This is a genomic window from Pseudomonas sp. NFPP24, assembly GCF_900112095.1.
GTDB classification, from domain to species: Bacteria; Pseudomonadota; Gammaproteobacteria; order Pseudomonadales; family Pseudomonadaceae; genus Aquipseudomonas; species Aquipseudomonas extremorientalis.
Window position 1 is genome coordinate 1 of record NZ_FOKD01000017.1, and the last position, 56,183, is coordinate 56,183.

56 protein-coding genes and 2 pseudogenes (1 of these 58 running past the window's edge) are annotated in these 56,183 nt (G+C 61.3%); 24 read left to right on the forward strand and 34 right to left on the reverse strand.

Annotated elements, in window-relative coordinates; genetic code table 11:
• A partial coding sequence (locus tag BM026_RS26805; RefSeq protein ID WP_139217584.1) for a transposase occupies positions 1–1,115 on the reverse strand: 1,115 nt, incomplete at its 3' end.
• A gap of 228 nt (positions 1,116–1,343) precedes the next feature.
• The gene (locus BM026_RS26810) at positions 1,344–2,027 is read right to left on the reverse strand and encodes a hypothetical protein (protein WP_093530723.1); all 684 of its coding nucleotides are present in this window, start codon (positions 2,025–2,027) and stop codon (positions 1,344–1,346) included.
• A 149-nt stretch (positions 2,028–2,176) separates the two neighbouring features.
• On the opposite strand from BM026_RS26810, the gene BM026_RS26815 reads away from it, so the two are divergent.
• Complete coding sequence (locus tag BM026_RS26815; protein ID WP_093124968.1) at positions 2,177–2,419, forward strand: hypothetical protein; 243 nt, start codon at positions 2,177–2,179, stop codon at positions 2,417–2,419.
• A gap of 39 nt (positions 2,420–2,458) precedes the next feature.
• Entirely contained in the window at positions 2,459–2,995 is a 537-nt protein-coding gene (locus tag BM026_RS26820) for a hypothetical protein (protein ID WP_256575371.1), read from the forward strand.
• A 14-nt stretch (positions 2,996–3,009) separates the two neighbouring features.
• On the opposite strand, the gene BM026_RS26825 is transcribed toward BM026_RS26820, so the two are convergent.
• Positions 3,010–3,618, reverse strand: coding sequence for a LysE family translocator (locus BM026_RS26825; RefSeq protein WP_071490142.1), 609 nt, complete (start codon positions 3,616–3,618; stop codon positions 3,010–3,012).
• A gap of 111 nt (positions 3,619–3,729) precedes the next feature.
• On the opposite strand from BM026_RS26825, the gene BM026_RS26830 reads away from it, so the two are divergent.
• The 3 genes from BM026_RS26830 (at position 3,730) to BM026_RS26840 (ending at position 6,370) form a co-directional block, all read left to right on the forward strand.
• Positions 3,730–4,593 (forward strand): LysR family transcriptional regulator, encoded by an 864-nt coding sequence (locus BM026_RS26830; RefSeq protein ID WP_093530666.1) that lies wholly within the window; start codon positions 3,730–3,732, stop codon positions 4,591–4,593.
• Between the two features lie 97 nt (positions 4,594–4,690).
• Positions 4,691–5,053, forward strand: a complete 363-nt coding sequence (locus tag BM026_RS26835) for a hypothetical protein (RefSeq protein ID WP_092250713.1) — start codon at positions 4,691–4,693, stop codon at positions 5,051–5,053.
• A gap of 69 nt (positions 5,054–5,122) precedes the next feature.
• Entirely contained in the window at positions 5,123–6,370 is a 1,248-nt protein-coding gene (locus tag BM026_RS26840) for a hypothetical protein (protein ID WP_093530668.1), read from the forward strand.
• Between the two features lie 141 nt (positions 6,371–6,511).
• On the opposite strand, the gene BM026_RS26845 is transcribed toward BM026_RS26840, so the two are convergent.
• Positions 6,512–7,237, reverse strand: coding sequence for a BPL-N domain-containing protein (locus BM026_RS26845; RefSeq protein ID WP_093530670.1), 726 nt, complete (start codon positions 7,235–7,237; stop codon positions 6,512–6,514).
• 125 nt (positions 7,238–7,362) lie between these two features.
• Here BM026_RS26845 and BM026_RS26850 point away from each other — a divergent pair, with 125 nt between their 5' ends.
• On the forward strand, positions 7,363–7,989 hold the full coding sequence (locus BM026_RS26850) for a LysE family translocator (RefSeq protein ID WP_092250704.1): 627 nt from the start codon (positions 7,363–7,365) through the stop codon (positions 7,987–7,989).
• On the opposite strand, the gene BM026_RS26855 is transcribed toward BM026_RS26850, so the two are convergent.
• Positions 7,990–8,616, reverse strand: coding sequence for a glutathione S-transferase family protein (locus tag BM026_RS26855; protein WP_092250701.1), 627 nt, complete (start codon positions 8,614–8,616; stop codon positions 7,990–7,992).
• A 131-nt stretch (positions 8,617–8,747) separates the two neighbouring features.
• Between BM026_RS26855 and BM026_RS26860 the strand changes: the two genes are divergently transcribed.
• Positions 8,748–9,203 carry a VOC family protein gene (locus BM026_RS26860; RefSeq protein WP_092250698.1) on the forward strand — a complete coding sequence of 152 codons (456 nt, stop codon included), beginning with the start codon at positions 8,748–8,750 and terminating at the stop codon, positions 9,201–9,203.
• Here BM026_RS26860 and BM026_RS26865 read toward each other — a convergent pair.
• Entirely contained in the window at positions 9,181–9,807 is a 627-nt protein-coding gene (locus BM026_RS26865) for a TetR/AcrR family transcriptional regulator (protein WP_093530672.1), read from the reverse strand. The genes BM026_RS26860 and BM026_RS26865 overlap by 23 nt on opposite strands.
• 134 nt (positions 9,808–9,941) lie before the next feature.
• On the opposite strand from BM026_RS26865, the gene BM026_RS26870 reads away from it, so the two are divergent.
• On the forward strand, positions 9,942–10,382 hold the full coding sequence (locus BM026_RS26870) for a hotdog fold domain-containing protein (RefSeq protein ID WP_093530674.1): 441 nt from the start codon (positions 9,942–9,944) through the stop codon (positions 10,380–10,382).
• A gap of 173 nt (positions 10,383–10,555) precedes the next feature.
• On the opposite strand, the gene BM026_RS26875 is transcribed toward BM026_RS26870, so the two are convergent.
• From BM026_RS26875 to BM026_RS26890, 4 genes are all read right to left on the reverse strand, one after another.
• A complete protein-coding gene (locus BM026_RS26875; RefSeq protein ID WP_093530676.1) occupies positions 10,556–12,613 on the reverse strand; it encodes a methyl-accepting chemotaxis protein in 2,058 nt (685 codons plus the stop codon).
• Positions 12,614–12,881: 268 nt separating this feature from the next.
• Positions 12,882–13,181: a DUF3144 domain-containing protein gene (locus BM026_RS26880; protein ID WP_093124803.1), complete on the reverse strand. Its 300-nt coding sequence runs from the start codon at positions 13,179–13,181 to the stop codon at positions 12,882–12,884.
• 39 nt (positions 13,182–13,220) lie between these two features.
• Positions 13,221–13,916: a tRNA (adenine(22)-N(1))-methyltransferase gene (locus BM026_RS26885; RefSeq protein WP_093530678.1), complete on the reverse strand. Its 696-nt coding sequence runs from the start codon at positions 13,914–13,916 to the stop codon at positions 13,221–13,223.
• Positions 13,913–14,632 carry a FadR/GntR family transcriptional regulator gene (locus BM026_RS26890; protein ID WP_071490160.1) on the reverse strand — a complete coding sequence of 240 codons (720 nt, stop codon included), beginning with the start codon at positions 14,630–14,632 and terminating at the stop codon, positions 13,913–13,915. The genes BM026_RS26885 and BM026_RS26890 overlap by 4 nt, the downstream gene beginning before the upstream one ends.
• Positions 14,633–14,864: 232 nt before the next feature.
• Here BM026_RS26890 and BM026_RS26895 point away from each other — a divergent pair, with 232 nt between their 5' ends.
• On the forward strand, positions 14,865–16,223 hold the full coding sequence (locus tag BM026_RS26895; protein WP_093530725.1) for an MFS transporter: 1,359 nt from the start codon (positions 14,865–14,867) through the stop codon (positions 16,221–16,223).
• Positions 16,224–16,242: 19 nt separating this feature from the next.
• Positions 16,243–17,568, forward strand: a complete 1,326-nt coding sequence (gene gudD / locus BM026_RS26900) for a glucarate dehydratase (RefSeq protein ID WP_093530680.1) — start codon at positions 16,243–16,245, stop codon at positions 17,566–17,568.
• A 74-nt stretch (positions 17,569–17,642) separates the two neighbouring features.
• Here gudD and BM026_RS26905 read toward each other — a convergent pair.
• Together BM026_RS26905 and BM026_RS26910 are read right to left on the reverse strand one after the other, a co-directional pair.
• Positions 17,643–17,816, reverse strand: a pseudogene (locus tag BM026_RS26905) (DNA-binding protein); the annotation flags it as partial.
• 25 nt (positions 17,817–17,841) lie between these two features.
• Complete coding sequence (locus BM026_RS26910) at positions 17,842–18,765, reverse strand: ABC transporter substrate-binding protein (RefSeq protein WP_093513142.1); 924 nt, start codon at positions 18,763–18,765, stop codon at positions 17,842–17,844.
• Positions 18,766–19,006: 241 nt separating this feature from the next.
• On the opposite strand from BM026_RS26910, the gene BM026_RS26915 reads away from it, so the two are divergent.
• The gene (locus BM026_RS26915; RefSeq protein WP_092250673.1) at positions 19,007–20,248 is read left to right on the forward strand and encodes an acyl-CoA dehydrogenase family protein; all 1,242 of its coding nucleotides are present in this window, start codon (positions 19,007–19,009) and stop codon (positions 20,246–20,248) included.
• 122 nt (positions 20,249–20,370) lie between these two features.
• Here BM026_RS26915 and argE read toward each other — a convergent pair whose 3' ends face one another.
• The 7 genes from argE to BM026_RS26950 form a co-directional block, all read right to left on the reverse strand.
• Complete coding sequence (gene argE / locus BM026_RS26920) at positions 20,371–21,519, reverse strand: acetylornithine deacetylase (RefSeq protein ID WP_093530682.1); 1,149 nt, start codon at positions 21,517–21,519, stop codon at positions 20,371–20,373.
• Positions 21,516–22,190 (reverse strand): DUF1028 domain-containing protein, encoded by a 675-nt coding sequence (locus tag BM026_RS26925; RefSeq protein WP_093530684.1) that lies wholly within the window; start codon positions 22,188–22,190, stop codon positions 21,516–21,518. Before BM026_RS26925 ends, argE begins: the two co-directional genes overlap by 4 nt.
• Before the next feature lie 10 nt (positions 22,191–22,200).
• Positions 22,201–22,932 (reverse strand): class II aldolase and adducin N-terminal domain-containing protein, encoded by a 732-nt coding sequence (locus tag BM026_RS26930; RefSeq protein ID WP_092250667.1) that lies wholly within the window; start codon positions 22,930–22,932, stop codon positions 22,201–22,203.
• Between the two features lie 54 nt (positions 22,933–22,986).
• Positions 22,987–23,817 carry an ABC transporter substrate-binding protein gene (locus tag BM026_RS26935; RefSeq protein WP_093530686.1) on the reverse strand — a complete coding sequence of 277 codons (831 nt, stop codon included), beginning with the start codon at positions 23,815–23,817 and terminating at the stop codon, positions 22,987–22,989.
• Positions 23,818–23,845: 28 nt separating this feature from the next.
• Positions 23,846–24,718, reverse strand: coding sequence for a phytanoyl-CoA dioxygenase family protein (locus tag BM026_RS26940; protein ID WP_071490169.1), 873 nt, complete (start codon positions 24,716–24,718; stop codon positions 23,846–23,848).
• A 27-nt stretch (positions 24,719–24,745) separates the two neighbouring features.
• On the reverse strand, positions 24,746–26,263 hold the full coding sequence (locus BM026_RS26945) for an amino acid ABC transporter permease/ATP-binding protein (protein ID WP_093530688.1): 1,518 nt from the start codon (positions 26,261–26,263) through the stop codon (positions 24,746–24,748).
• Positions 26,264–26,473: 210 nt separating this feature from the next.
• Positions 26,474–27,448: a LysR family transcriptional regulator gene (locus BM026_RS26950; protein ID WP_092250662.1), complete on the reverse strand. Its 975-nt coding sequence runs from the start codon at positions 27,446–27,448 to the stop codon at positions 26,474–26,476.
• 182 nt (positions 27,449–27,630) lie between these two features.
• Here BM026_RS26950 and BM026_RS26955 point away from each other — a divergent pair, with 182 nt between their 5' ends.
• The 4 genes from BM026_RS26955 (at position 27,631) to BM026_RS26970 (ending at position 30,451) form a co-directional block, all read left to right on the forward strand.
• Positions 27,631–28,053 (forward strand): RidA family protein, encoded by a 423-nt coding sequence (locus tag BM026_RS26955; protein WP_093530690.1) that lies wholly within the window; start codon positions 27,631–27,633, stop codon positions 28,051–28,053.
• 25 nt (positions 28,054–28,078) lie between these two features.
• Positions 28,079–28,525 (forward strand): type II 3-dehydroquinate dehydratase, encoded by a 447-nt coding sequence (locus tag BM026_RS26960; RefSeq protein WP_092250659.1) that lies wholly within the window; start codon positions 28,079–28,081, stop codon positions 28,523–28,525.
• Between the two features lie 20 nt (positions 28,526–28,545).
• Positions 28,546–29,796, forward strand: a complete 1,251-nt coding sequence (locus tag BM026_RS26965) for a flavin-containing monooxygenase (RefSeq protein WP_092250656.1) — start codon at positions 28,546–28,548, stop codon at positions 29,794–29,796.
• 322 nt (positions 29,797–30,118) lie between these two features.
• Positions 30,119–30,451: a DUF6124 family protein gene (locus BM026_RS26970; protein WP_092250653.1), complete on the forward strand. Its 333-nt coding sequence runs from the start codon at positions 30,119–30,121 to the stop codon at positions 30,449–30,451.
• A gap of 263 nt (positions 30,452–30,714) precedes the next feature.
• On the opposite strand, the gene msrA is transcribed toward BM026_RS26970, so the two are convergent.
• The 3 genes from msrA to BM026_RS29065 form a co-directional block, all read right to left on the reverse strand.
• A complete protein-coding gene (gene msrA, locus BM026_RS26980; protein ID WP_093530695.1) occupies positions 30,715–31,221 on the reverse strand; it encodes a peptide-methionine (S)-S-oxide reductase MsrA in 507 nt (168 codons plus the stop codon).
• A 95-nt stretch (positions 31,222–31,316) separates the two neighbouring features.
• Positions 31,317–32,660: a hypothetical protein gene (locus BM026_RS26985; protein ID WP_093530697.1), complete on the reverse strand. Its 1,344-nt coding sequence runs from the start codon at positions 32,658–32,660 to the stop codon at positions 31,317–31,319.
• Positions 32,661–32,759: 99 nt separating this feature from the next.
• Positions 32,760–33,248, reverse strand: a complete 489-nt coding sequence (locus BM026_RS29065) for a hypothetical protein (RefSeq protein ID WP_139217585.1) — start codon at positions 33,246–33,248, stop codon at positions 32,760–32,762.
• Positions 33,249–33,492: 244 nt separating this feature from the next.
• Between BM026_RS29065 and BM026_RS26990 the strand changes: the two genes are divergently transcribed.
• A complete protein-coding gene (locus BM026_RS26990) occupies positions 33,493–34,545 on the forward strand; it encodes an alpha/beta hydrolase family protein (protein WP_093530699.1) in 1,053 nt (350 codons plus the stop codon).
• Positions 34,546–34,585: 40 nt separating this feature from the next.
• Positions 34,586–34,747, forward strand: coding sequence for a DUF2986 domain-containing protein (locus BM026_RS26995; protein ID WP_092250644.1), 162 nt, complete (start codon positions 34,586–34,588; stop codon positions 34,745–34,747).
• A 1-nt stretch (position 34,748) separates the two neighbouring features.
• Here BM026_RS26995 and BM026_RS27000 read toward each other — a convergent pair whose 3' ends face one another.
• Positions 34,749–35,960 (reverse strand): YeeE/YedE family protein, encoded by a 1,212-nt coding sequence (locus BM026_RS27000; protein ID WP_092250641.1) that lies wholly within the window; start codon positions 35,958–35,960, stop codon positions 34,749–34,751.
• 123 nt (positions 35,961–36,083) lie between these two features.
• Between BM026_RS27000 and BM026_RS27005 the strand changes: the two genes are divergently transcribed.
• Positions 36,084–36,263: a DUF1289 domain-containing protein gene (locus tag BM026_RS27005; protein ID WP_058425670.1), complete on the forward strand. Its 180-nt coding sequence runs from the start codon at positions 36,084–36,086 to the stop codon at positions 36,261–36,263.
• A 171-nt stretch (positions 36,264–36,434) separates the two neighbouring features.
• Here BM026_RS27005 and BM026_RS27010 read toward each other — a convergent pair whose 3' ends face one another.
• Both BM026_RS27010 and BM026_RS27015 read right to left on the reverse strand, forming a co-directional pair.
• Positions 36,435–37,229, reverse strand: coding sequence for a DNA/RNA non-specific endonuclease (locus BM026_RS27010; RefSeq protein WP_093530701.1), 795 nt, complete (start codon positions 37,227–37,229; stop codon positions 36,435–36,437).
• A gap of 94 nt (positions 37,230–37,323) precedes the next feature.
• Positions 37,324–38,541, reverse strand: coding sequence for an MFS transporter (locus tag BM026_RS27015; protein WP_092250635.1), 1,218 nt, complete (start codon positions 38,539–38,541; stop codon positions 37,324–37,326).
• A gap of 123 nt (positions 38,542–38,664) precedes the next feature.
• Between BM026_RS27015 and BM026_RS27020 the strand changes: the two genes are divergently transcribed.
• The gene (locus BM026_RS27020) at positions 38,665–39,369 is read left to right on the forward strand and encodes a TetR/AcrR family transcriptional regulator (protein WP_092250632.1); all 705 of its coding nucleotides are present in this window, start codon (positions 38,665–38,667) and stop codon (positions 39,367–39,369) included.
• Here BM026_RS27020 and BM026_RS27025 read toward each other — a convergent pair.
• The 7 genes from BM026_RS27025 to BM026_RS27055 form a co-directional block, all read right to left on the reverse strand.
• Positions 39,272–40,195, reverse strand: a complete 924-nt coding sequence (locus BM026_RS27025) for a LysR family transcriptional regulator (protein ID WP_093530703.1) — start codon at positions 40,193–40,195, stop codon at positions 39,272–39,274. The genes BM026_RS27020 and BM026_RS27025 overlap by 98 nt on opposite strands.
• A gap of 93 nt (positions 40,196–40,288) precedes the next feature.
• A complete protein-coding gene (locus BM026_RS27030) occupies positions 40,289–40,942 on the reverse strand; it encodes an RraA family protein (protein ID WP_092250629.1) in 654 nt (217 codons plus the stop codon).
• A gap of 26 nt (positions 40,943–40,968) precedes the next feature.
• Entirely contained in the window at positions 40,969–42,024 is a 1,056-nt protein-coding gene (locus tag BM026_RS27035; RefSeq protein ID WP_092250626.1) for an NAD(P)-dependent oxidoreductase, read from the reverse strand.
• 69 nt (positions 42,025–42,093) lie between these two features.
• Entirely contained in the window at positions 42,094–44,760 is a 2,667-nt protein-coding gene (locus tag BM026_RS27040; protein WP_256575373.1) for a phosphoenolpyruvate carboxylase, read from the reverse strand.
• Positions 44,761–45,348: 588 nt separating this feature from the next.
• On the reverse strand, positions 45,349–45,807 hold the full coding sequence (locus BM026_RS27045) for an Hsp20 family protein (RefSeq protein WP_071490189.1): 459 nt from the start codon (positions 45,805–45,807) through the stop codon (positions 45,349–45,351).
• 115 nt (positions 45,808–45,922) lie between these two features.
• Entirely contained in the window at positions 45,923–47,374 is a 1,452-nt protein-coding gene (locus BM026_RS27050; RefSeq protein ID WP_093530705.1) for a cysteate racemase, read from the reverse strand.
• Positions 47,371–48,633 (reverse strand): dicarboxylate/amino acid:cation symporter, encoded by a 1,263-nt coding sequence (locus BM026_RS27055; protein ID WP_093530707.1) that lies wholly within the window; start codon positions 48,631–48,633, stop codon positions 47,371–47,373. The genes BM026_RS27050 and BM026_RS27055 overlap by 4 nt, the downstream gene beginning before the upstream one ends.
• Before the next feature lie 173 nt (positions 48,634–48,806).
• Here BM026_RS27055 and BM026_RS27060 point away from each other — a divergent pair, with 173 nt between their 5' ends.
• Entirely contained in the window at positions 48,807–49,709 is a 903-nt protein-coding gene (locus BM026_RS27060) for a LysR substrate-binding domain-containing protein (protein WP_092250614.1), read from the forward strand.
• A 2-nt stretch (positions 49,710–49,711) separates the two neighbouring features.
• Here BM026_RS27060 and BM026_RS27065 read toward each other — a convergent pair whose 3' ends face one another.
• Both BM026_RS27065 and BM026_RS27070 read right to left on the reverse strand, forming a co-directional pair.
• A complete protein-coding gene (locus BM026_RS27065; RefSeq protein ID WP_093530709.1) occupies positions 49,712–50,617 on the reverse strand; it encodes a LysR family transcriptional regulator in 906 nt (301 codons plus the stop codon).
• A gap of 72 nt (positions 50,618–50,689) precedes the next feature.
• Complete coding sequence (locus BM026_RS27070; protein WP_371914424.1) at positions 50,690–51,916, reverse strand: OprD family outer membrane porin; 1,227 nt, start codon at positions 51,914–51,916, stop codon at positions 50,690–50,692.
• Positions 51,917–52,220: 304 nt separating this feature from the next.
• On the opposite strand from BM026_RS27070, the gene BM026_RS27075 reads away from it, so the two are divergent.
• The 4 genes and pseudogenes from BM026_RS27075 to BM026_RS27090 all read left to right on the forward strand — a co-directional run.
• Complete coding sequence (locus BM026_RS27075; protein ID WP_093530713.1) at positions 52,221–53,642, forward strand: YfcC family protein; 1,422 nt, start codon at positions 52,221–52,223, stop codon at positions 53,640–53,642.
• A gap of 47 nt (positions 53,643–53,689) precedes the next feature.
• Positions 53,690–55,516: a CocE/NonD family hydrolase gene (locus BM026_RS27080; RefSeq protein ID WP_092250743.1), complete on the forward strand. Its 1,827-nt coding sequence runs from the start codon at positions 53,690–53,692 to the stop codon at positions 55,514–55,516.
• Positions 55,517–55,532: 16 nt separating this feature from the next.
• Positions 55,533–55,828 (forward strand): annotated as a pseudogene (locus BM026_RS27085) (zinc-binding dehydrogenase); the annotation flags it as partial.
• A gap of 214 nt (positions 55,829–56,042) precedes the next feature.
• Positions 56,043–56,183 carry the 5' end (the start) of a Tc toxin subunit A gene (locus BM026_RS27090; protein ID WP_093530715.1) on the forward strand. The gene runs 3,072 nt beyond the window's last position, so 141 of the gene's 3,213 nt are visible here — the first part of the coding sequence; its start codon is at positions 56,043–56,045; its stop codon lies beyond the right edge, outside the window.

A 56,183-nucleotide genomic window follows, 5' to 3' on the forward strand; every position in this document is an offset into this window, starting at 1 on the left:
CGGAACGCAGTGTTCGGGCAGCACTTGGCTTTCATCGGACAGGCAACGCAGTCGGTCTGCCTGGATCGGAAGATAATGGTGTTGGCTTTGGTGACGTGCGAACGCTCGTTCTTGAAGGCTCGCCATTCGCTACGTAATGCATTGCCAGCCGGGCAGCAGTATTCCTCAGCCTCTTCATTCCAGTGGAAATCGTTGCTCGAAAAACTGTCGTTCTTGCGTTCGGTTTTGTCCCACACCGGCACATGTGGCTCGATGTCCTTTTCCTCCAACATCCAGGCCAGCATCGACGCGGTACCGTAAGCGGTGTCGCCAATGAGGCGTTCCGGCTTGATGTCGAACTGCGCTTCGACCCGGTCGATCATCGTCTTGGTGCTCTCGACTTCGGCCGTGCGATGAGCAGGTGTGGGTTCCACATCCATGATCACGCCGTGCTCGGTATCGATCAGATAATTCGTGGAGTAAGCGTAGAACGCTGGGCCACCTGGAGCTGCGGTCCAGCGGGCTTGAGGATCAGTCAGCGATAGGCGCTTCGGTAGCGTTTCGGCCAGAACCTCTTCATCGAGGGCTTCAAGGTACTCACGTACGGCACGGGTGCTCAGGGCCGGATCGCTCCAGTTGACCTGTTCATCACCCGGTACGTCGCGCTGCCGACTCGCATCCGCCTTGATGATGCTGGCGTCCACGGCAAAGCCTTCGCCTTTGACCAGGCCGGCGTCCATGCAACGACGCAGCACTTCATTGAACAGCCAGCGAAACAGATCGCTGTCCCGAAAACGGCCGTGTCTATTTTTGGAAAAGGTCGAGTGATTGGGGACTTCATCTTCAAGACTTAACCGGCAGAACCAGCGATACGCCAGGTTCAAATGAGCCTCTTCGCACAGCCGCCGCTCGGAGCGAATACCGTAGCAATAGCCCACGATCAGCATGCGGATCATCAACTCTGGGTCAATCGAAGGACGCCCAATTGGGCTGTAAAAATCGGCGAGGTGATGGCGCAGGTCGCTCAGATCGAGACACTGATCAATGCTGCGCAGAAGGTGATTGGCGGGGATGTGATCTTCAAGGTTGAACGAGTAAAACAGTCGCTCCTGCCCACTCGATAACTGTCCCATCATGCTGCGTGCTTCCCTGCTGGCCGATGCGAGAATTTTGCCGCAGGCCAGACGGGGGAGCTACTTTTTCAACAGAATCGGCCGATAGCCCACAGTCCTCCGCTCCCTCCTCCGCAGCAGAAAACTTCCCCCTCCCTCACCCCAACACCTCCACCGCATTCTCCGTGGGGGTCAGACCACGTTTTCAATAATGATGGTCTGCCCCCTATTTCTGCGTTTTCCACACAAGGCTTACAACCCAAGCCCATACTGAAACAACGCCATATCCATCACCCGCGCCGTAGGATACGGCAGTTCCAGACGCCCCGTTTTCAACGGCAGGGGTGAAGGATTCAGTTGCTCCACCACGCCCGCCAACGCCGTCAGCCCCTTCCCGCTGGCGATGGTGATGAACGCGCGACGTGGGAACAGATCGCGGCAGGCGGCAATGTAGAAACGGTCCAGCGCCGGGCACTCTCCCCAGACCCCCATCAGGATTTTGGTCTTGAGGGTGTCGGTCCAGGAGACGTTGGTGGCCAAGGTCTCCATGGAGGCCAATACGCTGTCCAATAGGGCTTGGTTGTACGCCAGGTCCGGTGCGCCGGGTGCGAAATTAACCAGGGACAGTTCAAACAACTCCGGCCCCTGGCCGGTAAAAAGGCGCTTGGCCAAGGCTTTCATCAGGTCCAGGTTGCTGTTCTGCAGCAGGCCCGAGGAGCCACGGAACATCCCCCAGTTCGCCAGGTAGAAGCCGATATGCAGGGCGGTGGTGTCGATCTGTTCTTCGCTGATGAGGTCAGCCCAGCGAGGGCGGGATTCGTCCCAGATGTATTCATAGAGAAACTCCCACGCCTTGAGTCGGGGGTAGTCGTTACCCGGTGAGGGCTGGATATTCTGGTAGTAGATCTGGGCATAGCGATTGACATCAAAAATCATCATCTGGCTTCCTGCGCACGGCGTTCCTGTTGATCACATCAGCAGAGGTTATCGACAGCGCGGGCGAGATATTGAATACGCCCTCCCCCAAGCACCCGCCCCACGTTTACACTGGCGCCTTTTGCGCCGCTCACACAGGGAAGCACTCGATGTCCACCGATCCGCTATGCCTGGTTTTTGTCCCCGCCCTTGTGGCTGTATTCACCGCCGCCGAGGCGAAAAAAGGCACGCCGCTGACCGAAGCCGAAGTGTGTGAAATCCGCGATGCAGCCACCTGTATCGCGCTGCCGTTCAGCACCGCGCTGGCGATGGAAACCGAGCGAGGTTATCCAGATATCGTCGCCGAAGACTGCTGGAGTGAGTGGCAACGGCTAAGTGCTTCGGTTGCCTGACCCCGCTTATCGACCCCCCTTACGAATGGAATCGACACCATGCTCAACTCCCCGCGCCCGTTCAAGCCACTCATCTGCCTCCCCCTCCTCGCCGCCCTCACCGGCTGCGGCGCGTTGACGGATGTGCGCTCGTTCTCCACGCCCTACGCCACGCCCACCAGCGCTGAAACCGTGCGCCTGCGTGTGATGAGCGATGGCATGGTGCGCGCTGTGCCCAACTCCAATTGCATCAACTTCCGCCTGCCCGGCGCGGGGGTGATGGTCGCCAACCGAGAGGGCTATGCAGACCGCAACGGCGAAAGCCTGGGCATGGCGCCCGTGGAGCGGTATTCGGATGGCACGGTGATGAGCGAACTGCGGGTGCCGGCCGGGCAGCCCATCGCGTTTCACTACATCGGCAATCGTTGCTACAACATGTTCACTTTCGTGCCTGAGGCGGGGGTGGACTATGAACTGGATGCAGCGGGTCGCTATAAGTGCGGGGTGACGCTCAAGCGCATGTTGGTCGGCAAGATTGAGGGCACTCGGGTGCCGTTGGGTGAGAGCAAGTTGTGCAATTGGGGCGATAACTTCTGAGCCATGTCTCGCCCTCAGCTATGCAACGGCAACGCCACCCCGAACAACACAAAGAACCCACCACAGACTTTATTGAACCGCCGCCCGGTGCGAGCCAACCATGGCCGCACCCGGTGCGCGGCGCTGGCCACCAGGTATTCGACCACGAACTCCACCACGGCGTAGGTCAGCGCGATGATGGCGGTCTGCGTGATGATGTTTCTGTGGGGGTCGAGGAAGGGTGGGATAAACGCGGTAAACAGCAGCAACGCCTTGGGGTTGGAGAGGGCCGAGACCAACCCTTGGCGGAACAGCGACCAGCGTCGCAGGCTGGAAGTGGCCGCTGTTTCCAGGCTGACGGGGGCGGCGCGCCACAGTCCGTAGCCCAGCCAGATCAGGTAGAGCCCGCCGGCAATCTTCAAAGCCGTGAACGCGGTGGCCGAGGCCTGGATCAGTGCGCCCAGGCCCAGCGCGCACAGCGCAAGTACCAAGGCAAAGCCGAGCACGCCGCCGCTGATGGTGAACAGGGTTCTGCGACTGCCGTGCAGCGCGCCATGGGTCAGCGCCAGCAACGCATTCGGGCCTGGCACCACGGATATCCCGCAGCAGGTGATCAGGTAGAGCAACCAGGTCTCGAAGGGCATGATCAAGTCCGCAATGGGTGGTTTTGACTGCTATCTTGCAAATGAACAACGACCGTGAAAAGCGCATAATTCACGTCGCAGCCATTCGATTAACGAATAGAGGTAACCGCCGTGTCTTCCAGCGATTTGCAGATCGATTGGCTCAAGTGCTTCGTCGCCGTGGTGGATGCCGGTTCGCTGTCGGGAGCGGCCTATGAGGTGAACCGCTCACAGTCCGCCGTCAGCATGCAGATGAAAAAACTCGAGGCTGCCCTGGGCCGGCCCTTGCTCAACCGTGGCCCGCGACACCTGCAACTGACCGATGACGGCCAGACACTGCTGGGCTATGCCCGTCGCATGCTCGCCCTGCACGCCGAGACCCAGGCAGCGTTTCACGGCGAGGCGTTGACCGGGCGCATCCGCCTGGGGGTGGCCGAGGATTACGCAGCCAAGTACCTCACGCCGCTGCTCAAACGTTTTGCGCCGCGTTATGCGGGGGTCGACATCGAGCTGACCTGTGAACAGTCGACCGCCCTGATCCCGCGTTTGCGCAGCGGCGACCTTGATCTTGCGCTGGTGTCCAGGGACTCGCCGCACACAGGGACGTTTCTGTTCAAGGAGCCGATGGTGTGGGTCGGCTCCGCGCAATTCGAGCTGTGGCGCCGCGACCCGGTGCCTATCGCCGTCTACGAAAGCGAAAGCCTGGCGCGCCGGTATGCGGTGAATTCACTGGCGCAACAGGGCCGCCAGTTCAAGGTGGTGTACAACAGCTCCAGCCTGGCCGGCCAGCTCGCCGCCGTGGAAGGGGGGCTGGCGATAGCGGCGATTACTCAGTGCACCGTGAATCCATCGTTGCAGGTCTTGAGCAGCGAACACGGCCTGGGCGCTATCGAACCGATGGAGGTGTCGATTCTACGTAGCCGGGCTTCGCGCGGGTCCGAGGCGGTCAGCAGCCTGCATGGGTTTATCATCAGTGCGCTTAGAGCTCAGGCGTAGCCCTGGCGCGTCGCGCTATCTGGACACCGAGGTGATCCCATAGCAGCCTCGCTGAAGCTCGACAGCTCCTACAATTGATCTGCATTCGGAGCTATAAATGGCCCTGTCCAAACGTGAAACCGTTGGTATCGAACGCCAACTGGTCGCTGCACTGACTGACGCCTGCGAAACGGCGAAGGCTGAAATCCCGGGGTTTGAATGGCTGACCCACACGGTCAACTACGCCGACTTCCCTCAAAGCCTGCGCATCACCTGGGTCTTCGACACCCGCGCCAATAAAGACAACGCGGTGGCGACCGGGTTGGACGCACGCATCCGCGAACTCACAGCCGCGGCCCTGCACGACGCCGACATCCCACCCGTGCCGTTGCCGCGCTGCGTTCAACTTGACTCCGAAGAAGCCTGCCAAACCCAGCACGGCGGCAATTGGCGTTTGCGCCTCACCCGCTCAGCCAACTAGAGCCTGGCGCCCAACTGCTGGATAATGCCTCGCCCTGCTCTCCGCCCGCTGAAAAGGAAATCCCGCCCCATGAAGTTGCCGCTTTCCGCTGCCCTGCTCGCGTCTGCCCTGCTGTCGCCTTCGATGGCCCACGCCGAAGACGCCGCCCTGGTCGACACCCTCAAGGCCTTCACCCGCTGCGACGCGAGTTTTTTCAGCAGCCTGAACACCCACCGTGACGCCTGGCAGGCCTACGCGCCGCTCAAGCAAGAGAAGGACTTCAGCTGGATCGCGGTGCGCGATCGCACCGACCCCAAGGCCACCGCAGTGCCGGTGAGCGCGCCGGCCATCGCCGGTTTGAAGTTGCTGTCCTACAACGATGAGGTCAGCGATCTCGGCCCGTTGGGCCTGTATTACTTCTGGGGTTTCACGGTGGACGGCAACATTGATGAGGTCGCCCAGCGCTTTGCCGCACTGCTGGACCAACCCGCTGCGCTGCAAAAAGGCGAAGGGCAATACACCCGCAGCGAGCTCAAGGTGGGCAACAGCTGGCAGGCGATCAAGCCGATGCCGGGCAAGGCGCCAGGGCTGCGCAATGTGGAGCGGGTGCTGATCGTGGAACCGGAGGGCAAGCACTCCCGTGTGAGTTGTTCGGTGCAGGGCGGTGTGACTCCCGGCCTGGTCGCGCTGCTGCGGCCGGACATTGCGCCGGTCGATTACCCGCGTACAGTGGCCGACACCAATCTCGCCGATGTGCCGGTGCCGCCCACTGTGCTACAGGGCCTCGATGCGCCGTTGTTGCAGCCCAGGTTCAAGACGTTGAGCTACACCTACCTGTCGAGGAATGCCGCGGGCAAGGACGCGCCGATCACCATCCGGTTCAAGGCCGAGGGCGGTTTGCTGGTCAAGAATGAGGCCTACGGCAGCGCCTTCAATGTGGACCGACTGATGTTGGCGGACCTGATCCAGCTGAAATCGAAAATGAACGGTGTAGGCGAAGGCCAGGTGCTGCAGACCCGCGAGGCCGAGGTAAAACTGCCGACCAGTTGGGCAGCGGGCCAGACCCTGAGTGCGCACCTGAAGATGGCCAATGTGCCGGTCAAGCCCACCGACAAACCGACCGAGACCACCTTGACCTGCAAGGTCGGCGAGCGCTTCCCGGCGCGCCAGGTGTTTGCATCGTTGACGGGCGATGCCATCCGGCTGGCGTGCGAGCAGGACGGCTACACATCGTCGCGCGCGTTTATCGAGGACCTGGGGGTGGCCCTGACGCTGGAGTCGACGTCGAGCCAGACCCACTATGTGAATGAAATCCAGACGCTGGATGTGGTGCGCTGATTAGGCGCTCCACGCCACGCAAGAACACACCGACGCGCCGGCTGATCGCCCATTGTGTTTTAGCCGCAGTCGTACTCAACGTGTGATGAACGGGCCTGTCCACCACAATGAGCCCGCTCACCACAAGGAATGGAGAGACGGTTAGAAGTGCCGTATGAGCGAACCAAACAGGTCGCCCCGGGGCATTTTGCTCAACGGGATGTCGGCGTTCTCGAACCACTGCGCACTGGCTTCCGGATGGGGGCCGCTCAGTATCACTACGCCTTTCTCGAAGGTATACCGCGCCGCCGCGACGTCGCCGTTGCGGTAGGTGGCGATGGCCGCATAGGGCGCGACCTTGGGGAAGAAAGGCCCGTCCTGGAAGAACACCTGGTCAGGCTTGCCGTCCCAAGTGACCTGCACGGCTGCGTCGGCGCTGTCGGGCACTTCGAAACCGGGGCGACCGGCTTCGCCGTCGAGGTCCACCGGAATCAGGCCGAGGTTGCTGTCATCCGCCAGGTAGGCACCCATGCACAAGCCCAGGTAGCGCCCGCCGTTGGCCACGTAATCGCGGATCGCCTCGCTGCGCGCATCGCCCAGGCTGCGCAGGGCGCCGGGGATGTCCTGGCCGCCGCCGGGTTGCACGTAGAGGTCGTAGCGCGCCAGGGTTTGCGGGGTTATGTCGATGGGCTCGTCGGCGCCCACGAAGTCGATACGGTAGTTGGGGTTGATGCGCTGCAGGGCCTTTGCCACGTTTTCCGAACAATCATCGCAGCCTGCCGGGCCACGGTAGATGGCGACACGGGTGATAGGCGCCGAGGCTTCGGCCGGTGACGGCAGCAAAAGGGCAAAGGCAAACAACGTGGCGACGACAGCTCGCAGGTTCATGGTCAAGGACTCCTGAAGGACCACGCAAAGCCTATAGCGATTGCGCCGTTGAATCCGTTAACAGTTGTAAACGACGTTGAGTTGGGGATAACTGGCGGTCGAGCCCCGTTCCGAGAGTGCCCATCATGTTTGAACTCGCAGCCCTCATCACCTATATCGCCGTCGTGATCGGCCTGTTCCTGATCCCCGGCCCGTCGGTGTTGCTGGTGATCACCCGCACCGTGCAGGGCGGCCGCAAGGTCGGGGTCGCCACCGGCCTGGGGGTGGCGTGCGGCGACCTGCTGCATACACTGGGCGCGGCGCTGGGGTTATCGGCGATCCTGATGACCTCGGCCACCGCGTTCAACGCGGTGAAATGGGCCGGCGCGGCTTACCTGATCTACCTGGGCATCCGTGCGTTCACGGCCAAGACCGGCACACAAAAAGGGCTGACGTTGCCTACAGTCACGCCGCGCCAGGCGTTTTTCCAGGCGGTCGGTGCCGAGTTGCTCAACCCGAAAACCGCGATTTTCTTCCTGGCATTCCTGCCGCAATTCGTGCACCCGGAAGCCGGCTCATCGCTGGTGCAGTTCGCGGTGCTGGGTTTGATTTTCTCGGTGCTCAGCGCGGTGTACACCAGCCTGCTCGCCCTCGCCATCCGCCCCTTGAGCCGAGGCATCAAGGGGCTGTCCAAACTGCGGCGCTGGGAAGGAAAAATCATCGGCACGCTGTTTATGGGGCTGGGGCTGAAGGTCGCGTTGCAACAGCGTTAGTCACTTAGCAAACGCATATTCCCCACCCTGCTCCACCGCCTTGCGATAGGCAGGTCGGGCCTGGAATTTTTCTACCCACGCCGCCAGGTGCGGGTAAGCCTGCAACTTGCCCTGGGCCTTGGCGATTTCGCCGATAAAGCTCATCTGGATATCCGCACCGCTCAGCTCGTCGCCCAGCAGGTACGCTTTATCGGCCAGCACGTCGTTCAGGTAACCCAAATAGTTGGCCACTTCCGATTCGATACGCGGATGCAACGGCGCGCCGGCTTCACCCAGGCGGCCAACATAGAGGTTGAGCATCAGCGGCAACATAGCCGAGCCTTCGGCGAAGTGCAGCCACTGCACGTAGGTGTCATAGGCGGCGCTGGTTGGGTCCGGTTGCAGGCGGCCCTGGCCGTGATGGCGGATCAAGTAGTCGATGATCGCGGCGGATTCAATCAGCACCTGGCCGCCGTCTTCGATCACCGGGGATTTGCCCAGCGGGTGGATGGCCTTGAGTTCCGGCGGCGCCAGGTTGGTTTTCGGGTCGCGCTGGTAGCGCTTGATCTCGTAAGGCAGGCCGAGTTCTTCGAGCAGCCACAGGATGCGTTGCGAACGTGAGTTGTTGAGGTGATGGACGATGATCATGGCGTGCTCCGCAGGGCGAGAGGGATGTCTTGGAAACAGACTACGCCAGCGTCCGGGAGTGCCGACAATTAAATTTCAACGCGACAAACACTCGTGGTTACCATGGGGATCGAATCCACAGGAGTTCCGCCATGGACCTGAAGTTCAGTCACGTCGACATACTGGTCGAAAACCTCGAGGAGGCCTGCGCCTATTACGCAAACATCCTCAAGGCACGCATCTCCAAGACCTTTGTGTGGGAACGCGGCGGTTTGCATGTGCGTTATGCCGTGGTGCTGATGGGGCAAGAGCGGTTCATGCTGGTGCAGCCGATTGCCGGGAATCTGCGCGAGCTGTTGGACGCCCACGGCGAAGGCATGATTTACCGTCACTGCTACACCACACCGGACATCGAGGTCGCCTATGACGAGCTGATCGCCGCCGGTGTGCAGCCCGAGAATGAAAACGGCGTGCCCCTGGCCCGCGAGAACCTGCAGTCGCCTTCCGGCGGGCGCATTATCTGGCTACCCAAGCGCTTCGGGAACTTTTCCATGGAGATCCTGGAAGAGAAGACACTCGAGGCGTTTATTGTGGAGGCGTTTGGCTGATCGACGCCCACGCCGCCTGGGCCAACAACGACGCATAGGCATTCGGACTGTTCTTGACCCGCCCGGACAACCACGCCCGGGCGTAGTTTTCTGCCGCGCCAATGATCAGCGATAGCAAAAGCTCGGCGGGAATGTGGCTGAACGCTTCAGCGCGACCCTCCTCGCTCATCCACTCGGTCAATTGCCGATTGCGCTGTTTGTTGCGGGTGAGCAATTCATCCTTGAACGGGCCGTTGGCCACGGCGAAACGGCTCTGGAACACAAAGCGCGCCCAGTCGGGTTGCGCGTCCACCCACTCCACATAGCTGCACACCAACGCTTGCACACCTGCCTGGGCGGTTTGCGCCTGCGTCAGGTAGTGCTCACGCAGGGCGGCCTGGTCCTCCAGCGCGGCAAAAAACAGCGCGGCGACGATGCCTTCCTTGCTGCCGAAATGGTGGTAGATGGCGCCCACGCTGGTGTCGCACCGCGCGCGGATGGTTTCGATGTTCGTGGCTTCAATACCCACTTCGTTAAAGCAGGCCAGGGCCTCGCGCAGGATGCTGCGCTTGAGGTCGCTGCGCCGGCCCGGGAAGGTGCGCTCGATCAGGTCAGGTGCGTGCATGAAGTCGCTCGCCAAATGTGCGGAGTCTAAAGCTACAGCAGCCGCTAGAGAAGGCATGGCTTGACACCTTTAGAATTAACAGAATATTGTTCTGCCACAGAATATTATTCTGTAACCCTATCAGGAGGAAATCCATGAGTCAGTTTCTCAGCATGTTCAACAGCGTAGGCCCAGCCGCCTTCAGCCAGATGGCCTGCCAGGTGGCGCCCTACTTCAGCACCATCAACCCTGAAATCGTCGAACTGCGCCCAGGCCATGCGGTGGTCAACGTGCCGTTTCGCAAGGAAATCACCAACCACCTGGCCTCGGTGCATGCCATTGCGTTGTGCAACGCGGCGGAATTGGCCGGTGGGACGATGACGGATGTGTCGATTGCCCAAGGCGCCAGATGGATTCCCAAGGGCATGACCGTGGAGTACCTGGCGAAGGCCAAGTCGAACATCCGTGCGGTGGCGGATGGCAGTTGCATTGACTGGGCAACGGCTGGCGACAAGATCGTGCCGGTGGATATTTTCGATGAGGGCGGGATGAAGGTGTTTACGGCGAAGATCACCATGAATGTGAAGATCGCCTGAGGACACGGCCGCAGGAGGAGGACCTGACCCGGTGCTGAAAACAGCGCAGGACAACATGTGGGAGGGGGCTTGCTCCCGAATGCGGTGTGTCAGTCGCTGAATCTGTTGACTGGTACACCGCAATCGGGGGCAAGCCCCCTCCCACATTGGATCTGGTTTGTTTGGAAGACAGCTCAGCCCAGGCGGAACCGCGCAGTGTTGTCACTCAGTGCCTGGCTGCCTTTGCTCAGGGTATCGGCTGCGCGGTTCACTGCCCGCGCACCGTCGAGCAAGCGTCCGGCGGCCTGGTCCACTTGCTGGATGTTGCCGCTCACTTCATCCGCCGTCGCCGCTTGTTCCTCGACGGCGGTGGCGATCTGCGCCAGGGTGTCGGTCACCTGCTGCACCGCCCCGGCGATCTCGCCCAGACGGGTGCCCAGCCCGGTGACGGACTCCGCATCCGCCAGCGCTTGTTCACACGCGGCGCCCATCAGGGTGACCGCCTGGCTGACCGTGGCGCGCAGGCTGTCCACGGTACCGGCGATCTGTGCGGTGGAGGCCTGGGTGCGCTGCGACAAACTGCGCACTTCATCGGCCACCACCGCAAAACCACGGCCCTGCTCGCCGGCGCGCGCGGCTTCGATGGCGGCGTTGAGGGCCAGCAGGTTGGTCTGTTCGGCGATGCCGCGAATGGTGTCGACCACCGACTGAATCTGCTGGCCCTGCTGGCTGACTTGCTCCAGGGCATCGGCGGTATCAGTCAGGCGTTGGTTGAGTTGCTGGATGCTGGCCGTGGTGCGCTGGCTGTCACGGCTGCTGTCTTCGGCAATACGCCGGGTCTGCTGGGCACTGCCCGAGGCGTGCTCGCAGCTTTTGGCGACGCCCAGGGAAGTGGCGGCCAGCTGGGTCGCGGCGGCGGCAATCTGGCTGATTTGGTGTTGCTGGTCTTCGACTTCGGTAAGGGTGCTGCCCGATTGCGAATTGAGGGTGAGCACCGCCGAGCCGAGTTGCTGCGTCTCGTGATTGACCCCCAGCAGGCTGGTGCGCAGTTGCACCACCGCCACGTTCAGCGCGGTGCTGATGGCCGCGAGTTCGTCGCGCCCTTCCACCGCCACCTCCACGCACAGGTTGCCGTCGCGCAGGGACTCGGCCAGGGTGGTGATGCCGCTGGCGCTGCGGCGGATCGAGGCTTGCAGGCACATGAACAGGTACAACGCGGCCAGGGCCAGCAGGCTGAATAGGGCCGCGACGGGGACAAATTTCTGCAACGAACGGTCACGGTAGTGACCCAGGCGCGCATCCAGCGAGTCGAGGGACTGGTTACGCAGCGCGCCCAGGCTGTCGAGCATGCCGTCGACACTGGTTTCGAAGGCCGCGGTGTCAAGCTTGATGGTGCCGCCGAACACGCCGTCGTCGAGCACTTTGAGTTCGTTGTCCAGGCGTTGCAGGCTGGTGTCGTACTGGGTGGTCCAGGGTTCCAGGCCGGCATATTGCTTGGCCTTGAGCGCGGCCGCCGCCTTGACCAATTGGTCCCGCGCATCGCCGATACGGCCGCGCAGGTCACGCATCTGCAAACGGCTTTGCAAGGTGAATTGCCCCGAGGCGATGGACGACTGGCCGACACTGGCCATGCGCCCGATGCGCTCGATCAGGTCCGGTGTGTACTGGGTGGAAATCTGCATCAACAGGTAGGTTTCCAGCCACGGGTCGAGAATCAGGCCGGCGTCCAGGGTGATCTGTTCGCGCAGGGTTTGCATGGCGGTCAGGGCCGAGGTGAAACGGTCGTAACCGTCCGGCCACCAGCCCACGGTACGCAGGGACTGGGAGTCCATGCCCTTGACCGTGGCCTGCAACGCATCGAAGCGGGCCAGCACGTCGGCGCCGGCATTCCGGGCCTTGAGTGAATCCCCCAGGGCTTGCAGGCTCTGCAGGATCAGTGGGAAGTTCGCATCGACCTTATCCATCGCCGCCTTCGCCGCCGGGGTCGGGGCATGCAGGATATCGGCGGCTTTCCAACGCGAGGCCAGGTTGCGCTGGGCCGTCAACTGGCCGTCCAGCCCATCCAGGGCCAGCAGTTGGCGAACGCCGGATTGCTCGCTGGAAATCACGGTCAGTTTGTCGCGATAGTCCGAGCCGATCATCCACAGGCTGCCCGCCAGGGGCAGCATGAACAGGAAGAATAGAATCTGGAACTTGCGCGCAAAGCCGAACCGCCCCAGCAGGCGGATACCCGGTGATAAAAGGCTGTGCATGTGCGACCACTCCCCAAAAACGACCCAGGCGGTGCACCGCCGGGCGAAGCCTTGAAATGACTAACAGCAAAATGCCATGTCATTGATTGGGAAGGCACTAGCAAGATGTGGGCCGTTGGTAGAGAGGCCGGATACAGACGGGTTGGCACCTGATGGTGCACGCAAAGCGCCCTGAAATGGGGCAAAAGCACCCATCATTGAGCGCACATTTGTAACCACGCCACGAATCCAAGCCCCCTCCTACATTTTCACCCGCCGACAGCCTCGCTTACCCTTGCGTCCGTCCGGTCATGTACCGGCTGAAGTTATTAATGTGATCATCCAGATTATCCTCAAGCATCATCCGGTACTGGTCGCAGAAGTACTTCAACATCGCCTCCCGTGCATCGGCCATTTCCGCGCCGGACTTGAAGTTGCGCGCACTCGCCCAGGCGTTGAAGCGCGTGGTGCCAAACATCATCGAGGCGCTGACCTGGCCGAGGTTTTCGTGGGCCTGGAGCTGCGCGTTCGACAGCTCGATATGCGCGTCGGCGCGGTCGTAGAAGGTGGGGTCGATGGCGTCTGCCATGGTGGTTTTCCTTGGTCATCAGGTTTGAATGAGGGTCGATCAAGCCAGCAGCGCGGTGATCCACCTGGCCTGCTGGGAAATCTCCTGCCACTTGTCTGGCGGCACAGCCTGCCGCGCCTGCTCGAAGCTGGCCAGGGTCTTGTGCTTTTGCTGCAACAGGCGCTGCCACTTGGCCAGGAACACCGGGCTGCGCGCCTGCATTTGCAGGGGGCCGAAGTACAGCTGTTCGGCGGTGTAGGCCACCGGTCCGGTGCGCTCGGCGACGATGATCTCGTAGTAGAAACGGTTCTCGCGCAGCAGCTCTTCATGGAGGATCGCGTAGCCGTTGTCCATCAGCCACTGGCGCAGCGGTTGTTCGCCACCGTTGGGTTGCAGGATCAGGCGCTCCTGACCGCTCAGGTACTGTTTGCCGCTTTCAAGAATGTCGCGGATCGTCTCGCCGCCCATGCCGCAGACGCTGATAGCGGTGATGCCGTCATGGGGTTCGATGGCCGCCAGCCCATCGGCCAGGCGCACGGTGACCTGCTGTTCCAGACCGTTGTCGCGCACGGTACGTTGCGCCGCATGGAATGGCGTGGTCGCCACCTCCCCCGCCACTGCCGCCGTGATCAGGCCGCGACGCAGCAACGCCACCGGCAAATAACCGTGATCGGAGCCGATATCGGCCAGCCGCGCACTCGCCGGTACGTTAGCGGCCACGCGCTCCAGGCGCAGGGATAAGGTGTGTTCGTTCAACGACCCTGCTCCCCGGAAAAACGATCGCGGCTGTTGGTCAGGTGCAGCACCATGGCGGCGCGGGCGGCGTCCGGGTCCTGGCGTTTGATCGCGTTGAAGATCGCCTCGTGTTCCAGGTTCGCCAACTGGCCCAGCCTGGCGAAGTCGGCACCGCCGCGCTCATCGCCCTTGACCTGGGTGCGCGGGATCATCGCATTGCCCAGGTGCAGCATGATTTCGGTGAAGAAGGTGTTGCCGGTGGCCTCGGCGATCAGTTGGTGAAAGCGTTTGTCTTCCTCCACGCAGCTGTCGTTACTGGCCAGGGAAGCCTGGTAGTCATCCAGCGCCTGGCGCATGTGGGCCAACTGGGCGTCGGTGCGGCGCACGGCCGCCAGCGCGACGGCTTGTACTTCAAGGCCCAGGCGTAACTCCAGCATGTTGCGCACGCTGGCCACCGTGTCCACATGCAGGCGCAAGCCTTGCTGGGCCTGCTGCTCCAACACAAAGGTGCCGATGCCGTGGCGGGTCTCGACCAGGCCGGACGCCTGCAACTTGGAGATAGCCTCGCGCACCACCGTTCGGCTCACGCCGTGCTCGTGCACGATGGTGGATTCCGAGGGCAGTTTTTCACCGGGTTTGAGTTGGCCGAGCAGGATGCGCTGGGTCAGCGCGTCGACCACGCCTTGGGCCAGGTTGGTGGAGCGTCTGCGGACAGAGCTTCCATTATCGATGGGCATATTACGCGTCCACAGGGTTGAGCAACCGCAAGCTTAACATCCCCACCTGGCCCTCGCGCCTACGGGGTGGTTGATGCCCAAAAAATCGCCAACTTGTATGACAACCAATTTATAAAGCGCTCTATAACCAAGAAAATCCAAGGATGTTGCAGAAAAAATAAAACAGCTTGTATGATGTCTGGCAACTCGACACGCAAACCCACATAAAAACAATCAGGGGGAGTCTGGAATGGTGACCACTTCAAGCCATGCATCTGCCACACCCGAAAATGATACCGTCCTCACGCGCGCCGTGAGCAAGGTGAAGGGCCATGTGCTCCCACTGTTCGTGATCATGTTCATCCTCAACTACATCGACCGGGTCAATATCGGTTTTGTGCGCACGCACATGGAACACGACCTGGGCATCGGCGCAGCGGCGTATGGCTTCGGTGCCGGGTTGTTCTTCATCGGCTATGCCCTCTTCGAAGTGCCCTCCAATATGCTGCTGCAAAAGGTCGGCGCGCGTATCTGGCTGACCCGCATCATGTTCACCTGGGGCATCGTCGCCACGCTGATGGCGTTCATTCAGAACGAAACCCACTTCTACATCCTGCGCTTCTTGCTGGGCGTGGCTGAAGCCGGCTTTTTCCCGGGGGTGATCTACTACTTCACGCGCTGGTTGCCCGGTGTGGAGCGTGGTAAAGCCATTGCGATTTTCCTCAGTGGCTCGGCGGTCGCGTCACTGATTTCCGGTCCGCTTTCCGGCGCGCTGTTGCAGATCGAAGGGTTTGGCTTTCACGGCTGGCAATGGATGTTTGCCATTGAAGGCCTGGCCTCAGTGGCGCTGGGGTTCTTTGTGTGGTTCTGGCTCGACTCCAAACCCCACGACGCCAAATGGATGACCCGCGAGGAACAGGACGCACTGGTCAATGCCATCGACCAGGAACAACGCGACCGCGAAGCCCTCACCCGCGTCAAGCCGACCCTCGGCAAGCTGCTCAAGGACCGCCAGATCCTGCTGTTCTGCGCGTTGTATTTCTGCATCCAACTGACGATCTATGCCGCCACGTTCTGGCTGCCGAGCATCATCAAGAAGATGGGCGACTTGAGTGATGTTCAGGTCGGTTTCTTCAACTCGATCCCGTGGCTGATCTCGATCATCGCCATGTACGCCTTCGCGTCGTTGTCCGGCAAGTTCAAGTTCCAGCAGGCCTGGGTCGCGGCAGCACTGCTGATTGCGGCGGCGGGGATGTTCATGTCGACCACCGGCGGGCCTATCTTCGCGTTTGTGGCGATCTGCTTTGCGGCCATCGGCTTCAAGTCGGCGTCGTCACTGTTCTGGCCGATCCCCCAGGGCTACCTGGATGTGCGCATTGCCGCTGCGGTGATCGCGCTGATCAACTCCATCGGTAACCTGGGCGGCTTCGTCGCGCCGACCACCTTCGGCTTTCTGGAGCAGACCACCGGTTCGATCCAGGGTGGCCTCTATGGCCTGGCCGGCACCTCGGTGTTCGCCGCGATCCTGGTGTTTTTTGCCAGGACGGCCCCCTCTGCCGCATTGAAGCCACCGAGCGGCGTGCCCACCGCCGCCCTCGGCAAACCACTTTGAGACCCGTCAGGAACCTGCCATGAATACTCCCGTCGTTACGCACTTCCAGGTCATCCCCGTCGCCGGCCACGACAGCATGTTGCTCAACCTCAGCGGCGCCCATGGGCCATACTTCACGCGCAATATCGTCATCCTCAAGGACAGTTCGGGCAACACCGGCGTCGGCGAAGTGCCCGGCGGCGAGCGCATCCGCGAAACCCTGGAAGACGCCCGCAGCCTGGTGATCGGCCAGCCCATCGGCCAGTACCAGCGCATCCTCAACCAGATGCGCAGCGCCTTTGCTTCACGCGATGCCGCCGGTCGCGGCCTGCAGACCTTTGACCTGCGCATCACCATCCATGCCGTCACCGCCATGGAAGCGGCGCTGCTCGATTTGCTGGGCCAGTTTCTCGAAGTGCCGGTGGCGGCCTTGCTCGGCGAAGGACAGCAGCGCGATGCGGTAAAAATGCTCGGCTATCTGTTCTATGTCGGCGACCGCAACGCCACCACGCTCGCCTACCGCAACGAAGCCGACAGCGACGACGACTGGTTCCGCCTGCGCCATGAAACGGCCCTGACCAGCGACGCCGTGGTGCGCCTGGCCGAAGCCGCCCAGGCCAAATACGGCTTCAACGACTTCAAGCTCAAAGGCGGCGTATTGAGCGGCGACGCCGAAATCGAAGCGGTCACCGCCCTGGCCGAACGCTTCCCGGATGCACGCATCACCCTCGACCCGAACGGCGCCTGGTCACTGAAGGAAGCCATCCGCCTGTGCCGCGACCAGCACCACGTACTCGCCTATGCCGAAGACCCCTGTGGTGCAGAAAACGGTTACTCAGGTCGTGAGGTCATGGCCGAATTCCGCCGTGCCACCGGCCTTAAGACCGCCACCAATATGATCGCCACCGACTGGCGCGAGATGGGCCACGCGATCCAGCTGCAATCGGTCGACATCCCCCTCGCCGACCCGCACTTCTGGACCCTGCAGGGCTCGGTGCGTGTTGCACAGATGTGCCATGAGTGGGGCCTCACCTGGGGCTCGCACTCCAATAACCACTTCGATATTTCCTTGGCGATGTTCACCCAGGTGGCCGCCGCAGCACCGGGCGACATCACCGCCATCGACACCCACTGGATCTGGCAGGACGGCCAGCGCCTGACCAAAGCGCCGCTGAAAATCGAAGGTGGTTACGTGAAGGTCCCAAGCAAACCAGGCCTGGGTGTGGAGATCGACCTGGACGCCGTGGCCCAGGCCCACGAAGTCTACAAAGGCATGGGCCTCGGCGCGCGGGATGACAGCGTGGCGATGCAATTCTTGATTCCGGGGTGGCGCTTCAACAACAAGCAACCCTGCCTGGTGCGATAACCCCTTCCTGCAGGAGCGAGCTTGCTCGCGAAGATCGCCAACGATAAAGCGTCCTCTCCGGATAAACGCAATGCCTAGGTTTTCTTCGCGAGCACGCTCGCTCCTGCAATTGGCTGTACCGTCAGCTCGACGCCCAAGGCCAGCATCAGCTTCTGGATCGTCTCGTAGCGGGTCTTCGAGCCGCCTTTCAACGTTTTATAAAGACTCTCCCGGTTCACCCCAGCCGCCTCGGCCACTTTGTTCACACCTTATGAGCGCTTGTTTCCCCGATGTTTAAAGCACCCGATCAAACAACGGCGCCACGTCATACCGCTGCTTCAACATCTGTGCATCCACCAAAAAGTCCGCCGTGGCCTGGGCCTCGCTGATAATCGTCGGCGAGATCGGCAGCACCTTGATTGCATCGCGCTTGAACCACACCTTGGCGATTTCCGGCGCCGACTGGTTGGCCTTCGCCCAGGCTTCGGCGTATTCATCGACGTGGGTGTTGCTCCAGGCTCGGGCGCGAGTCAGGCGGGCAATGAAGTCTTTGATGATCGCGCTTTTCTGCGCCAGGGCCGGCTCATACGCCACGATGTAGGTCGGCGCACTCATCAGGCCCTTGGCGTTGCGGATCAGGGTGCTGCCTTCTTTTTCCTGCAACGACACGTAGGGTTCCCAGGTGCCGAAGGCGTCGATGTCGCCCTGGGTCAACGCCAGGCTGGCCTCGGCCGGCAGCAGGTATTTGAAGTTGACGCTGCTGCGCGGCACCCCCGCTTCATCCAGCGCCTTGTACGCCAGTTGCTGGCTCCATGAGCCGTTCCAGATGGCGACGGTCTTGCCTTTGAGGTCGGCCACCGAGTGAATGCCCTTGCGCGCCACAATGCCCACGCCATCAAGGCTGGTCTGGGTGCTGGCGACGACTTTTACCGGTGCGCCGTTGGCGGCCAGGCTGATCACCGGGGTGTCGCCGACGATGCCCACATCCAGCGCGCCGCTGGCCACGGCCGAGGCTACCGGGGAACCGGTGTTGAAGCGCTTGAAGTCGACTTTGTACGGCAGGTCCTCCAGCTCGCCGGACAGCTCCAGCACGATGCGGTTGGAAAAGAACTGGTCACCCACGACGAGGGTCAACGGCTCGGCGGCGCTGGCCGACGGACCATAGAGCACAAGAGAGGCCACGCCCAGCAAGGACAGCAGTGTTCGACGGTTGATCATGAAAAATCCCACAGGGTTAGAGGGTTGGTTTAACCATCTGTGGGCATGCAGTCTGGTCGCGTCAGGTAGAAGCTAACGCAATAAAAGCGCGGGGTTTAATACTGTTGGGCACTATCGATAGAACCGTCCCACAGGTCGCTAGTTGCTTTTCGTATTAAAACCTTCGCTGCCGCTGGGTTAGGGTGACGTCACCAGACCACTGGACCCCAGCACCTGAACCACTTTCAGCAAGGTCCATTGCATGTCGATTCCCGCTTTGAATATCTGGGGCGCTCCGCCCACTGCCCGCTACGAACAACTGGCCGCGCCGTTTCGCCCACTGTTTGCGCACATTCTCGCGCAGGCCGCCGAGGCGGATCAGACACGCGCCAGCCTCGCCACGGTGATCCAGCAACTGAACGCCCTGGGTTTGCCGCGCTGGCGCCTGCCGGCCAGTTATGGCGGCCAGGATGCGACCCTGGTCGAGCTGCTCACGCTGCTTGCGGAACTGTCCGCCGCCGACTCCAACATCACCCAGGCCCTGCGCGGCCACTTTGGTTTTTGCGAAGACGTGCTCAGCGCCAAGGACCTTGACTGGCGCGCCAAGTGGCTGGACCGCCTCGGCCAAGGCGCCCTGCTCTCCCCCGGCAGCACCGAAGTCGGCAACGGAGCCCGTGGCGATTTCGACACCCGCCTGCACCGCGATGCCGCCGGCGCATTGCGCATCAGCGGTAAGAAGTTCTACACCACCGGCGCGCTCTACAGCGACCTGATCAATACCATCGCGACGGGTGAAAACGGCACCGTGTATACGGTTGTCATCGACCTGAAAGCCCCCGGCGTGAAGATCGTCGACGACTGGAACGGCTTCGGCCAGCGCCTCACCGCCAGCGGCACCTGCATCTTCGATAACGCACCGGTGATGGACAACGACGCGCGCCCCACCCAACAGCGCTTCGGCCATGGACAGTCGTTCTTCCAGCTCTACCACCTCAGCACCCTCGCCGGAATCGCCCGACGCGCCGCCCTCAGCGGTGCCGAAGAACTCAGCCAACGCGCCCGCACCTTCACCACCGGCAATGCCGACACCGCAGGCCAGGACGTGCAACTGCTACAGGTGATTGGCGAAGTCGCGAGCCAAGCCTACGCTGCTCAAGCGATTGCCCAGCAAGCGGCGCAACGCCTGGAGTACACCGCGCAGTCTGTGATTGCCCATGACCAGCCACTGCATGACGATGATCCGCAGGTTGCATTGGCCGAGCTGGAAGTGTGCCTGGCGGTGAACCCGGTGGTGGATGCGACGCTGGCCGCGACCACCGCCTTGTTCGACGCCCTGGGCGCCAGTGCCACCGCCAGCAGCAAGGCGCTGGACCGGCTGTGGCGCAATGCGCGCACCCTGGCGAACCATAACCCGCGGGTGTACAAGTCGCGGATCGTAGGCAATTACCTGGTGAATGGAGTCCTGCCGCCTGCGCAGTGGCGGGTGGGCGTGGCAAAGCACTGACAGTTCGAGGGCACAACAAAGATCAAATGTGGGAGGGGGCTTGCCCCCGATTGCGGACATCCAGTCACTGCATTGTTAGTTGACCCATCGCCATCGGGGGCAAGCCCCCTCCCACAGGTAACCTACACGCTCACAAACTTCAGCACCCGCGCCAACATCCGGTCGCAGGCCTGCAACTGCGCCAGGCTGATGAACTCGTCCGGTTTGTGGCCCTGCTCCATGCTGCCAGGCCCACACACCACCGTAGGAATACCGGCCTGGTCGAACAGACCACCCTCTGTCCCAAAGGCTACCGTGCCAAAATCCTGCGAGCCACAGAACTGCGCCACCCATTCGGCGGCCTGGCTTTCAGGCGCTGTGGCCAGCCCGGGATAGCTCGACAACTCACTGATGCTGATCGCCGATTGCGCACTCACCGCCCGCATCGCCGGCAACAGGGAGTACTCGGCGTAGTCGCGCAGTTGCTGCACCACCTGCCAGGGATCCTGGGCCGGCAGCGAGCGCACTTCAAAGTCGAAACTGCAGTCCTGCGGCACAATATTGAGCGCCTTGCCGCCACTGATCAAACCAGTCTGCACCGTAGAAAACGCCGGATCGAAACGCGCATCCAGATGCTCTGGCGCCTTGAGCGTTTCGCCGAGCCGCACCCATTCGCTGACCAGGCGCGCCGCGTATTCAATGGCGTTCACGCCCGCCGGCGCGTACGCCGAATGGCACGCCGCGCCATGCACCAGGCAGCGCATCGCCAGCTTGCCTTTGTGGCCCAGCACCGGCTTGAGTTCGGTGGGTTCGCCAATCACACACAGCAGCGGCTTGACCGGCTGCCCGTGGAACCGCTCGATCAGCGAGCGCACGCCCAGGCAACCGACTTCCTCATCGTAGGACAGCGCGATATGCACCGGCATGCGCAACGGCGCCTGCACCAACGCCGGCACGCACGCCAGCACACAAGCGATGTAGCCCTTCATGTCCGCCGTGCCACGGCCGTACAACTTGCCGTCCTGTTCGGTCAGCTCGAACGGCGCCACGCGCCAGCGCTGCCCGTCCACCGGCACCACATCGGTATGCCCGGACAACACGATGCCGGGCACCTGCGCCGGACCAATCGTCGCAAGCAGGTTGGCCTTGCTCTTGTGCGCGTTGTACACCAGCTCACAGGCCACGCCGTGGTCTTGCAAATAGGTGCGCACGAAGTCGATCAAGGCCAGGTTGGATTCGCGGCTGGTGGTGTCGAAACGCACCAGTTGCGCCAGCAGGTCGCGGCTGTTCATCGGTCATCTCCCGGCACCGCATAACCCGGTGCGATCTGCGGGTTGAGGGCGCGGTCGATGTAATCCTGCAGTTGCCCGCGATAGGCTTGCCAGAGTTGGTCGAGGGCGCTGATCGGGTCCGCATCGGCCCAATCCACACGCAGATTGACCACTGGCCACAGCAGGTCATCGACAATCACCAGCGCCGCCGAATGCACCGGCCCCGCTTCACCACCACCTGCCAAACCGGCGTGCATCGCGGCCAGCAGGCGGTCGGCCAGGTGCCCCGGGGCCGCTTCGAACGCCGCCACCATGGCCGCGATTACGCCGGGGTTGGCCAACATGTTCCCTGCCGCCACGCATTGCTCGCCGCTCACTGCGTGGTGAATACCCAGGGTCTGCGCACCGCTGAAATGCGCGGTGCGGCCCAGGTGATCAATCACGCTGACCTGGCGATACTCGCTGTGATCCTGACCGGCCAACGTCGCCAGCGCTTCACTCGGTGTCAGGCCCTGCTCCAGTAAATCCAGCACCTGAGGCCCCAGGCTCGGCAAGGTAATGTTCTGCGATGCCACCGCTCCCACGCCGGGACGCAGCCACGGGCAACGCGCGCCCACGGCAATGCTCGATGAGCTGATCGCAATGCCCAACTGGCCCGTCTCGGCGCAGCGGGCGACAACGGAAAACGTCATGGAGGTGTCCTCAATCGAGCACGGAAGGGTCAGCGTCGATCATCAACTGCTTCATTTCTTCGAAATGCTGGCGCGAAAAGTCCGCGATGCCTTCCCAGCCCCGCGCGGTTTTTTCTGCCACTTCATCGGACAGCACCCGCAACGGCTGTCCGGTGGACCAGGCCGTGACGAGGATCTGGCAGGAACGTTCCAGGGTCCAGATGTCGTCGAAGGCTTCACCGATGGAACCGGCCGTGACCATTACGCCGTGGTTGCCCATCAACAAGCGCGTCTTGCCGTCGAGCAATCCGGCCAGCCGTGCGCCTTCGGCCTCGGTGTCGGCCATGCCGCCGTACAGCTCGTCCACGGCCACGCGGTTGAAGTAACGCGCGGTGTTCTGGTCGATCGGCGGGATGTGCGGCCTGGCCAGGCACGCCACCGCCGTGGTGTACACCGGGTGCAGGTGCAGCACCGCACGGGTCTGTGGCAACAGCCGGTGGATCTGCCCGTGGATCGACCAGGCCGTGGCGTCCACGTGGGGGTGATCGGCACAGGCCGTGTCGTGCGCATTCAACAGCAACAGATCGCTCGCGCGGATACGCGAAAAGTGCTTCCACTTCGGGTTGAGCAGAAACTGTTTGCCATCGGCCGAAACGGCGGCACTGAAGTGGTTGGCCACCGCTTCATGCATGCCCAGGTGGGCGATGATGCGAAAGGTCGCCGCCAGGTCGATGCGCGTCTGTTCTTCGTGGGATAACGCCATGGATCGCTCTCCGCAGGGCGCGGCCGCAGGCGAATGCGGCACGCGCGTGTAGGTTTACTTCGGCATCAGTGCGGCGATGTCGGCATCGGTCGGCGCTTGGAAGTTGTACTTCTTGAGCAGGGCGGCGTACTCCGGCGTGGCGCGGTATTTTTCCAGGCCGTCGAGCAGGACTTTTTTCACCGTGTCATTGCCTTTCTTCACGCCGAAGCCGTTGAGCACCGGGTAGATCAGGGTGTCGGACGAGATCACCACGCGGCTGCCGAGCTTGTCGATCACGCCTCGGGCCACGGCGGCATCGGTGATCTGCGCTTCGACGGCGTGGGCCAGCAGCGCCTGGGTGGTTTGCGGGTCGGTGCTGTATTCGCTGATCTGGATCGGCTTGAGGCCCTTGGCAACGCAGTATTCGGTGGACAGCTTGTTCATCTGCGCCAGCCACGAGGTGGCCCCCATGGAGCCGATCTTGTGGCCGCAGAACTCTTCCGGGGTCTTGGGCTGGAAGGCGCTGTCCTTAAGGGTGAGGATCGACTCGCCGCTTTTCAGATAAGGGATCATGTCGATCACTTTGACCCGCTCGGCGGTGATGTACATCGACGAGTTGGTCACATCGAAACGCCCGGCCTGCAGGCCAGTGATCAGGTTGGGGAAGCGTGTGTCGAGGGTCTCGACCTGGCGGCCCATGACCTTGCCCAGGCCGTCCATGAACTCGATATCAAAACCCGCCGGCTTGTTGTTATCCATGTACTCATAGGGGAAGAACGTCACGTCGGAACCGGCGATGATCTTGCCGTCCTGCTGGAACGCCGAAGCGGCCAACGAGGTCAGTGCAACGGCTGCGCCCAGCAGGCACACGGCAAGGGGACGAACACTTTTACGAAACGCTGTCATGGTGATTACCTGCAAGGGTTTAGGGGGGTTAGGCAGTGGCTGAATCTTGTCCCGCCTGTTGCACGAAGAACGAGGCGCCACGAGGCTTCTGCGGCAGGCGCATGTGGTTGTCGGTGGAACGCACCAGGCCACTTTCTTCACCGGCCACCAACAGGCCGGCATGTGCGCTGGGCAACGGGTTTTCGCCGAAGGGCAGCGCGTCTTCAGCGGCATAGACACTGATGAACAGCGTGCGCGGCAGTTCGGTCTCGTTTGGGCTGGAAGCATGCAAAAGCCGGGTGTGCATGAAACACACCGAGCCGGCCGGCCCGTAGCAGGCCACCGGTTGCTGGCAGTGTTGCGCGACCACGCTGTCGTCCACCGAACCGGTGAAACGCTGGTGCTGCCAGTGCGACCACAGCGGGCCCTTGTGGCTGCCGGGGATCACGTTCAGCGGGCCGTTCTGCGGCGTCACTTCGCTGACCATCAGCAAGGCGGTGACGATGTCGTCGTTGCTGTGGGGCGTGAACAGGAAGTCCTGGTGCCACTTCACCTGGGTCGCGGTGTGGGGCAGTTTGGAGTTGATCTTGCTGTGGTGAAAACGCGTACCCTGGGCGCCGATCAGTTGCGCGGAAATCGCCGCCATGCGCGAGTGCAACGCCACGCGCTCATAGGCCGGCGAAATCTCCGTGGGCGAGCTGACCCGGCGCAGGGATGGGTGGTCGGCGCGGTGGTCGCCCTCCAGGTCAAAGCGCTCACGGCCATCGACAGTGGCGCCCCAGCCCCGGTCATGGCTGCGGCTTTCTTCCACCCATTGGTCGAAGTCGTGCTGCAACGCGGCCACTTCATCCTGCGACAGCACGCCTTCGACCACCAGGAAGCCGTCGCGCTGGAATTGTTCGATTTGCGATTGCTCGATCATTTTAGTGTTTCCTGAACGTTAAAGAGATCACGCCAGCGAGACGTCCTTGAGGAACGCCTCCACGCGTGGGTTGTGGCCGCTGCGCAGGGCGCCCGGCGTGTCGTCGCAGACCACGCGGCCCTTCTCCATGAACACGATGCGGTCGGAGACCTTGAAGGCGAAGTTCATCTCGTGGGTGACGATGACCATGGTGATGCCCTCCTCGGCCAGGGCTTCGATCACCTGCAGCACTTCGTTGACCTTCTCCGGGTCCAGCGCCGAGGTAGGCTCATCGAACAGCATGATCTGCGGGCGCATCATCAAGGCGCGGGCGATGGCTACGCGTTGCTGTTGGCCGCCAGACAACTGGTGCGGGTACTTCCAGGCGTGGTCGAGCATGCCGACCTTGTGCAGCAGCGCGTAGGCCTGTTGCTTGAGTTCGGCGGTCGCGCCCAGGCGGTGGTATTTCGGCGCCATCAGCAGGTTGTCGAGCACGCTCAAGTGCGGGAACAGGTTGAAGCTCTGGAACACCATGCCGATGTGCAGGCGATGCTCGGCGTGCTCGATGTACTGGGGTTTCTGCGCGCCGACTTTGTTCAAGTGGATGAAGGGTTGGCCATTGATCCTGATCTCGCCGTTGTCCAGTTGCTCCAGACCGTTAAGCAGGCGGATCAGCGTGGTCTTGCCGGAACCCGACGGGCCGATCACCGACACCACTTCACCGGGCTGGATCTGCAGATTCACCGAGCCCAATACCTCGATATCGTTGTAGGCCTTGTGCAACCGCGTGGCCTGCAACGCCGACTCGCCATTATTGGCCGGGCGCGCCAAGGCAGTGCGCTGCTGGGTCGCCAGGGCCAGCACCGCCGCATCGGGAACACGGGACACGTTGCGCTGGTTGACGTCGAGAAAGCGCTCCAGGCGCTTGAGCAGGAAGTCGAACACCGTGACGATAAACACATAAAAGAACGCCACCGCCGCCATGGTTTCGATCACCAGGAAGTTCTGCGAATACAGGCGCTGGCCGACCATCAGGATCTCGGTCAGGGAGATCACCGACACCAGGGAGGTGAGCTTGACGATGGAGATGTATTCGTTGGCCAGCGACGGCAACGCTACCCGCAGCGCCTGGGGAATTACCACGCGCCACTGGGTGCCGAAGAACTTCAGGCCCAGCGCCCGAGCCGCCTCGCCCTGCCCTTTGGGAATCGACAGCAGGCCACCGCGATGGATCTCAGCCACGTAGGCGGTCTCGCAGATCACCAGGGCCAACAGGCCGGACCAGAACGGGTCGGCCAGCACCGCCGAGGTACCGGGCAACGCTTGCGGCAGGTTGTAGATAAAGATCAGCAGCACCAGCAACGGCAGGCTGCGAAATAGCCAGATGTAGCCGCGGGCCGGCACGCTCAGCAGGCCATGTCTGGATTGCTTGGCCAGGGCCAGCAGAAAGCCCAGGCCAATGCTCAACACCCAGGTCAGGGTGCTGAGCTTGATCACCGTCCACGTCGCGCGCCAGAACTCGGCATCGCCCAGCAAACCCAACATGTAGTTCCAGTCGAATGTCATCGTCGCTGTGCCCTGAGAAGTTGATCTACATCGATGGGTTCAGAGTCGTGGCGGGAGGCGGTTGGGGTCAATTCGTAAAAGCCGGGGCACTGGGTAGGCAGAACCTATGCAGCCTGAGAGCACCCAAAATCCAATGTGGGAGGGGGCCCCTCCCACCTTTGGTGCAGGCTTGAATCGGCCGTATTGCGCATGCCACTTACTGGTGCAAGCTCAGCTCACACCGCTCAACACCCGCACCGCATGCGGGTCAAAAAAGCTCGGCGGCGCCATGCCGGGGATGTACTGGTCGGACACAAACATGCGGCACCGCTCGGCAAACGCCGACACCACCCGCGACAGCTGGGTGTTGCTGGCCGTGGCGTAGCCCAGGCGCATCGGCCTGTGTGCACCCGCCAGGCGCAGGCGGATCACGCGCTTGCCGTCCTGGGACATGTTCGATTTGGGTCGCGCATTCGCGAAGGAATAGCCGATACCGTTGCCCACCATGGCGCGCACCGTTTCAAGGTTGGTGGAGCGCATGATGATGTTCGGTGTGGTGCCGGCCTGGATGAACAGGCTGAGGAAATAGTCACGGCTCCACGGCGTGTCGAGCAGCACCACCGGGTAGGCCTCCAGGTCCTGCATGCTCACGGCCGGTGAGTTCGCCAGCGGGTGGTACTCGCCCACCATCACGTAGGGCGGCAGTTGCGCCAGGGGTTGGAAGTCGATATCCGGGCTGGTCACCAGGTCGTAGGTCAGGGCGATATCCAGCTCGCCGCTGCGCAGTTTTTCCAGCAGCTCTTCATGGTTGCCCTCGGCTTGCGTCAGCCGTACGCCGGGAAACGCACGGCCGAAACCGAACACCAGCTCTGGCGTGATCATCGGCGCCAGCGACTCCAGGCAACCCACGCGCAACGGCCCGCGCACCGTGTTCAAGGACTCCGAGGCGATGGTGTAGAGGTTGGTCATTTGCTCCAGGATCAGCTTGGCTTCTTGCATCACCAGGCGCCCCACCGCCGTGAGGGAAATGCCCTGGGCGTGATGGCGGATGAACAACTGAATGCCCAGCTCCGCCTCCATATGGGTGATCGCCGCCGAGATCGACGGCGACGACACATGAATGCGCTCGGCGGCCGCACTGATGCTGCCCGCCTCTCCCGACGCGACGAAATACTCCAGTTGACGCTGAGTAATACGACTGAGCATGACGCCTGCCCCTCAACAATGACTGTACCGGTGGTGTTGCAGGGTTCGTGCCGGGTCAGGCGCAAACCGATGACCTGCACGGGCTTCGGTTTTTCCTAAGCACTACCCCGCGCAAATGCTGGTTTCGCCGCAGCCGGCGCGGTGTGAAGCTGGATCTATCCCGCTTCCCACGAGTTACCGTTATGCCGACCCACACCCGCATCCGCATGTTCAATACCCAACAGACCTACCCCAACCAGGCGCTGGACAACGACCTGTGCCAGGCCGTGCGCGCCGGCAACACCATTTACGTGCGCGGCCAGATCGGCACCGATTTCGACGGCAACCTGGTCGGCCTCGGCGACCCGCGCGCCCAGGCCGACCAGGCGATGAAGAACGTCAAGCAACTGCTGGAAGAAGCAGGTTCGGACCTGTCGCACATCGTGAAGACCACCACCTATCTGATCGACCCGCGCTACCGCGAGCCGGTGTACCAGGAGGTGGGCAAGTGGCTCAAAGGTGTGTTCCCGATTTCCACTGGGTTGGTGATCTCCGGGCTGGGCCAGCCGGAGTGGTTGATGGAGATCGATGTGATCGCCGTGGTGCCGGACGATTGGGCCGTATGAAAGCGCTGATTGCCTGGAGTGCCCCATGACCCATCGTGTGTTTTTCCTCAATGGGCCTAACGCCAACCTGTACGGGCTGGATAAAAACGGCACCTATGGCAGCGAAAGCTTCGCCAGCATCGACGCCCGCTGCCAACGCCACGCCGCCGCCCTGGGCCTCACGCTGGACTTTCGCCAGAGCAACCATGAAGGCGTGCTGGTTGACTGGGTTCAGGAAGCACGCCTGCACGCCGACGCCCTCGTGATCAACGCCGCCGGGCTCAGCTACAGCTCGGTGCCGATCCTCGATGCGTTGCTGGCGTTCGACGGCCCGATCATCGAAGCGCACATGAGCAATATCTGGCAGCGCGAAAGCTTCCGGCACCACTCCTACGTGTCCAGGGCCGCCACCGGTGTGATCGCCGGGTTGGGGGCGCTGGGTTACCAACTGGCAATCACGGCTGTGGCCGAATTGCTAGGCCAAACCGCCTAATGACTGTTCAGGAACCGCCTATGTCCGTCGAAAAAATCAACACCCTGGTCGTCGGCGCAGGCCAGGCCGGCGTCGCCATGAGCGAGCACCTGTCCCTGATGGGCGTGCCCCACCTCGTGCTGGAACGCCACCGCATTGCCGAACGCTGGCGCTCGGAACGCTGGGACTCTCTCGTCGCCAACGGGCCGGCGTGGCATGACCGCTTTCCCGGTCTCACCTTCGAAGGCATTTCGCCGGAAGCCTTCGCGCCGAAAGAGCGCATGGCCGACTACTTCGAGGCCTACGCAGATAAGTTGCAGGCCCCTGTCCGCACGGGCGTGGAAGTCCAGTCGGTGGAACGCCACGCAGGCCGCCCCGGCTTCAAGGTCACCACCTCCGCGGGCGTGATCGAAGCCGCCAACGTCGTTGCTGCCACCGGCCCGTTCCAGCGCCCGTCAATCCCGAACATCGTCCCCGCCAGCGCACCGTTGCACCAACTGCATTCCTGCGCCTACAAGAACCCCGGCCAACTCCCCGAAGGCGCCGTATTGGTGGTCGGCGCCGGTGCCTCCGGCTCGCAGATCGCCGAAGAACTGCAAAAGGCCGGCAAGACCGTGTACCTCTCGGTGGGCGAACACTACCGCCCGCCCCGCGCCTATCGTGGCCGCGACTATTGCTGGTGGCTGGGCGCGTTGGGCTTGTGGGATGAAGTCAAGATCCAGCCGAAGAAAAAGCACGTGGCGTTTGCGGTGAGTGGTTACGAAGGCGGCAAGACGGTGGACTTTCGCCGACTGGCACATCAAGGCATTCAGTTGGTGGGCGTCACCCAGGACTGGGCGGAGGGCGTCATGACGTTTCAACCGGGGTTGGCCGAGAACGTGGCTGAAGGCGACCGCGCTTACTTTGACGTACTGCGCGATGCGGATGCGTATATCGAGGCCAATGGCTTGCCCTTTCCGCCGGAGCCACAGGCCTGGGAACTGTTGCCCGATCCAGAGTGCCTGGTGAACCCGATGTTGAGCCTGGACCTGGCTGAAGCGGGCGTGACCACAATCCTTTGGGCCACCGGCTTCAAGTTCGATTTCAGCTGGTTGAAGGTGGACGCGTTCGACGAGAAAGGCGAGCCGTTCCACAAACGCGGGATCTCGGCGCAGAGCGGGATTTACTTCCTGGGTTTGCCGAACCTGGTCAACCGCGCATCTTCATTTATCTATGGGGTTTGGCACGATGCGAAGTACGTGGCGGACCATATCGTGCTGCAGAACGCGTACAGGGCGTACGACAAGTCCTAAGACGCTTAGGGCAGGTCGACCGCGCCTTGCCCCGTTGCCTACAGTTGCGTCAGAATCCGCCGGCTTGTGCGCTTGGGTGAGCGTCTCTAAGGTGGCTCGGTCGCTGAACACTCAGTGATCGGGTTTAGTAGCCCGAGTGACAACATAAAGTGCATGAGCCTCATCGATCAGATGTTCTTGTCTGTGCTTGATGGTGGCTGTGCGCAGGGCGCCCTCGGGCGCGCCGGCTTTGTGTGTTTCCCCGGTCTACTAACCTGCGTACAGCCGCCACCCTCTCGTTTAGTAGCGAAAAGGTGTTGGCCCTAAAACAGGTACAACACACATGTTCAAAGTCACGCCCAATCCTCCAAACGGTCCCGACCTGAAGCTCAATCATGCGGCGAATCGTGCGATTGACCATTACCTCAATCCCGGTGCCGAAGCACCACCTGCGCCACTCTTCAGCATCGCCAGCGATGCCAGCAACGAAACATTGATCGTCAACTGCTACGAAACCCTTTCCTCGGTCAGCGCCTTGCTACTCGACCTGTCGGAGGCGTTGACGGGTAAACAGCGGGATGTGGCGCTGGCCATTCACCAGTTGAGTGAGTTGGGGGTTTTGTTGGTGGATAAGCTGATGGAGCGCGAAGCTACGCTAGCCGATCCAGGTCTTTGAGAAACCGGCCATATCCGGCTGATGCCGTCCCATAAGGGCGAACACTGCAACTGTGGCGAGCGGGCTTGCCCCGCGTTGGGTTGCGAAGCAACCCTGGAAGGAGGAATGCGCGGAGTCAGGCCCTCTTCGACCGCGGGTTTTGGGGCTGCTTCGCAGCCCAACGCGGGGCAAGCCCGCTCGCCACAGGGTACTTATCGTCAGTTCTACCTAAAGACCTTGAAAGGGCTGCCCCTTACAACGACTCGCGCTTGCAGGCAGTGCTTTCAGCCACGCTTGGGCAACTTCCAATTCGGCCGAATAAAGTGGCAGGTATAGCCATTGGGAATCCGCTCCAGATAATCCTGATGCTCCGGCTCCGCCTCCCAAAACGGCCCCGCCGGCTCGATCTCCGTCACCACCTTCCCCGGCCACAGCTTCGATGCATCCACGTCCGCCGCCGTATCTTCGGCCACCTCCCGCTGCTGCTCACTCAGGTAATAAATCGCCGAACGGTAACTCGGCCCCAAATCATTGCCCTGCCGATTCGGCGTGCTCGGGTCATGGATCTGGAAAAAGAACTCCAGAATCTGCCGGTAGCTGATCACTGCCGGGTCAAACACGATTTCAATCGCTTCGGCATGGTTGCCATGGTTGCGGTAGGTGGCATTCGGCACATCGCCGCCGGTGTAGCCGACGCGGGTGTGCAGCACGCCGGGGTAGCGGCGCAACAGGTCCTGCATGCCCCAGAAGCAACCGCCGGCGAGGATGGCGGTTTCGGTTGGTTTGGTCATGGTCTGCCCTTGCGTTCAGTGGATACCCGCCTAGTTATGGGGCCGTGTTGGCCAATAGCAAGATTCACGGTTTTGTTACGCAGTGCACCGAGACCTCAGGGTTTGAAGTTTTTCATCAATTTGAACAGGTGGCCGGGCCAGATCCAGCGTGACTGGGGCGGGTCGCGAGTCTCACCGAGAGCGTCCAGAAAGGTTTTGTTGGGCGCATCACCGTCAGGTCCATTCACGTTTTGACGCGGGAGAGTTGGATCGTTTGGCGGGTCCTCCGGCTTATAGACCCGATGGGTGACTGCATCCAGCACGTAACCGGCGGCCTTGCCGTACTCAGTGAGGCTCCAGACACCGTCGATGACTTGGGAGACTGCCTTTGAGGGTGGAAGCTTGATGTCCTTGTGCGTGGTGGTGACGATATGGTCCGCAGTTTTGGCGTGTTTGAAGGTGGCGTACTCGCTGCCGAGTGGAGGTTGATCCGCGCCCTCGTCGGAGAATTTTTTCACCATTCGCTCCAGGAACGGTATGCCGCCGATGTGGGTGAACGCGCCCATGCCTGGGTTCAGGATGTGTTTCACAAAGCCAGGGTCAACACGGGTGCTGCTGAGCGCTGAACTGGTCAGTATGCGTGAGGCGATGGCCTCGTCCTCTGGCTTGTAATTAAACGTCGTCCAATACCCGTCTACGTAAAAGCCATTGGTGGCTATGTATTGGCGACCGTCGCTGGAGCGTCGATACTCGCCGAGTGCCCAGACCAAAAGATCAACGTGGCCTAAATCCGCACCTTCTGACTGTAGATATGCATACATATCCGCGACCAAGGCACGATCATCGAGGTTGAGGAAGTCGCTTGCTCTTTGAAGGGCATTCACTGAAGTGGCCGGTGGAAGGGCGACTGGGGGTTCTCTACCGCCAAACACGCGCGAAATCATGATCTCACGGCCGACGCTGGCAGCCTGCCCCGAACTAGAACCGCCTGAAGGCTCCATCGACTTGGCCGTTTGCCACGCCACCCTTCGCTCATTGACCGTGAAGGCGCCGCCGTTGTCGCGGGCGATCAGGTTGAGTTGATCTCGCCCGAGCCCCTTGAAGGGGTTGCTGTCATGACCGTTGAGGAAACCAGTCGCTTGCCGCGCACGGGCCAGGAGTTCCGGGTTATTGGCCGTTGGAAGCTCTGCGTCGTGTTGTGCCTTGTTGGCGAAATACTGTTCGTCGGTGATGAGTTCGAGGGGGTCGGCGTTCGTTTGACCCGTGGGCGTTTCCGCACGCTGTGCCGCATCACTCAATTGAAGCGCCAGGATTGAGACGGTGGTGATGCCGTCATTACGCTTAGCGAGCGCATCAGTCTCGACGTTGTCAGGCGAGACTGTGGACGGAATAACAATGCCGACGGAATCATTCGTCACGCGATTGTTTGACGAGGAGGTATTAGGGCTGATAGTGATCATTAGTATTCACCTTGCGTTAGGCATGTGAATGGTCATGTAAAAGTTTCTTACCTATCCAAATACCCGCAGCCAAATTGGCTGCGGGCATCACACCGCACACTAATACCTATATTTAATAGTCACTGAATCGGCACCGGCAGGACGAGCGTACGGTGGAGTGCCGCCCCACACCTTATGAAAAATCTGAATTTTTGAGCCATTACCAAAGGACTGATTGTTAAAATCCATCAGCACACCCGACGAACTCGGAGCGATGATCTGACAGTTCTCTTCTAAACTAAATGGACGGTAGTAACACAGCCTAACCTCCTCACGAATAGTCCCGGGATAGTAGGTTGTACGCCACTGAACCTCCAGTATTTGCTTGGGATCCGCGAGTGTTCCTGAAGGAATATCCGAGGCCAGCACGTTAAAACTTGCGAATTCCACACCCGGATGAGTATTGGAATTAGATAACACCAGTATGGGACCTGGCGCCACTGTTTTAGCAATGGAGTATTCTGCCGCCAAGACCACATCCTTTGTAAAAACCGCCAACACAACACACACAACAAGCCAAACCTTATTAATGCTTTTCGAGCGCTTCATAATCTTCACCCTAGTTCATAAATTAATACCTGAGGTTCCAATCATTCCAGCAGTAGGAATCACACCACTACCCTTGCACGTTTTTTCAATTCAAGTAAGGCACCCGCTTCCTAAAAACATGAAGTCCTTATCTGTAATACTTACAAGTAGGACTTTGTCAGTAACTTCCTAGTCCCGCCTCCCCTCTATTAAAAACCCCTGTTCCAAGGCATGATGCCGCACTCACATCAAGGACGATAAAACCGTGAAAACCACCCTCACCGCGCTGCTGTTGATTGGCTTGGCGATGCCTGCATTCGCCGACACCACGCCCATCGGCTTCAAGAGCATCAACGTCCCTGATGCACAACGCCCGCTGCAAATAGTGGTCTGGTACCCCGCCGCCACCGCAGCTACGCCTGAGTTGATCCGCGATGACGCCGTGTTTTTCGGTGCCTTGGCAGTGCCCGATGCGCCGGCAGCGAGCGGCGAACATCCGCTGGTGGTGCTCTCCCACGGCTACGGCGGCAACTGGGGCAACCAGGTGTGGCTGGCCAGCGCCCTGGCCCATCAGGGTTACATCGTGGCGGCGGTCAACCATCCCGGCACCACCAGCAAGGATCGCAGCCCCCAGGCCGCTGCGCAGTTGTGGCAACGGCCCAGAGACTTGAGCCGGGCCATCGATGCGGTGATCGCCCAACCGACGCAGTTCGGCACCGTGGCAAACAACCGTATAGCCGTGGTCGGCCACTCCATCGGTGGCTGGACCGCCATGGAAATCGCCGGCGCGCGTTTCGACCCGGACCTCTTCGCCCGCGACTGCAACACTCACCCCAAATTGGGCGGCTGCATTGGCTACCAGCAGATCAAACCCGCCGCGACCCCGGCGGCGAAGGCCCAACTGGCCGCTGACCTGCGCGACCCACGCGTCGGCGCCGTGGTGACCCTGGACCTGGGCCTGTCGCGCGGCTTCACCGACGCCAGCCTGGCCGCCCTGCCGGTGCCGGCGCTGGTGATTGCGGGGGGCGTGCCAACGGAAGATATGGACCCCAACCTGGAGTCCGCCGACATGGTCAGGCGTATGCCAAAGGCCTCGACCGAGTATGTGGAGATCAGCGACGCTACGCACTTCAGCTTTATGTCGATCTGCAAGCCGGGTGGCATGGCGTTGATCGAAGAAGACTCGCCGGGCGATGGCATGATTTGCCGCGATGGCGAGGGGGCTCGGCCACGGGCGGTGATTCAGCAACAGGTGGTGGCTCTGATCACCGGTTTTTTGGGGCGGACAGCGGCACGGCGCACGGCGGCGGATTTTTAGCTGGTATCATCCCGGGCCTGTACAACCCGGGTAGACCCACATGAATCGCCAGAAAAAACTCCAGCAGCTCTTCAAGGAAAAAGCCAGGAAGGCGAATGCCAAGTTGGCGCCGAAAAAGAAGGACAAGTACATCAGCAAGGCGGACCGCGAAAAGCTGGCGGCTGAAGCGGCTCAGGCGCCAGACAGTTCGCCGCAAAGCTGAATCAGCAACCGCTCAACGCCACCTGCCGCCGCTCCCCCGCAAAGAAAAACGGCCGCAACCGCACGCCCACGCTGTTGCCGATAAACGCCGCCACCAGCCATACCCAGCCATGCAGGCTGCCCGAGGCGATGCCGCTGAAGTACGCGCCGATGTTGCAACCGTACGCCAGGCGCGAGCCGTAGCCGAGCAGCAGGCCGCCGATCACCGCCGCCACCAGCGAGCGCGCCGGGATCTTGAGGCTGGGGGCAAAGCGCCCGGCCAGGCCGGCGGCCAGCAGCGCACCGAGGACGATGCCGATGTCCATCACGCTGGTGATGTCTTCCCACACCGGCGCGGCCAGGGCCTTGGCATTGCCCGGCATCTGCCAGAACGCCCAGCTGGCCACGTCCACACCCAGGCCGCTGGCGACTTTGGCGCCCCACAGCGCGAACGCCGAGGTGATGCCCCAGGGCCGTCCCGCCAGCGCCAGGGTGGCGTAGTTGAGCAGGGCCAGGCCGATGGCGCCCCACACCAGTGGCCACGGCCCGCGCAGAAAGCGGCGCAGGCCTCGGTGCTCGCTTTTCACGCCCTCTTCCAACTGACCATGGCGACCCTTCTCCAGCCGTACGGTCACCAACGCAATAATCGCGAACACCGCCAGGCTCAAGCCCAATGCCGGCACCACGCCGAAGCTCTTGACGATGGACACCGCCGGGAACGCCGGCAGCCCGAACCACCAGTCAACATGGTGCGTGGCGATCAACGAACCGCAGATAAAGAACAGCAACGTGACCAGCATGCGCGCATTGCCACCGCCGACGGTGAACAGCGTGCCCGACGCACAACCGCCGCCCAGCTGCATGCCGATGCCGAAAATAAATGCCCCGAACACCACCGACACCCCGGTCGGCGCCACCAGCCCGGTCACCGGCTGCCCGAACAGCGTGCCCGCCCCCAGCGCCGGGAAGAACAGCAGCACCGCCAGCGCCAGCATCACCATCTGCGCGCGCAAGCCAGCGCCACGGCGATCATTGATGAACACGCGCCAGGCCGAAGTGAAACCGAAGGCGGCGTGGTAGAGGGTCAAGCCCAGTGCTGCGCCGACCACCAGCAACAGCACCTGGTGCGAACCGACGCTGTTTTGCAGGAACAGGGCGCCCAGCACCAGGATGATAAAGGCCACCAGCGGCGCGACGGGTTTGCGCGCGGGGGTGAGAGGCAGAGAGGTACTCATGGGGAATCTCGGTCTGTTTGAAAGGAGTAGGCTGCGAGGGTGGCGAGTATACCCTTGTGTGTAGATAATCCCGGGATGCGTGTGGCCTGACGGCGCCCCTTTCCTCCATCAGCCGGTGAACCCGTGGCCAAAGACATCGAGAACCCCTGCGTTTCCCTCTGCCAGCTCAGCGGCGACCTCTGCGTCAGTTGCGGACGCACCAAGGATGACATCCGCAAATGGAAACGCATGAAACGCCCGGAGAAGATGGCGGCCGTACAGCGTGCGACACAGCGCCTCAAGGCGTTGAAAAAAGCCAGGTAAGGCTGTTCATACATCTGTGGCGAGCGGGCTTGCCCCGCGTTGGAGTGCGCAGCGCTCCCGCTTTTTGGGGGGCCGCTACGCAGCCCAACGCGGGGCAAGCCCGCTCGCCACAAAAAAAAGACCACTCACCACGCAGGCCCGCTCCTCACAATTGGCCCGCACGATCGCGGATCAACCCCGCCCCACGGACCCCGACACCGGAAGATCACCCAGCAACTTGAGCCCGGTGCTCTTCACAAACGTCGCGTAGTCCATCGGTTTCTGGATGCGCGTCTCGGCGTTGGGCAGCACATAGGCCCAGGCGCGCTTGCTGGAGGCGTCATACACCAGCTTGAACAGGCGCGTCGGCACCCAGACCTTGTTATCGCCGATGGTGCCGTAGCCCGGGTCGAACAGCGGGCCGGTGAACACATACACATCGCCACCGGCACGCACGGCAAACTTGCGCACGTCGGCCTCGACCTTGCTCCAGACCTTGCGGTTGTTGGTGGGGTCCTGGGGCACCATGTTCGACAGCGCGAACGACTGCGCCATCGCATTGGCATTCGGTGCATCGGCGGCCGGGGATTGATGACCACGGTCCACCGCCGGGTGCTGGGCGCGGTAGTCGCTCAACTCGGCGCGACCGCCTTTGGGGATACGCGGGTCGGCGTAGAACTGGTTGGTGCGTTCCTCGCCCTTGGCGTCTTTCAACAAGGCGGCATTCAGGCGTTCGACCACCACCAGCGGGGTCTTGCTGGTTTGCGAGTAGAGCACTGCGAAATGGTCGGAACACAGCGCCAGCGGTTTCATCGCGGTTGGCACGGTGGCGGTGTTGATCGGTGCGGCGGGGAACAGGTCGGCACAACTGTCGAAGGACAGTTGCTTTTCCTGTTTGGAATACAGGTCCGGCAGGCTGCGGGCGTTGGCCCCGCAAGACAGCAAAACAAAGGCGGTCAGCCCAACGGCAAGTTTGCGTAGGTACATGCATTGAATCTTCGAAAAGGAGTGAAGCGGCTGGCTCCGGCGTACGGAGCCAAGTGGATGATATTGCGAGGATTATTGACTAGCAGATGTCAGATTAGTGCCCGACTGCTGAAGGTTTTCCCGCAGCCCGCGCACCTGGTTTGAAACCATGGGCACGGGCGCTCCAGGCAATCGCCAGCGACACACCGATCAACAGCAGCATCGCCCACGGAAACGAGGCCACGCCCCAGGTCTCCAGCAACACCCCACCGACGACACCGCTGCCGGCGATCGCGCTGTTCCAGGCCACCACATTCAGCGACAGCGCCACGTCGGCGCCATCGCCCGCCGCATCGGCCAGGGCAGTCTGCAGCAGGGTCGCGGCGCCGCCGAAACTCAGGCCCCACACGGCCACGCCGAGGTAGACCACTTCCGGCAGGTTGCCAAAAAGGCCCAGCCCAAGCGAGACGACCGCGAACACCGCCAGGCTGACGAGCACGGTCTTGCGCAACAACGACTCAACGAGCCTGGCCGTGAGCCAGATCCCTGCCAGCGCGGCAACCCCGAACACCAACAGCACCAGGTCGACCCGCTCGGCCAACCCCGCCGGCGCCACGAAGGGGGCGATGTAGGTGTACAGAATGTTATGCGCCAGCATCCAACTGATCACCACCGCCAGCACCGGCCGTACGCCCGGCGTGCTCAGCACCTGGCCCAGCGACATACGTTGATGGGCGGGCTGGGGAGCGTAGTCCGGGACTTTGACCAACACCCACGCAATCAATACCAGACTCACCGCCGACATCAGGCCAAACGTGGTGCGCCATCCCACCAACCCACCCAGCCAAGTGCCGAGCGGTACACCCAACGACAGCGCAATCGGCGTGCCGACCATCGCCAACGCCAGCGCCCTGCCCTGCTGGTGCGGCGCGACCATGCGCCGGGCGTAACCGGCCAGCAGGCTCCAGGCCAACCCCGCTGCCACACCGGCGAAAAAACGCGCCACCAGGGTCACACCATAGTGGGACGACAGCGCGGTGATGGAGTTGAACAGCAGGAACCCGACGATGGTCAGCAACAGCACATTACGCCGGCGCCAGCCACGGGTCGCGATGGTCATGGGGATCACCGCCAGCACCGAGCCCAAGGCATACGCGGTGACCATCTGCCCGGCCATCGACGGGGAAATCGCCAGGCCGTCACTGATCAACGGCAACAGGCCGGCGGGCAGGGTTTCGGTGACGATGCAGATAAAGCCGGTCATGGCCAGGGCGAGCAAGGCGCCGATGGGCAGGCGGTCGGATGACGCCGATAAAGTGAGTGAAGGTGTCACGGGTAACTCCTTGAGCGAGATTTAAATACTGATCGATACAAATGTTGCGACCGGACATAGCGCGTTGTCAACGACATATGTATCGACTAGTATTTATCTCGCTTCCCCCACCGGAGATCCGCCATGGCACAAATGGGCCGCCCCCGCACCTTCGACCGCGATCACGCCGTAGACCAGGCCTTGCACCTGTTCTGGCAGCACGGCTACGACGCCACCTCACTCGCCCAACTCAAGGCTGGCCTGGGTGGCGGTATCTCCGCGCCGAGTTTTTATGCGGCGTTCGGTTCCAAAGAGGCGCTGTTCGACGAATGTGTACAGCGCTACCTGACGACCTACGCACAGGTCACCGAATGCCTGTGGGACGAAAGCCTGTCGCCGCGTCAGGCGGTTGAAACGGCGCTGCGCCAGTCGGCACGCATGCAGTGTGAAGACGGGCATCCCAAGGGCTGCATGGTGGCGCTGGGCGTGATGAGTGCGCCGAGCCCCGAGAATGCGCGGGTGGCGAATGGATTGACGCAATCGCGGCTGCGCACACGGGCGGGGATTGTGGCCTGTGTGCAGCGTGCGATACGTGCAGGGCAATTGCCAGGCACGATTGACCCGGCGGTGATGGCGACGGTATTTGACAGTTTCCTGCAGGGCATTTCGATCCTTGCGCGCGACAACGTACCCCACGCCAGCATCGACGCGGCGATCAGCCAACTGCTGCTGACCTGGGATATTGCCGCGTCTACGGCGCCGCCGATTCGTCCCGGCATTGCATCAGGAAATCCACAAACGCCCGCACCCGATGCGGCACATAGCGACCATGGGGATACAACAAGGTAAACGGCCGTGAACGCCCACCGAACGGCTGCAGGACTTCTACCAGGCTGCCGTCAGCCAGTTCCTGCTCGACAATAAACTTGTAGGTCTGAAACAACCCCGCGCCGTGCCTGGCCAGGGTCACCCCGCCCAGCACATCGTCGGAGCAGCTGTACCCCGCCTGCCCCGCATACTCTTGCGCCTTGCCATCCACCTGAAACAGCCAGGAGATACGCCGGCCATTGCTGGGCAGTTCGTACTGGATGCATTCATGGGCGGGTAGATCTTCCAGCGTCTGTGGGATGCCGGCGCGCTCAAGATAGGACGGTGCCGCGACCACCACCAACTCGGCGTCTTCCAGCAGGCGCGCAATCAGCGATGAGTCGGGCTGGGCGCGCACACGGACCGCCAGGTCGTAGCCTTCGGCGACGAAGTCGATATTGCGGTTGCTGATGTGGATATCCACCGTCACCTGCGGGTACAGCGCACGAAACTTCGGCAGTAGCGGCAGCAGACGGTGATGGGCGTAGGTGGTGGGAATACTGATACGCAACAGGCCGGACGGCACTGCTTGCGCGCCCATCACCTCCTGTTGCGCTTCCACCAGTTGGGTCAGGGCCTGGCGGCATTGTTCGAAGAAGGTGCGGCCACTGTCAGTGAGGCGGATGCTGCGCGTGGTGCGCATAAACAGCCGCGAGCCCAGGCGCTCTTCCAGGCGTGAAATGCTGCGGCTCACGGCCGCCGGCGTGACACCGGCAACCTGCGCGGCGGCGGTGAAGCTGTTGGCTTCGGCGGCGAGGCAAAACAGCTCGATGCTGCCGAGCTGCAGGTCTTCGAAATGGCGTTTCACACTGGGTCCACCCGGTTACGGCTGCGGGGGATTGCAACACGTCCGCGCCCAGTGTGCCACTGCTTGCTTACGCCGTTGGCTCGATCAGGGTTGTCAGCCGCGCGGGGTTTGCAAGGCGTGGTACCCATAGTCTGCGCGCGCTTGCCGCAATGGGACACCGGCGTCGATGGCCGCACGAATCTGTTCCTCGGCCTGGTGGATTTCTTCGGCGACCGTCAGCACCTCGCTCACTGAAACCGCAGGAATGACCACTAGCCCGTCACCATCGCCCCGTAGCCAGTCATCCGGTCTAACCCGCACGCCACCCAGCGTCACCGCCTCCTGTATCGCCTCGACACGCACGCGATCCTTGCCGGTGCGCATCCAGTTGCCCCGGGAAAAGATCGGGTAATGGAGTTCCAACGCACGATCGACATCGCGGCAGATACCGTCGATCACCGTGCCGGCCAATTGTTTGCGGGCAGCCGTAGAGGTCAGCAGGTCGCCCCATACGGTGGTGTCGAGGCGTGCCTGATTGTCGATCACCACCACTTGCCCTGGGGCAAGGTCGTCGATGTAGTCGCCCACCGAGCCCCCCTCCAGGCCAACAGGTCCGTAGCGCAGGGTCCAGGCTTTGCCCGTAAGGCTGAAGGACCGGTCCAGCGGCTTGATGTCGGTACATTGACAAAGGATTTTCAGGCGATCCATGGCATCGCTGAGGTCGGTACAACTGAGGGCGTCCAGGCGTTGATGAATAGAGCGTTGCATGAGGAAGGCTTCCTTGTGTTGAGGAGTTAACCTGCGTTCGCTGCCAGGCTGAGCGCGTGGATCTTGTCGACAATCTGCCGCGAAGCCTTGCGGATCGCCGTCGTTGTGGTGCCTGCAATATGCGGTGTGAGCTGGGCATTGCCGACGCCTGCCAGTGGCGAGTGGAAGCAGTCTTTTTCCAGGGCGAAGGTATCGATGGCGGCTGCTTTTATATGCCTGGGAAACGCCGTCATGAAACTCGCCAACTGCGCTTCATCGACGATGCCGCCGCGCGCGGTATTGATCAGTATCGAACCTTGGCGCATCTGCCTGAACTGGGTCAGCCCAAACAGGCCGCGGGTCAGCGGCGTCAACGGTACGTGGATCGAGACCACGTCGGCCTCCCTCAGCAATGCTTCGAGGGTTTGCCGGCGCTCAAGGCCAAGGCTGCGCGCGACCTGGTCGGTAAAGCGTTCCGAACCGGTGGCGATGACCTTGAGACCAAGCGCTCCCGCCTTGCGTGCGACCTCTTGAGCGATGCTGCCCGTGCCGACCACCCCTAGCGTGAGTTCACCGAACTCCAGGCCTGGCGCCAAGGTGCCCTTGGACCAGCATCCCTTGTGCGTTTCAGCGTTGTAGTGGTCAAGGTCCCGGGATAAATACAACGCCTGGGCCAGGACATATTCAGCAACCGCAGCCGCGTTGGCGCCTGGAGTGTTCAGCAGGGTCACGCCACACTGCTGGGCCGCTTGCCGGTCGATATGGTTGACGCCCGTACCGGCTTGAGCGATAGCGCGCAGCGGCGTTGGCAGAGCCGGTGACGCAGCGTTGCGAATCAGTTCGCCCTCAATGGGAATATTCAGGCGCGTCTTGAACACGCTGTACCCTCCGGCCAACATCACGGCCCCCATGAAAGCCTGCCGGTCGTGACCGTTGATCTCGGTGTAGTGAATGCGCTCGCCATAGTGCTCGCGGATACCATCCTTATCAGTGAAATAGTAGAGATTCAGAGTGACGACCAGGCCCAGCGCGAGGAATCGGTCGACTTCCTCGAATAACAACGGCGGGCCGGGTGCATCGAGTATCAGGGTGGTGAATGCCATGCTTGTGATCCTCTTGAACGGCGCACAACCGCGCCGACAGCCAGGTCGCCCCGGCTGTCGGCGGGTGCTTTACCAAGTGAAGTGGCAGGCGCTGTCAGGATCGACCAAGCCTGTATCGGTACTGGCTGCCGCCAGGAACCCACTGTAAAAATCGTTCAGTGAAGAGGCCTTGATAAAGTCTGGGTTGCTTTTGGCATAGATGAGGAACAACCGATAAATGCGCAGGTTTTTCTCTTTGCGGTAGACCTCGGCCTTGAGGCTAGGCCACAGATTGAGCAGGGAGTTTTCCTTGATTTTCCACGGGTCCTGCGGCTCTACGCCGGTGGTGGCCTTGTGCACAAAACGCTTACCCGCCACCACTTCCAGATGCAGGCTGGCCAACAGTTGCTCGCCGGTACCGACAGCTTCGGTGTGCAACGCCTGCGCCAGCGACAGGATGTGCGTTTTCTCTGGAACGCTGCCCGCCAAGGTCAGCCAGGCGCACGTGAGGTCGGTTCGGGCGATGGCGTACGCCATGCCTTTGACATAGCTGCGAAAGCTGTCGTCCTCCGTAAAGGCTTCCAACAATTTCGCCGCGGGCTCATCGGCGAACTGCCCGACCCCGATCAGTTCGCTGTGCAGTCCACTGGCCAAGAGGGCGCGAGTCCAGGGAATCGCACGAATGGCATCCGGCCTGGACTCGAAGACCTTGATATTGAAGAGGCGTGACGGCGGCCGAGTGCCCTTGGCGGTGGCCCTGACCACGTCGAATCGCGCCATGTCCCGCAGCAAGGCTGGCAGCGCCGGATGCTCGAAAAAACGCGACTGGTAGCGGCGCACGACATCGGACCAACGCTGGATCCTGTCGGCGATTACCGCCTCCGAGGGCTGCGTGCGGGGCTCAGCATGCATGCGGTAGAGTTGGCTGAGAAAATTCACCGATTGATTGCGGGTCAACAAATGGCCGCGCATTTCCGCACACCCGGCCAGCATGAATCGGGTTTCCGGTCCGTCCAGGGCGCCGAACTCTTGCAGGGTATCGGCGATCACTCCATTACAACGCGCATGCTCGCCCCCCATGATCACGTGGGTAACCACCTCGATACCGTACCGAGCCGCGATCCGCTGGTGCTGGTGAGCGATAGCCATGTTCAGCTTGTGCATCCCCTTGCCACCCTGCTTGCCAGTGTCGCTGGGGCCGAAGGTGATGTATTGGCGGTTGCCCCGTGATGCCAAGTGCTGCCTGTAAACCGGGCTTTCATAAATCTCATGCACCGTGGCCAGGGTTTGCTCGGCGCCCGCCAGGTCTTCGGGTTGCAGGGCGATGTCGATGCCCTCCCGCACCTGGGCCGCCTTCATCAAAAACAGGACTTCCAGCACACTGAGGCTCGATGTGTACTCGGCGATCCCGTGGATGTTCATGCGGTCGCGATAACGGTCGATCATCTCAAAACGTTCGACCGCATTGCGGGCGTCGTACATGCGAATGTAGCCCGGGTCCTGTTCCATCAATGCGATGTAGTCCTGGCCCTTGTAGCGCAGGGCTTTCTCTTCATAAATCGCAGCGGTGCGCCGCAGGTAGGCCTGCCAGAAATCCGTGGGCGGCTGAACGCTGTCGTCCGCCAGCGCGGCATCAAGCACCGTCCGGCGCTCCCGCTCATCCAGGTCACGATAGGGGCGGGATGTGCCTGCGCCAGGATCCTGTTGCCATTGGCTGGAAACAATCTCATCGACCACGCTGCTGAACATCTCGGCGTTTTCGCGGAACTCGATCTCCACATAATGAAAACCAAAGGCCTGCACCCGCAGCAACAACGGGTCGATGCCCGCAGGCTGGGTGAAGCGGATGCTGCTCAGCGCTTCGATCAATTCGGCCGGGGCGGCAAAGGCATCGGCGTGATCCTTGTCCAGTCGGGCACGAATCTCTTCCAGGCGATGCCGTGCGCCACCGTCTTTGATCAGGCTATTGATGTCTGCGATATAACGGCTGCGCAGCGCTGATTCCAGGGCGATAACCAAGGTTTCGGTGTGCTGGTTTGTGTCGTACGGTCGCCCATCCTTGTCGCCATACAACCAGGTGAACACCGTGAGCCACTGGGTCCGGGCCGCCAGACCCAGGGCCTGATAGACATCGGGCAATGCGTCGTACACGCTGTTGGCATAGAAGATCTGCGACTCGATATCGACACCCTGGTTGCCCGACCACACGGCGTTGTACAGCGCCAACAAAATCTCTTGAGTGGCCTGGGGTTTCTTGAGCCCGTGGTCTTCCAGATGCTGGGCGAGTTTTTGCAACACCTGGACAACGGAGTGCTTGAGTTGATCGGTCTCCTTGCACAGCAGGCCCAGGCTGACGTTCACCCTGGACGACCCGGCAAAGGTCGGCGGAGACACAGGGTTATGATTGGCCTGCGAAGCAATATGGGAAGCGACGCCCCTGACAGATACTTCAAACAGCAGTTGCTTGATCAACAACAATTTCCAGAACGCCTCGACGTCTTTACTGGAACGCGACTCAAAGAAGGCCTTGCCCAAGGCGGCGGCCAATTTCGAATCTGCTTTATCCAGATAAGACAGGGTATCGATTTCGGCGTAGATCCTCAGGCAGGCTCGGGTATGCGGACTGTGAGAAACATCATCGGTGCTGGTCTTCAGTGCCTGTTCCAACGCGCGCCACAACACATCATGCACAAGCGCGGGGTGTGTATGGCTGATAGAGGAACGGGTTGACGCATCTTCAAGTATGGAGTTGATCATGTGGTTCATCGGTTCAAGCCTCGATAATTAATACAGATCCCTTGTTTGCACTCCACCGCGTGGGTGGAAGCAAAATCATCAATGTCACAGGCCGAAACCACTGCGTCGCAACGAACGGATATCCCCTGTTCGCCGACAGAAAGCCCCCAGATCGGTACCGAAAAGCGGCAAAAAATCTGAAACAAGTTGTTACACTTCAACTTGAATAAATCATGTCGCCGCTTTTTCGACAAAAGACCTTTTTGGAATAAAACGCGCATAAAAAGATAGCCAGCTTAAGAACGGTTTCCCGATCCGACACTGACTGTTCTTTTTCAAGCAATTGATTATTAGGGGTTAATGAAGGGAGTCAAAAACGCATTACGCCCAGAAAGCACTCACGCCGACAGGATGTGCCAGGTCATTCTTAAATAATTCTTCATAAAGGCATGACCCCATATGCACCGGACGATCCCGAGCCCTTGGCATCGTGCCCGGCCGCGCAGGGGTGGACTCGGGCTCAAACGACGAGCGCAAAAAGATAGAAAATGACTGTGAATCATTGGGCAAAATAAAGGCGCTCCAAAGAGCGCCTTTATTCATTTCAACTCACTGCTCGCTGATGGACTTCACATCCGCCTTGGCAGCGCCACCAATCGCAATGCGTTTTGGCTTGGCTTCCTCCGGTACCACCCTGAGCAGGTCGATGCTCAGCAGGCCGTTGGAAAGCTGGGCGCCCTGCACTTCGATGTGGTCGACCAGGCGGAACGACAAGCGGAACGCGCGCTGGGCGATGCCCTGGTGCAGGTAGGTGATGCCCTCATCGTGCTCGCGCTTGCCGCCGGCGACGGTCAACACGCCTTTTTCCACCTGGATTTCCAGGTCATCCTCCACCAGGCCTGCGGCCGCAATCACGATCCGATAATGATCGTCACCGTGCTTTTCGACGTTGTGAGGTGGGTAGGTGGTGCCGGCCTCGCTGCGAAGCGCCGATTCGAAAAGGTCGTTGAAACGGTCAAAGCCGACAGAGTGACGGAACAGTGGGGCCAACGAAAGAGTAGTAGCCATTGCAAAATCTCCTGAGGTTTCTCCAAGTGATTTGATACGCGACCCGCATTCGGCATCGCGTAAAACCTAAGTAGGTTCGGGCTGAATATTTTCAAGCGGCGCTCACAAAATTTTTTTATCCGACATGATGAGCTCCCGACGAAAGGCTGACACAACGGCGCGCCAGGACCGTCGTGGGGTCAACCAGGGCGACCCGGTGGGCGCCGATCTCGAACGCCTCGCAATGCGCCAGCACCAACGGCAACTCGGTACACCCGAGAATCAACACCTTCGCCCCTTGTTCACACAGATGCTCTGCCGCCAGCAGCAACTGCTCACGGCACACGCCAGCGGTAAACCCCGCCTTGATCCCCCGTTCGCCGTAGATCGCCTCCATCACCAGCGCCTGGTAATCAAAGCCAGGCGTGATGAGTTGCAAGCCGCAGCCTCGCGCGGCCTGGTGGTAGACCTGGCTTTGCAGGGTGCCGGACGTCGCCAGCAAGCCCACGGCCTGGCCGCTGCCGTAGGTCTGCACGATCCACTCCACCGTCTCGCTGAGCATGTTGACGATGGGCACGCGCAGGTGCGCCTGGATGCGTTCGACAAACGCATGGGCGGTGTTGCACGGAATCGCGATGGCCTGGGCGCCGGCGCTTTCCAGGCGTTTGCAGGTGGCGTACAGGGCCAGGGTCGGGTCGGTTTCATCACGTAGCAGGTTGGCGGTGCGGTCGGGGATCTGCGGGTTCTGTTCCACCACCATCTTGATGTGGTCCTGGTCTTTGCCGGCCGGGGTATGGGCGACCACCTTGCCCATGAAGTCCACGGTAGCCGCCGGGCCGACGCCGCCGACGATGCCCAGTTTGAACGGTGGCTGACGCGCCGAACCATCGGCCTGGGTGGCGAACTCGGCGTAGATCTGGTTGATGTCGAGGGCGCTGATGCCACGCCGTTGCAGGTCGCCGCAGACCAGCGACAGCTCGGTCATGCCCGGCACAATCACCGTGGCGCCCTGCCCTTGCAGCGACAGGCACGCCTGGTACACCGACTCCAGCGGCACACCGTCAAGGTGGCCGTCCTTGATGCCGTTGACGCCGTACATCGCCTCCATCAAGGCGGCCTGGGCGTGGTCCTCCGGGTACACCAGGTTGAAGTGCTGGCCGAGGTGCTGTTCAAACAAGCCGCCGTGACGTACGAAGTCCGATGCGATCACGCCGAGGGTGGCGCCAGGCGCTATTCGACGGGTGATGTGCCGGACCAGCGCGTGCATCATGTCCAGCACGGGAATGCCCAGTTCCTGCTGGATTTCAGCGCGAAAGGTCTGGCTGGCGAAACACGGCAGCAGCACCGCATCCACCCCGGTGTTTTCAAAGGTCTTGCATACCTGGAACACATAGAACTTGCGCGCGGTCATGCTCGCGTTACGGTCCAGGGGCAGCAGTACATCCTTGAACGGGTGCTGCTCGAACAGGAAGTGATAGCGCCGCTGGTCCTCCAGCACGGCACGGGACTTGACGAGTTTGTAGAACAGATCGCCGCCCGCCAGCGAACCGAGCCCGCCGACGATGCCCAGCCGGGAGGTGGTTTTCATGCGTGCACTCCCTGCGGCAGTTCAGCGGGTTCTTCCGCGCTCTCGGATTTGGCCACCACCGCCGTGGCGATGCTGTTGCCCACCACGTTGGTGGCGGTGCGCGCCATGTCGAGGAACTGGTCGATACCGATGATCAGCAACAAACCCGCCTCGGGCAGGTTGAACATCGGCAGCGTCGCCGCCACCACCACGACCGACGCCCGCGCCACGCCGGCCATGCCTTTGCTGGTGATCATCAGCGTCAGCAAAATCAGCAGTTGCTGGGTGAAGCTCAGGTCGATGTTGTAGGCCTGGGCGATGAACATGATCGCGAACGCCTGGTACATCATCGAGCCATCAAGGTTAAACGAATAGCCCAGCGGCAACACAAAACTGGAGACCCGCTTGGGCGCGCCGAACTTCTCCAGCGCCTCCATGGTTTTGGGGTAGGCCGACTCGCTGCTGGCCGTGGAAAACGCCAGCAGGATCGGCCCGCGGATCAGCTTGCCGAGGGTGAACACCGAGCGTCCGAGAAACAGGTAACCGGCGGCGAACAACAACACCCAGAGCAGGGCGATCCCCAGGTAGAACTCGGCAATCAGCTTGGCGTAATCGGCCAGCAGGCCCAGGCCGTTGGTGGTGATCGCCGAGGCAATCGCGGCGAACACGCCGATCGGCGCGAAAGCCATCACGTAGTCGGTAATCTTGAACATTACCTTGGCCAGCTCGTCCACGGTGTCGGTGATGCGCTTGTAGCCGGCGCGCTTGACCCCGGCCAGGGCGAAGCCGAAGAACAGCGAAAACACCACGATCTGCAGGATCTCGTTGTTGGCCATCGCCTCGGCAATGCTGCGCGGGAATACGTGGCTGATGAAGGTCTTGAGGCTGAAGTCCCCGGTGTTGACCGGCACCGCTGCCGTCGCATGTTGCACCACCTGCATGTTCAGCCCGGCCCCCGGCTGGAACAGATTGACCAGGGCCATGCCAAGCATCAGCGAGACCAGTGACGCCGTGACGAACCACAGCATCGCACGCAAGCCGATGCGCCCTACCGAGCGCGAATTGCCCATGCTCGCGATGCCGCCCACCAGGGTGGCGAACACCAACGGCGCAATGATCATCTTGATCATGCGCAGGAAAATATCGGTGACCATCGAAAAGTACCCCGCCAGCGCCTTGGCGGCCTGCTCGCTTCCTGCATAGTGGTGACATGCCCAACCCACCAGCACGCCCAAGACGATGCCAACTGCGATTCGACGGGGGAGTTTGTTCTTCTTCACAGGTGCGGCCCTCAGATGGCTTTTGTTGTATGGAGCGGATTCTAGGGACCCACCCCGGCCGCCATGATGAGTAATCCAGCTAACCCCATGCGCTTTTGGAATAGTTTGCAGAAAGCCCAGCCCAGGCTGCGCGCGGCGGCATACACTCAGGGCTCATCGCCTGGAGAACCGGCATGCAGATCAAATGGTTGGACGACCTCTTGGCCATCGCCGAGTGGAAAAATTTCTCCCGCGCCGCCGAAGTGCGCTGCGTGACGCAATCGGCGTTGTCGCGGCGCATTCGTTCACTGGAAGAATGGGTGGGCGTCGAACTGGTCGACCGTGGCACCTACCCGGTGCAACTGACCGCCGCAGGCGCCGCCTTCTGCAGCGAAAGCCGCGACGCCCTCGCCGGCCTGATGCGCCTGCGCGCCAGCCTGCGTGAAGTGGAACGCATGCCAGGGCGCTCGATCCAGGTGACCGCCGCACACAGCCTGTCGATGACCTTCCTGCCCAAGTGGCTGACGCAGTTCCAGCGCCAGACCGAGCAGTTCAATGCACGGGTGGTGGCAGCGAATATTCATGACGCGGTGATTGCGCTGGAAGAAGGCAGTTGCGATTTGATGATCGTCTACCACCATCCCCTGGCGCCGATCCTGCTGGACGCGCAACGCTTCGGCAGCCTGGCCCTGGGGCATGATGCGTTTATTCCGTTGTGCGCGCCGGACAAACGCGGCCGACCGCTGTATCGCCTGCCGGGGAGCACCGGAAAACCCGTCCCGCATCTGGCTTACACGGCCACCACGTTCCTGGGCAGGGTCGCGGAAATCGTGATCAAGAACGGCCCTGCACCCGCCGTGCTGGAGCGCTGCTACGAAGCCGACATGGCCATGCTGCTGATGCGCATGGCTATCGAAGGTTACGGTGTGGCGTGGTTGCCACAGAGCGCGGTGGTGGATGAGTTGGAGCGTGGGCTGCTGGTGCGGGCGGGTGGCGAGGCGTGGAGTACGCGGTTGGAGATTCGCTCGTACTGCGCGATTGAAAACCAGAACCCAACGATGAGGAAGTTGTGGCGCACGCTGGAAGGGCTGCGCTGACGTCAATGCACCTGCGGTATCGCCATTCGCAAACGCTGGGCAAGTAAATCGGAGAACGCTTGCGCCAGGGCCGTACGGGGAACATCACTGCGAAAAACCAGGCCGAATGAATACGGCAAAACCGGTAAAAAAGGCCGCGTCACGATCGGCAAGTCCAAGAAATCATTGGCCAGCAATTCGTTGATGATCGACACGCCGATGCCCTCGGCGACGAAAGCGCAGGCGGCACCTGCCGAATGCACTTCCATGCGCACGTTGGGAAGAATGGACGCCTGCCGAAACACCTGGTCAAGCTCCGTGCGCAGGTTGCGCTGGCGGCCCAGCAGCACCAGCGGCACACCGCGCAAATCACTCACCTGGATAACGCGCTTTTCGCACAGCGCGTGCGTTTGGGGAAGCACGCACACGCCTTGCACCTGCAACACCGGCACCACGTCGAAGCCCGGCAATTCGGTGGGCAGGCGCACAAAGGCAAAATCGACGCTGCGGTCCAGCACCGCGCGCTCAAGCGCATCGTAGGAACCGGTGACCAGTTCGATAACAAGGTCGTCGCGGCCCTGCATGAATTCGGCAACCACACGGGGCAACCATTGGTGGGTCATGCTGGTGGGCACCGCCACACGCAGCAGCGCCCGGCCAGCGTGACCCAGGCGCAGGTCGTCGGCCATGCGCTGGACGCGTTGCATGTTGTCGACCAGCCCCGACACCTCCGGCAAAAACGCCTCGGCCTCGGAGGTCGGCGTCAGCCTGCCCTTCCTGCGCAGGAACAAGGCAAAGCCCAGTGACTCTTCGAGCTGGCTGAGCAAACGGCTGATGGCCGACTGGGACAAGCCCATGCGCGTGGCGGCATCGATGGTCGAACCGGTCGACATGATGGCCTGGAACGCTTCCAGTTGTTTGAGATTCACGCTCGGGCTCCAAGCAGACACGACTGGGCGCAGTTTCCGCTGGCAACACCTGCGGCGTCCAGCCTTGCAGCCCTACCAGAGCTTGATGTCGTAGGTCAGGTACAGGCGATTGTAGTCCCAACTGGTGAGCACATTTGAGCGGTACGCCGTGTTGCGAAATTCTGCCCCCAGGCCTTTGAACGTGCCGTCCTGGATCACGTACTTGAGGCTGGTATCCAGCTCGTGCTCATCGGCCGGTTTGCCAGAATACTTGGCGTCGAATCCTTTGTAGTAGCGGATCATGAAACTCAAGCCCGGGATCGCCAGGGCGGAAAAGTCATAGTCGTAGCGCAGCATCCAGGTTTTCTCATCCTCCAGGATGAATTTGCTCACGCCCGGACTGGTAAAGGACGTGGTGGCCGCACCATTCAAATAGGGCAATGCGGCGTTACCGGACAATTGCTGATAGCCGCCTCCGAACGTATGCCCGCCGAGCCGATAACTCAAGGAGCCGCTGAACATGTCGGCGTCCGCAGCACCGTTATAGGCCGCCCCCGTTTCAAAACTGTTGTAATAACGCACGTCCGTCGTCAAGTGACCTGGCCCGACAGCCACTTTATGCACAACCCCGAGAAAGTGTTGGCGATAGAAGTTTTCAAGTTCTCCGTAGTAATAAGACAGACTGATGGTTTTATTGAGTGCATACGTACCACCCGCAAAGTAAAAGTCACCGTGCTTCGGGCCTTTGTAACCGCTCGGTATCAGATCGACGTTATCGCTGGAGTTACGCAACTTTGATTGATCCAGTCGCCCACCTTGCACAAACAGATGTTCGATACCGGTGTATTCAAACTGCGTACCTTGGAACGTCTGTGGCAGTAAACGCCCATCGTTGTAACTGACCACCGGGTTCTTGGGCAACAACGTGCCCGTCTTCACCACGACATCGGCGAAACGCAGCTTGCCGGTCACGCCGAGGCTGGAAAAATCACGGGCGGCGCGGCCATCATCATGCACTGGCAACAGGCCTGTACCGGCGTGTGCAGGGCTGGAGTCAAGCCTCAGCCCCAGCAGGCCAAGGGTGTCAAGGCCAAACCCGACGGCCCCGGGCGTGAATCCGGAACGCATCGTCAGCAACAACCCCTGTGCCCATTCGACACGGTCGTTGCCGCCGCTGCGGTTGTCATGATTGAAGGCGTAATTACGCAACGCAAGGTGGCCGGTGGAATCCCCGAGGAAACCTTCGGCGCGCACGCTTGATATACCAGGCACCATTAAGCTGGCGCACAAAAGCCCGCCGGTCGTTATAAACGCACGCATAGTTAAGCCCTCAGCTGTGTTTTATTTTTTGTGGCAGAGAGTAAGAAAAGTGACTTGACCAGGTATTTCCTGGCCGATGTTCTTCGGTGTTAATGACCTGAATGAGCAAACAACGCTATCGAATTAAAACAGGGGCGACAAGCTTATGACAAACGCGCATCAGGCTATGACAAATAATCCGACAACACCTTCAAACGCATAGCCCAATACGCGTTCGTCATAACGTTGTGAGGTATTTACGATTGCCCTACTGTGCCGATGTAGCCGTTGGCTATCCCCATAAAAAAAAGATGAGAGCACCGCTATGTCATCCACTGCGCCAACAGTCACCGACACCGCGCCACCCAAAAACACCCGCCAACTCAACCCGGCAATCATCTTGCTGAGCATTGTGTTCCTGGCGATGGTGCTGACTTATGTGGTGCGCTCCGGCCAGTTTGAACGCCAAGACGTCCGCGTGATTCCCGGGACCTATCAGGTACTGGAAAAAGACACCTCGCTCAGCCAACTCTTCGCCCTGCCGCCGCGCTCGTCGAATAAAACCGTGGCACAACCGGTATCGCTGGCCGAGACCTTTCTGGCCATTCCCCTGGCCATCGAGAAACGCGCCGGGCTGATTTTCATGGTGCTGTTCATCGGTGGTATGTTTGCCGTGCTGAACAAGACCGGCACCATCGATGCCGGCCTGGACCGACTGCTCGGTGCCACCAAAGGCAACGTCTACATTCTGGTGCCAACCCTGATGCTCGCATTGTCGGCAGGCAGCACCTTCATGGGGCTGGCGAAGGAATACATCATGTTCGTGCCCGTGATGGTGGCCATGGCAAACCGCCTGGGCCTGCCCAACATCGTCGGCTTGGCAATCGTCGCGCTGGCGGTAAAGACTGGGTACATGGGCTCGATTTCCAACCCCATCGCGCTGTCTGTCGCGCAACCCTTGGTCGGCCTGCCAGTGTTCAGCGGGCTGAGCATGCGCATCGTCGCGTACTTCATTTTTGTCACCCTGGCCGTGGGCTACATCCTGTTCTACATCCGCCGGAGCGGCTTCGATACCTCGGCCACATTTTCCCACTCGGGCAAAAAACTCTCCACGCGGCACACTCTCAGCCTGATCACACTGGGGGTGGGCGTCGGCTTCCTGGTGTACGCCTCCAATACCTGGCACTGGAAGTACCCCGAGCTGTCCTCGTATTACCTGGCGCTGACCATCGTCTTCGCCGCCATCGCAGGCATGAGCCCGAGCACCACGGCAAGCACCTTTGTCGAAGGCATGAACAAGATGCTCATGGCCGGCGTGCTGATCGCACTGGCCACGGCCGTGGAGTCGATCCTCGCCAGCGGCCAGGTGCTGGACACCATCGTGCACGGCCTGTCGCAGATCATTGGCCAGCACGGCCAACTGCCTGCGGCGTTCGGCATGTTCTTCGCGCAGATGAGCCTGGATGTGGTGATTCCATCCACCAGCGGGCAGGCCGCCGTGACGATGCCGATCTTCGGTCCGCTGGGCCAACTGGCCGGCGTGAGCCCGCAGACCACGGTGTATGCCTTCCTGCTGGGCAACGGCTTGACCAACATGATCACGCCCACTTCCAGCGGCCTGCTGGTACTGCTTGCTGCGGCCAATGTGGGCTGGGTGCAGTGGGCTCGGTTTGTGCTGCCGCTGTTCCTGATCTGCACGGCGGTGGCGTTGCTCCTGCTCGCCTGCGCCGCCCTCACCGGCTATTGAATTCGACTGACCAAGGCTTTGTCATGACCCTCCCTGCATTCGAAAACATGCACATCGTACGCAACCAGATGATCACCCTGCGCGATGGCGTGCGCCTGGCCACCGACATTTATCTACCGCTGGGCACCGGGCCCTGGCCGGTTGTCATCGAGCGCACGCCCTACGACAAATCTGGCCCCTCACGCTCGGAAAAACGCCTGGACGGGCTGCACCTTACCCGCGAGCAAATGGCCGCAGCTTTTACCGAGCAGGGCTTTGTGGCGATCTTCCAGGATTGTCGCGGGCGTTACCGTTCCGAAGGTGTGTTCACCAAATACATCAATGAAGGCGAAGACGGCTACGACACCTTGCGCTGGATCGTCGAACAGCCCTGGTGCAATGGCCACATCGGCAGCATGGGCCTGTCCTATGCAGCGCACACGCAGATGGCGATGGCCTGTTGCAATGCGCCAGGTCTCAAGACCATGGTGCTGGACTCGGGGGGGTTCGCCAACGCCTACCAGTGCGGCATTCGCCAGGGCGGCGCGTTCGAACTCAAGCAAGCGACCTGGGCCTACAAGCAAGCCCAGCAAAGCGCCGCCGTGCAGGCCGACCCGCAGTTGCGAGAGGCGTTGGCCCAGGAAGACATTCTCGATTGGTTTGCGCGCATGCCGTGGCGCCCTGGGCATTCGCCATTGCGCCATGTACCGGAGTATGAAAACTACCTGTTCGAGCAGTGGTCCCACGGTGACTTTGACCAGTACTGGAAGCAACTGGGTATCTACGCTGAAGGTTTCTACGAGCAGATCCCGGACATCCCGGTGTTGTTCATGTCCAGTTGGTACGACGCCTATGTCAGTTGCACGCTGGACAATTTCACGGCGTTCACCGCACGCAAGCAGTCACCTCAACGCCTGATCATGGGCCCGTGGCTGCACGGTGACCGCAACATCAGCTACAGCGGCAACGCCGAATTTGGCAACGCCGCGCCTTTCGACGGCAACCTGGGCGAAGACTGGTTGAGTTGCCGAGTGGAATGGATGCAACGCTGGCTCAAACCGACCGACGCCGGACGGCACGCCACCCATCAGGTCGATGTGTTCCTGATGGGGGGCGGCAGCGGCCGAAAAAATGCAGAGGGTCGGCTGGAGCATGGCGGGCGTTGGCTCAAGTCGCCGTGTTGGCCGCTCGCGGGCAGCCAACAGCTGAACCTCTACCTGACACCACAAAAAGCCCTTTCGCCGCTCGCTCCTGTGGGGCCGCCCAGTTCATTGAGCTACTTCAGCGATCCCGCCCACCCGGTGCCGACCATTGGCGGCTCGTTGACGTCTGGCGCTCCGGTGTTCGTGGGTGGCGCTTTCAACCAGATCGAAAGCCCGGACTTTTTCGGCACCCGGGGTGACCACTCGGCACTGTGCGACCGAGATGACGTAGTGAGCTTCGAAACCCAACCGCTTGAGCACGACTGGGTGGTCGCCGGCCCGGTGAAAGTCGAACTGTGGGTGCACAGCAGTGCGCCGGATACCGATTTCACCGCCAAGCTGGTGGACGTCTACCCGCCGAGCGGCGATTACCCGCAGGGGTACGCCATGAATATCACCGACGGGATTATCCGGTGTCGCTACCGCGACTCGTGGGAACACCCGGCTCCGCTCACGCCGGGAGAGCCGTTCAAGGTGGTGATCGAACCCTTCGCCACCTGCAACCTGTTCAAGCGTGGCCACCGCCTGCGCCTGGATATCGCCAGCAGCAACTTTCCGCGCTTCGATGTAAACCCCAACAGTGGCGAGGCCGAAGGCATGGGCGAGCATCCGCAGGTGGCGCGCAATACCGTGCATATCGGCGCCGGGCATCCGAGCCGTTTGATACTCACGATCGTGAACAGTGCGCTATAGGAGGCGGATCAAAACTCTGATACATGGCGGCGCCGGCAGAGTCGGCCATGTGGCGATCCATCTGGCCAAGGCCATCGGCGCCAGGGTGTTCCCCCCCGTGCGTGAAGCCAATATTGAGTTCGCACAACGCATGGGCGCCGATGTGATCATCGACTACGAAAAGGAAGATTACGTTCACGCCATCCTGCGGGAAACGGACGGGCGCGGCGTTGATGTGGTGTTCGATACCATCGGCGGCCACACGCGTTCACGGCCTCGATCATGGACATAGCGCAGCCGCGGAACCTGGTCCAGGCCTGGGGCAAGAACGCGATAGCCGTCGTGCCCACTCAGGAAGCAACGCCATGATTTACGAGATCGCCGTGCTGCCGGTTCATAAAGAACACGCCGGTGAGGCTTACTGTTAAGTGAAGGACCAGAAACGGCCTCGTCTTGCTCTCTTAAACAAATCGTCTATTACTTTATATTACCCACTAAATGCACGGTCCACCGCGGTGTGCGCAATGTTGTACGTCAGGAGAAACGTATGGCAAAGAAAAGCGCACCCAGCGCTACTGCAGCGAAGACCAAGCCGCCCGCACGCATCCGCAAGACAGTAAAGACAGCAGACAAGCCGCAACCGGCAGTCACCCCGCCCCCCGAGAGTGATGTGGCGCAGATCAAAGCG

Excerpts from the sequence above, each read along its gene's own strand:
- BM026_RS26845 (WP_093530670.1), bottom strand. The coding sequence starts at position 7,237 with ATGAACCTGCGAGCTGTCGTCGCCACGTTGTTTGCCTTTGCCCTTTTG.
- BM026_RS26915 (WP_092250673.1), top strand. The coding sequence starts at position 19,007 with ATGTCGATTCCCGCTTTGAATATCTGGGGCGCTCCGCCCACTGCCCGC.
- BM026_RS26875 (WP_093530676.1), bottom strand. The coding sequence starts at position 12,613 with ATGCACAGCCTTTTATCACCGGGTATCCGCCTGCTGGGGCGGTTCGGC.
- gudD (WP_093530680.1), top strand. The coding sequence starts at position 16,243 with ATGAATACTCCCGTCGTTACGCACTTCCAGGTCATCCCCGTCGCCGGC.
- BM026_RS26985 (WP_093530697.1), bottom strand. The coding sequence starts at position 32,660 with ATGATCACTATCAGCCCTAATACCTCCTCGTCAAACAATCGCGTGACG.
- BM026_RS26910 (WP_093513142.1), bottom strand. The coding sequence starts at position 18,765 with ATGATCAACCGTCGAACACTGCTGTCCTTGCTGGGCGTGGCCTCTCTT.
- BM026_RS26930 (WP_092250667.1), bottom strand. The coding sequence starts at position 22,932 with ATGGCGTTATCCCACGAAGAACAGACGCGCATCGACCTGGCGGCGACC.
- BM026_RS26820 (WP_256575371.1), top strand. The coding sequence starts at position 2,459 with ATGCTCAACTCCCCGCGCCCGTTCAAGCCACTCATCTGCCTCCCCCTC.
- BM026_RS26960 (WP_092250659.1), top strand. The coding sequence starts at position 28,079 with ATGACCCATCGTGTGTTTTTCCTCAATGGGCCTAACGCCAACCTGTAC.
- BM026_RS27080 (WP_092250743.1), top strand. The coding sequence starts at position 53,690 with ATGCACATCGTACGCAACCAGATGATCACCCTGCGCGATGGCGTGCGC.
- BM026_RS26940 (WP_071490169.1), bottom strand. The coding sequence starts at position 24,718 with ATGATCGAGCAATCGCAAATCGAACAATTCCAGCGCGACGGCTTCCTG.
- BM026_RS26855 (WP_092250701.1), bottom strand. The coding sequence starts at position 8,616 with ATGATCATCGTCCATCACCTCAACAACTCACGTTCGCAACGCATCCTG.
- BM026_RS26825 (WP_071490142.1), bottom strand. The coding sequence starts at position 3,618 with ATGCCCTTCGAGACCTGGTTGCTCTACCTGATCACCTGCTGCGGGATA.
- msrA (WP_093530695.1), bottom strand. The coding sequence starts at position 31,221 with ATGACCAAACCAACCGAAACCGCCATCCTCGCCGGCGGTTGCTTCTGG.
- BM026_RS27075 (WP_093530713.1), top strand. The coding sequence starts at position 52,221 with ATGTCATCCACTGCGCCAACAGTCACCGACACCGCGCCACCCAAAAAC.
- BM026_RS26810 (WP_093530723.1), bottom strand. The coding sequence starts at position 2,027 with ATGATTTTTGATGTCAATCGCTATGCCCAGATCTACTACCAGAATATC.
- BM026_RS27070 (WP_371914424.1), bottom strand. The coding sequence starts at position 51,916 with ATGCGTGCGTTTATAACGACCGGCGGGCTTTTGTGCGCCAGCTTAATG.
- BM026_RS26945 (WP_093530688.1), bottom strand. The coding sequence starts at position 26,263 with ATGACATTCGACTGGAACTACATGTTGGGTTTGCTGGGCGATGCCGAG.
- BM026_RS27045 (WP_071490189.1), bottom strand. The coding sequence starts at position 45,807 with ATGGCTACTACTCTTTCGTTGGCCCCACTGTTCCGTCACTCTGTCGGC.
- BM026_RS26860 (WP_092250698.1), top strand. The coding sequence starts at position 8,748 with ATGGACCTGAAGTTCAGTCACGTCGACATACTGGTCGAAAACCTCGAG.
- BM026_RS27030 (WP_092250629.1), bottom strand. The coding sequence starts at position 40,942 with ATGCAACGCTCTATTCATCAACGCCTGGACGCCCTCAGTTGTACCGAC.
- BM026_RS26955 (WP_093530690.1), top strand. The coding sequence starts at position 27,631 with ATGCCGACCCACACCCGCATCCGCATGTTCAATACCCAACAGACCTAC.
- BM026_RS27000 (WP_092250641.1), bottom strand. The coding sequence starts at position 35,960 with ATGAGTACCTCTCTGCCTCTCACCCCCGCGCGCAAACCCGTCGCGCCG.
- BM026_RS26865 (WP_093530672.1), bottom strand. The coding sequence starts at position 9,807 with ATGCACGCACCTGACCTGATCGAGCGCACCTTCCCGGGCCGGCGCAGC.
- BM026_RS27060 (WP_092250614.1), top strand. The coding sequence starts at position 48,807 with ATGCAGATCAAATGGTTGGACGACCTCTTGGCCATCGCCGAGTGGAAA.
- BM026_RS26925 (WP_093530684.1), bottom strand. The coding sequence starts at position 22,190 with ATGACGTTTTCCGTTGTCGCCCGCTGCGCCGAGACGGGCCAGTTGGGC.
- BM026_RS29065 (WP_139217585.1), bottom strand. The coding sequence starts at position 33,248 with ATGAAGCGCTCGAAAAGCATTAATAAGGTTTGGCTTGTTGTGTGTGTT.
- BM026_RS26970 (WP_092250653.1), top strand. The coding sequence starts at position 30,119 with ATGTTCAAAGTCACGCCCAATCCTCCAAACGGTCCCGACCTGAAGCTC.
- BM026_RS26965 (WP_092250656.1), top strand. The coding sequence starts at position 28,546 with ATGTCCGTCGAAAAAATCAACACCCTGGTCGTCGGCGCAGGCCAGGCC.
- argE (WP_093530682.1), bottom strand. The coding sequence starts at position 21,519 with ATGAACAGCCGCGACCTGCTGGCGCAACTGGTGCGTTTCGACACCACC.
- BM026_RS26950 (WP_092250662.1), bottom strand. The coding sequence starts at position 27,448 with ATGCTCAGTCGTATTACTCAGCGTCAACTGGAGTATTTCGTCGCGTCG.
- BM026_RS26870 (WP_093530674.1), top strand. The coding sequence starts at position 9,942 with ATGAGTCAGTTTCTCAGCATGTTCAACAGCGTAGGCCCAGCCGCCTTC.
- BM026_RS26840 (WP_093530668.1), top strand. The coding sequence starts at position 5,123 with ATGAAGTTGCCGCTTTCCGCTGCCCTGCTCGCGTCTGCCCTGCTGTCG.
- BM026_RS27035 (WP_092250626.1), bottom strand. The coding sequence starts at position 42,024 with ATGGCATTCACCACCCTGATACTCGATGCACCCGGCCCGCCGTTGTTA.
- BM026_RS26890 (WP_071490160.1), bottom strand. The coding sequence starts at position 14,632 with ATGCCCATCGATAATGGAAGCTCTGTCCGCAGACGCTCCACCAACCTG.
- BM026_RS26995 (WP_092250644.1), top strand. The coding sequence starts at position 34,586 with ATGAATCGCCAGAAAAAACTCCAGCAGCTCTTCAAGGAAAAAGCCAGG.
- BM026_RS26880 (WP_093124803.1), bottom strand. The coding sequence starts at position 13,181 with ATGGCAGACGCCATCGACCCCACCTTCTACGACCGCGCCGACGCGCAT.
- BM026_RS26850 (WP_092250704.1), top strand. The coding sequence starts at position 7,363 with ATGTTTGAACTCGCAGCCCTCATCACCTATATCGCCGTCGTGATCGGC.
- BM026_RS27040 (WP_256575373.1), bottom strand. The coding sequence starts at position 44,760 with ATGATCAACTCCATACTTGAAGATGCGTCAACCCGTTCCTCTATCAGC.
- BM026_RS26835 (WP_092250713.1), top strand. The coding sequence starts at position 4,691 with ATGGCCCTGTCCAAACGTGAAACCGTTGGTATCGAACGCCAACTGGTC.
- BM026_RS27050 (WP_093530705.1), bottom strand. The coding sequence starts at position 47,374 with ATGAAAACCACCTCCCGGCTGGGCATCGTCGGCGGGCTCGGTTCGCTG.
- BM026_RS26935 (WP_093530686.1), bottom strand. The coding sequence starts at position 23,817 with ATGACAGCGTTTCGTAAAAGTGTTCGTCCCCTTGCCGTGTGCCTGCTG.
- BM026_RS27020 (WP_092250632.1), top strand. The coding sequence starts at position 38,665 with ATGGCACAAATGGGCCGCCCCCGCACCTTCGACCGCGATCACGCCGTA.
- BM026_RS26815 (WP_093124968.1), top strand. The coding sequence starts at position 2,177 with ATGTCCACCGATCCGCTATGCCTGGTTTTTGTCCCCGCCCTTGTGGCT.
- BM026_RS27010 (WP_093530701.1), bottom strand. The coding sequence starts at position 37,229 with ATGTACCTACGCAAACTTGCCGTTGGGCTGACCGCCTTTGTTTTGCTG.